Here is a 57,671-nt window from a genome sequence, read left to right as displayed (position 1 = left end):
GATAGGGCACAAAATGGTGAGTTGGGTAACCCTTCAGTCAATCCTTTAGGTCAGTTAATTGATACGACAGTGTGATCAATATCTTAGTTAGATTGTCAAAAGGCGCCTCATGGCGCCTTTTTTGTCAGTTTTTTTAACATTGTTATCTTGTTGAAAAATAAGTAATTTATTTTGTTTTGGTGGTTGATTGAGCAGTTGTTGTGATTTTTTCTTTAAAAAAAACTAAAGCTTCTTTTAGCGGTGCCGTTACTAAGTGTGAACAAACAACATAGTGTTACTTAGCGTCAAGCTAGAGTATGTGGAGAATTTGACATGGCACTTACAATTCAAACAAACGTATCATCGCTAAATGCGCAGCGTAATTTGAATCAATCCAACAGTGCGTTGGGTACAAACTTCGAACGCCTCTCATCTGGCTTGCGCATTAACAGTGCAGCTGATGATGCAGCGGGTTTGCAGATTTCAAACCGTCTGACCTCTCAGATTAATGGTTTGAACATCGCAACACGTAACGCAAACGATGCAAACTCACTCTCGCAAACTGCGGAAGGTGCACTGCAAGAAAGTACTAACATTCTGCAGCGTATGCGTGATCTGTCAATCCAGTCTGCAAACGGTACTTTCTCCGATTCAGACCGTAGCGCACTTCAAGAGGAAGTGAACCAGCTGCAAGACGAACTGGATCGTATCGCCGATACGACTACCTTTGGTGACCGTAAGTTGCTTGATGGTAGCTTCGGTACAGAAAGCTTCCAGGTCGGTGCGCAAGCATTTGAAACAGTATCTGTATCTATTAACTCTTTCCAGACAGAGTCAATGGGTGCGCAAACCTATGAGTTGCTGAAAACCGAAGTCGGTGGCAGCTTCACTGGCGTAGCTGTTTCAGAAGGTACGGCGTCAGTTGTGACCGGTTCTGCTTCGGCAATTGGTTTAGGTGGTATCGGCGTAAGCACTGCGGCCACTGCTGATGCAACATTCGGTGGCACAGCACTGACTAACAGTGCGAATACACTTAATATTTCTGGTGAGCTGGGTTCTGCTACCATCAATGTCGACGGCTCAGCATCTGCTGGCGATATCGCTAAGTCGATTAATGATCAAAGTCAGGCTACAGGCGTAAATGCTGATGCCCGCACTGTCGTTGCATTGGACTTCTATAGCGCAGGTGGTTCTTTCGCTGCGAACTCATCAGGCACTATCAATACCTTCGGTGGCGCGTTGACTGGTACTGCAACATTGACCTTCTCGCTGCGTGGTTCAAATGATGACTTGGCGACTGCGCCAACCATCAAAGTAGACATAACCAATACTGAAGATCTTTCATCCCTGGCGAATGCGATTAACGCTGTTGCTGATGAAACCGGCGTTGGTGCTAATGTAGGTGATGACGGTCGTCTGATATTGACCAGCGAAAGCGGTGATACCATTCAGATAGACAACCTTCAGCTCACTGGCGTGGGTAGTACTGTTGGCATTGATGCGGCAACGTATGAGTTCTCTGGTGATACAGATGACACTGCTAATATTGCTTCTTATGCTAACTTGGTTGCCACTACAGGCTCTACCATCGCTGACGCAGCGGCCGTAGGTGACAGTGCTGCAGACTTTGTTGGTACAATTCGCCTGACTGCGAATGGTGACTTCAATGTTCAAGCGAATACTCAAGCGGGCGCAAGTGCTTTGTCTACTACCATTCTGCAGAACGCTTCGCTGGGTGCCGGGGCAGAGCTAAGCCAGCTGGATTCTGTTGATAATATTGATATCAGCACAGCGATTGGCGCACAGGAAGCGGTATCGGTGATTGATGGTGCATTGTCTTACATCGATAGTCAGCGTGCATCACTCGGTGCGGTTCAGAACCGTCTTGATAGCACTATCTCAAACCTGAGCAACATTAGTGAGAATGCTTCAAACTCACGTTCAGGTATCCGTGATACTGACTTCGCAGAAGAGACGTCAGAGCTGTCGAAGAACCAGGTGTTGACTCAGGCTGCAACCTCAGTGTTAGCGCAGGCTAACCAGTTGCCACAGGCCGCATTGAGTCTTCTTGGCTAACGGAGCTAGACTTAGTGGGTAAATGACAACGGCAGGGAAGATCTAATCTTCCTTGCCGTTTACCCATTTCAGGTAAGTAAGTTTTGGAGGAGTTTTTATGAGCGTCGATGCAATACAAGCACAAGCAACATCAAATCCTCAGTTGCGCACTCAGCCTGAAGCGGTCACTCCGGTACAAACTGAAACCGCCACGGAAAGCCAGGTAAAGCCTGAACAGGTGCAGCCGAGTGAGCAAATACAGGAACAGGCTCAACAGCTGAAACAAGAGCAAGAAATTGATCGCCAACGATTAGAAGAGATGGCGCGAAACCTGCAAGAGTTTGTGCAGTCATTTAATAAATCACTGACGTTCAGTGTCGATGATGCGTCAGGCAGGGATGTTATCAGTGTTAAGGACAAGGTTAGCGGTGATTTGTTGCGGCAAATTCCTTCCGAGGAGATGCTGAAACTTGCCGTTAGATTATCTGAGTCCAACAGTTTGTTTTTAAAAACTGAAGTCTAGCTAAGTATAGAGAGTAAATTATGGCTGACCTTCCAACGATTAGCGTACCCGGTATCGGTTCCGGTCTCGATGTAAATGGCATCGTGCAGGGGCTTATTGATGTGCGCAAGGTACCTATCACGGAACGAAATGATGCCAAAATTGATTCTTTTAGCAATCAGATATCTGCAATTGGCTCACTGCGGAGTGCACTGAGTGATTGGCAGAAATCTTTATTTGAGTTGAAACTAGATAACAGTTTCAACCAACGCTTAGTTACCTATGGCAATGAAGCAGCGGAAGAAAAGTTTACCGTTACCGGTGACTCTACTGCTTCTGAAGGCAGTTACGATATTGAGGTAATGCAGACGGCACAGGCTCACAAGTTGACCTCAGATTTTGCGATCGGTGAATTTGAGGCCGTGGGTGAAGGCACCATGGATATCACCGTAGGCAGTGAGACCTACAGTATTGAAGTGAGTGCATCTGACACACTCAACGATGTTAAAAATAAAATTAACGATATCGCTGGTGCCAGTATGAGCGCGTCAATTGTAAAGACCGACACCGGCGTGCATTTGTCGTTAGCGAGTAAAGAGACTGGCGAAGCAAATGCGATAGAAATCGCAGTGACTGACGTTGATGGTGTTGCTGATGCCAACGGTCTATCCCGATTGCAGTACGATGCCAATTACAGTGCGGATATGCAGGAAGTTCAGCTCGCTCAGGATGCCAAGATCAAGGTGGATGGCTTTCTTGAAATTAGCTCTGCAACCAATAAGTTTGAAAACGCTATCGACGGCGTCACTATTTCAGTAAAAGAAGCTCACCCTCCAGGTGAGAGTGATAACTTTAATTTGTCGCTGGATAAAGAGAGCACAAAAGAAAAGATTCAAACATTCGTCGATACATATAATCAGGTTTTGTCTGTTGTTGATAATTTGACCTTTGTTAATCGTGATGGCTCGGGTAACAAAGTTGAAGACAGTAATAGCGAAGACAACAATACCGCGTTAACAGACGAACAGATTGCGGCGCAGAAAGCTGAACGCGAGAAGGGTACGTTAGCTACTGATTCAACGGTTAGAACCATGATGAATCAGATCCGAGCAACCATGGCCGATGCGGTTAAGACCTCGGATGGCAGCGCAACCTCGTTATCTGTTCTCGGGTTGGAAACTCAATCTGATGGCAGTTTGAAAATTGATGAGGGTAAGCTTGATAAAGCACTCAATGAAAATTTTGATCAAATCAGCGAAGTGTTTTCAGGTTATGACACGCTGGATGTCGATGGAAATGTCATCTCCTCAACGCCAGGTGTAGCCGACAAACTGAATGATCTTGTGCGAGAGTATGAGAAGTTTGGTGGCATATTGCAGACTAAATCCAGCTCCTTTTCTGACTCGGTAGATAAAATCAATACTGAGCAAGATAAGTTTGATGAAATGATAGGGCGCTATGAAGCGCAGCTTTACAACCAGTTCTTATATCTAGATAAGATATCTGCACAATTAGACTCCGTCAGCTCTTTCTTGGAACAGCAGTTAAGCAACCTTCCTGGCGTAGTGAAAGATAAGAAATAAGTTTTACTCCACACTTCTTTCAAAGGGCACCCAAGTGGTGCCTTTTTTGCATTAAGCTCTTAGTAGACAAGATTTTGACATTGCGCGCAGCCAGTTTGATGGGGCGTGGTACTCGGAGCCTACTGTATGGCAACTCAGATCGATAAAAATGGATTGAATATCTTACGTCAGGTATTGAATCTAACCTTCAATAAGAACCTACAGTTTTTGCAAGAGCGCTTTCCTCATATTGCTGCTCGTTTTAAAGAGCATAAACCGAAAAGCATGGGGCTGGAGATGGATCCCCTTGGCAGGCTGAATATCTGCGGAGCGGAAGGGTTTATCTATGACGGTGATCCGAAAGAGATCTGCGCTAAACAAGCGAAAGATTACTTTGACCGCCCAGTCACAGGAATATATCGACTCAGCCAAACAGGCTGGGAAGCTTCAATGAAGTTGTTCCGTCATGCCAATCTATTGAAAGAGCTGGTTGAACTCGGTGAAGAACACTCTAAAGAAGCCGTCGCATTGGGTGAGCGGGATCCCTACCATTGGTTTCCTTTCTTTACCGTGCTGGGGGTAGGTATTGGGTATCACTTGGAAACCATTCTTGCCCACGCAGAAAAGATAGGTCACCTGTTTATCTATGAGCCTAACGATGATCTGTTTTTTGCTTCGCTACATGTATTTGATTATCGGCAGTTGTTTGAAGCGTTCACTAAGCAGAATAAAGGCATCACCCTGTTGGTTGGCTGCGAACAGGAAGAGTTTATTCATACTGTACAAAAAGTGATGTTTAAAATTGGTATCTTTAAGTCATGCGTGTTACCGATTTATCGACATTATGACAGTAAAACCGCGGATGAAAGTTTAAAGCGCTTCTTTGATAACCTCAGTAATTTTTATGCTGGCTTTGGCTTCTTTGAAGATGAAGTTATCTCCACGCGTCATACCATGAAAAACATGGCGGGCGGTTGCAATCTCATGGCTGATAGCCCTTCAGGGCATGAATTCGATCGCCCCGTATTTATTTGTGCAAATGGCCCCTCTATCGATTATTCCCTCGATTATATTCGAGAGCATCGCGACGATATTATTTTGGTCTCTTGCGGTACCGCGTTAAAAACATTACATAATGCGGGAATTAAGCCTCACATCCATATTGAGATTGAACGGGTTGAATATTTAGCCGACTGGGTTCGGGAGGTCGATCCTTCAGGTGAGTTCGTTGGGGATATTCACTTGGTAGGAATGAATACCCTATCACCCGGTGTGGTTGAGCAGTTTAAAGAAGCGACCCTTTTCTGGAAACCGAATGATGTCGGCACAGAGCTGGCTCGCGTCACGTTGATGAAGGATTTTCATCAATATCTGCATCTCTTCAACTCCAATCCAACCGTATCGAATGCTGCGATGGCATTGGCTATCCACTTTAAGGCGCCTCAAGTCTATCTATTTGGTGTTGATGTGGGGTACGTGGATCCGAAATACCACCACTCTAAAGACAGCGCATATTATGGTGAGTTTAAAGGCGCATTTGAGAAAGGTTCTTCCGGGAGTCATAAGCCGGTGCCCGGTAACTTCCGCGAAAAGGTTTCGACCAGTGCGGTATTTGACTGGTGCCGTCATGTGCTTGAGTTGGTGATCCGTATTAAGGGTGAAGGAACCGAGGTGTTTAATACTGCAGACGGTGCACGTATAGAAGGTACCACCCCCTGTCGTATTGAAGATATTGAGTTGCCAGCACCTAAGAGCGAGCCTTTTGATCCTGATGCATGGATCGCAGCAGCGAGGGTTAAGAAGCCGGTGACGTTTGAGATCTTGTACGACAACTTCAAACAGCGTCAGCGTACTATCAGGAAGCTACTTAAGTTTCTGACTGACGAGCGGGTGCAGGAGATCGATTGGGCAACGAATGATGTCTTTGAGCTGTTCCAAAGAAACCATCTCGAACTTCGTAAGCATATTGGTGGTCAGGACAACCCTGCGGTGCGAATGATCGAGGGCAGTGTGACCTACCTGCAGATCACCATTTTGGGCTATCTCCACATGATGCCTAACGCTGAGGTTCGGGCGCGATTTGTAACCGCAGCGATGAAGATCTTTCATCAGTACTTCAAGGAGATGAAGGGGATTTTCAAGGGGTTGGAGCAAGAGCTGAAAGAACTGGAAGAGAGCCGAAAGTAATAACTGCTGTCATTGTAATTTAAGCAAAAGGCGACAATCCGTCGCCTTTTGTTTTTGTGGTGTTAGGTTAATAACTCCCAACTGACCGGGGTGCCCCTTGTGATATCTTTTGCCGCTTTTTTTCCAATAACGTCATCATAAAACTTTGGCGCAAGCCCCTGGCCTGGTCGTATCCTGCGCACATGCTGCGGCGTGATCGTTTCTCCTGCCAAGGCATCTTTAACAAAAAAGAGCGAGCGTCTAAAAGTCAGATTAGCTTCTTCTACAGGCTTCCTCTCGTAGCCAGCTTTGCCTATGGCTTGCCACGCAATTTTCGTCTCCTGGCATAAGGTTTTGAGCTCTCCTGGCTCTAGCGAAAAAGAGGAGTCTGGACCTTTATCTGCGCGGCTGAGAGTAAAGTGCTTTTCTATCAGGTTTGCTCCTAAGGCAATAGATGCCACGGCAACCGTCGTGCCCAGAGTATGATCTGATAACCCTGTCAGTACGTTGAAGCGAGCGGCCAGATCAGGGATTGTACTTAAATGACTTTGCTCGGCTGGCACCGGGTAGCCACTGATACAGTGCAGTAGAATAATGTCACTGCAGCCATTCTCTTTTGCCGTTGTGACGGCTTCTTCTATCTCCGATAAATTCGCCATTCCAGTGGAGATGATCATCGGTTTACCCGTTTCAGCTACGCGTTTGATTAGCGGCAGATCGACAGCTTCAAAGGATGCAATCTTGTAAGCAGGGGCATTGAGCGATTCCAGTAAGTCGACAGCGGTTTCATCAAATGGGCTACTGAAGCAGGTGATCCCCAGTTCATGGGCTTTGTCGAAGATAGCCTGATGCCATTCATAGGGCGTATGTGCTTCTTGGTAAAGTTGATATAGAGAATAGCCATCCCAGAGGCCGCCCTTAATTTTAAAATTGGGCTTATCACAATCAATGGTCATGGTATCGGCTGTATAAGTTTGGATTTTTATCGCATCGGCACCAGCAGCCTTCGCCGCTTCAATATGTTTGAGTGCACGTGACAGATCGCCATTATGGTTGGCTGACAGTTCCGCGATAATATAGGGCGGATGTTCAGGACCGATTGGTCTGCCATCGATGATGACTGCTTTGTTTGGCTTTTCCATGGCGCTATACCTTATCGAGGATCTTGTTGGGGCTGGGTGTATTTAAACTGATTTTCACTGAGTCGTTTAAAACCCGCCCGACTGAATAGTTGCTGTGATACTAGGTTATCGGGATGAACTTCGGCAAAAATAGGGGTAAATTGCGATTGCTTTGCCCAATCCAGCGCAGTTCTTGCCAAACCTTTGCCTTGATGCTCAGGGGCGATAAGGATGGAGATCTCCCAGCCTTCTTGCTGACGGTCAAACCGTAACATGCCCACAGCGTCGTCGCTTAGCTCCAGTATCAACAGAGAGCGTTCGTTATCAGCCAATACTTTTTCAAACCACTGACAATGGGTTTGGTAGCTTGGCGGCTCTGGAGTTCTGGAATAGTCTCGAACTCCCGGAGCGGTTTGCCAGCGATAGAGCAGATCTTTATCCATCGCGGTGGCAGCTCTTACCTGACACTCGGCCTGAAAAAGCGCTTGCAACACACGCTTCACACCATGTCCATCGCAGAGCTGTACGGCACAGCCTGCAAGCTGGTTCAGCGTGTCGGGTGCGGTGCTGATGGTTAACAGCTGCTCTTTGAACTGTTGCGGATTTAGTGTTTTGAAACAGCCTAAGCTTAACGCTGCTTTAGCTTTGGTTAATTCCATTGCATTGTGGCGCTGGTTTTCCGCGGTAGTGATCAGTAGCGAGGGAAGTGCCATCGCACACCTCTCAAGTGCAGAGCCACCGGGGGCGCCAATACAGAGGTCGGCATGTGCGAGCCGCTCTGCTATTGAGCTTGGTTCAACGACCAGTTCTGTTTTTATTGTCATCAATTCGGTTTGAGATTTTACTCGTGCTAGGTGGATAGCACTTTCGCTCAATAATACCTCGATGCTTGCAATATTTGGCGGTGGCTGCATTTGATTAATCTCTTTTAGCAGCCAGGCACTTACGTTGTCTTTGTCGACGCCGCCCATCGCAATGAGCAGTTTTATCGGGTTATTACTTTGATAAGCGGGGCGCTTAAAGCCTGAGAATTCGCCACGCAGCAGGGAGAAATTGGGGCCGCAGAGCAGTGTGCAATGTTCTGGCACTAACGCTTTGTAGTGCGCAGCTTGGCGCCCTGGAGAGGCATCAACCAGTATGTCAGCAAGATGCTCACGATCCGCTAGATCATCAATAACGAGTAACTTGTGATATCCCGTTTTGACGTGTGCTTGCCATTGCTTATCAAGCGCATAGTGATCGACGACAAGCCAATCACAGGGCTGATTTGATAGTCGTGTCAGTGTTTGTTGTGCGTCTTGTTGCCAGAGGCACCCCAGCCATGGGCTGTGTGCGGGCAAGCATTCTGTCGTGACCTGTGTTTGCTTGCTTTCATCACTTTTATCGGTTTTTAATAGTTCGAGCTGAAACCCCTGCTTTTTGATCAGCGCTGCGCGATGCCCTGGCAGCTCTCGGCAGATGAACAATATCTCACAACCTTTGCTCTGAAGCTGATGGGCGAGGGTAAGGCATCTAGCTAAGTGGCCATTGCCTATTTCAGTCGAAGCGTCTGTTCTGAAAACGATACGCATTATGAATTATCTGTGGATAGGCCGGAATTCAGCGCGCGATATTTTAACTCCGCTTCGAGCCAATCATCGGGGGTATCAATGTCCTGGACGAAACGCCTTGGAATGGGGTAACCCAGAGCGGCCTTTGAGATGATCGGGGTATGATTTAGAAATGACGATACTTTTCCCCAATAAAACTGTCCACAATCATGATAATAATCGGGAAGGTCCTGGCTTCTGGCGTTGATGTGTTGCTCAAAACTGGGGGTCAGTATGTTGTCTTCATTCATACTGACCGCCCGTAAAATAGGAAAATCAAATTCCGTTACTGGAAACGCATAGTCAGCCTGGCGGTCGACAAGCAGCTGTTGTACGGCCTTTAAATGGTTTACCTGAATTAACGGCGCTGTGGCATAGATACAGCAACAATGGGTAATCTCCTTTGTCTGCGTCATTTCCTGCTCTAATGCATGAGCTACGACAGGTAGGGTTGCAGCATAATCATCTGATAACGTGGCGGGCCGGATGAAAGGAACGTCTGCGCCATATTGCTTTGCCACAGAAGCTATCTCTTGGTCATCAGTAGAGACGACTATTTTAGCAAACAGCTTGGATGCAATGGCGGCTTCTATGGAGTAGGCAATCAATGGCTTTCCGCAGAAAGGCTTAATATTTTTTCTTGGTATTCTTTTACTGCCTCCTCGTGCAGGAATGACCGCAATACATTTCACTGCATCTCCCCCTCACAAAGCTGTGTGACCGTTTCTATCACCAGATCTTGCGCCTCAGTGGTTAATTCAGCATACAGGGGAAGAGAGATCGCTTTTGTTGCATAGCTCTCTGCTTGTGGAAAATCCCCGACTTGAAAGCCAAGCGCCTGATAATAGGGTTGAAGGTGAATAGGCATGTAGTGCAGGTTTACGCCAATATTTGCAGCCCTAAGCGCTTCAAAAATCGTTTGATGTTGTAACTTTAAGTTGTCCGGTAAACAGATAACGAACAGGTGATAGGCACTTAATCTGTCATCGCTAACCGGTAGATATTTGATGACGGTGTTGCTGAATGCTTGCTGGTATCGTTTTGCTAAAAGGTTGCGCTGTTCAACCCATCTATCTAAGTGGCGCATTTGGCTTAAGCCTAAGGCCGCTTGTAATTCTGTCATGCGATAGTTAAATCCCAGCTCCTGTTGCTCGTAATACCAGGGGGCAGGGGCTTCTTCTTGTAGTAATTCTGGATCGCGGGTGACACCGTGAGAGCGAAATAGGGACATTCGCTTTGCCAACTCAGGGTCATTGGTAAGCGCCATACCGCCTTCCGCGCTGGTAATGATTTTTACCGGATGGAAGCTGAATATCGTAATGTCGCTGTATTGACCACTGCCGGTTTTCACGCCTTGGTATTCACTTCCCACCGCGTGACTGGCGTCTTCGATGATGTTGATAGCAAACGGCTGACATAACGCATGGATCTCGCGCATATCACACGGTTGCCCGGCAAAATGCACGACCACGAGCACTTTGGGTAAGCGGCCATTGGCTTTCGCAATGGTGAGTTTCTTTTCCAGTGCAGCAACACTGAGGTTACCGCTGTTAGGGTCGATATCGACAAAGTCGATATCTGCACCGCAGTAACGTCCGCAATTGGCCGAAGCGACAAACGAGTTGGGCGATGTCCAAAGCAGGTCTCCAGCGCTGAGCTCTAATGCTAAACAAGCGATATGTAGCGCTGAAGTTGCACTGTTGACCGCGACGGCATGTTTTGCATTGCAGTATGCCGCTAAAGTTCGCTCAAACTTCGGTACTTGCGGCCCTTGCGTTAAAAAATCAGATTTGAGTACGTCAACGACCGCGTCTATGTCATGACTGTCAATCGATTGTCTACCGTAAGGGATCATGCGTTAGCCATCTCGTTAAAAGCTAATAACCCCTCGTGATCCAAAAAGTCTGGATTATTCTTCGAGTTATATTCAAACCCGTGCTCCACTGGCGTTCCTGATTCACCTATGGCGTTGGTGGTGAATTCGTTTGAACGTTCATTGCTGTAAAAGCGAATGGCTGGGGTGATAACGTAGTGGTCATGGAATTCGTATGTGTCGTAGCTTAATTCACTTGGACACATCACTTCGTGTAGCTTCTCGCCTGGGCGGATACCGATAATTTTAATCGGCAAATCTGGAGCCATCGCTTTGGCTAGATCAACGATACGCATGGAAGGAATTTTGGGAACAAATATTTCACCCCCTAACATACGTTCGAAGTTCTTAAGGACAAAGTCGACCCCTTGCTGCAGGGTGATCCAGAACCGGGTCATCTCTTCATGGGTGACAGGGAGGTGATCTGCGCCTTCGGCGATCAAGTTGTTAAAGAAGGGAACGACAGACCCGCGAGAGCCGACGACGTTACCGTAGCGAACAACAGAAAAGCGGGTCGCATGGCCACCCGAGATATTATTTGCCGCGACAAACAGCTTGTCTGAGCAGAGCTTAGTGGCTCCGTAAAGGTTGACCGGGCTGGCGGCTTTGTCGGTGGATAGCGCTATCACTTTTTCCACGTTGTTGGCCAACGCGGCATCAATGACGTTTTCGGCACCGTTGATGTTGGTCTTGATACATTCCATCGGGTTGTATTCGGCCGCTGGAACCTGTTTTAGCGCAGCAGCGTGAATGACGTAGTCAACGCCTTTCATCGCACGGATCATACGCTCTTTGTCTCGAACATCACCGATAAAATAGCGCATACACGGCTCGTTAAAGCGCTGCTGCATTTCAAACTGTTTCAGTTCGTCTCGTGAGTAAACAATGATTTTTCTGGGTTGATAATTTTTAAGTAGGGTCTGAACGTATTTTTTGCCGAAAGACCCTGTACCACCTGTAATGAGAATCGATTTGCCGTCAAACATCCTAATTCCTTACCCTCTTATTTAGCGTCTTTCTATTTATTTTGTTGTTGGTAGGCTAATTTGCCTTTGCTGGCGCGCTTGGATTTCAGTAGTTGTTCTTTGGTTCTTTTTCTTGCACTGGTGCTCGCTATCTTCACTTTGTCGATTATCACTTTTAGCTGTTCCAGTGAGCTTTGCGCTTCTGATGTTTCCGCAAATGAGCGCACGTCGGCCAGCCAAGCCTCTATCTCAAGTGCCTGGAGTGTCGCATCGGCTGATATCTCCGCTTCGAGTTGCTTGGTGAGTTGCCTGCCACGGGATAGCAAACTTGAAGCTGTATCGCTCTCCGTTTTAGCCACCTTCAGCAGCCTTCTTTTGGGCTAAATCATCTCTGACATCTTGTGGAATACCGTCCCAGCCCTCTTTGATATTGCGCATCACGCCGGTGACAGCATCTAAGGCTTCAAGATCTCCTGAGACTGAACCTTCGCCCAGCTTAAAAATACAGAAGTCATAAAGATCGAACAGATTGCGCGAGATCTCCCCGCCAACTTCCATATCTAAACTGGCTTGCAAAACCGTTAGCAGCTCAATGGCTTTACCAATTTTCAGGCCTTTAACTTCAAAATCTTTCCGTTCAATTGCCCCTCTGGCTGCTGCCACATTGCCCAGAATATGAGCCATGATTGCGGCAACCTGAGTATGGGGATCGGCGTCAGTCAACGAGTTAACCGTTCCTTTGCCATATTGTTGGATCGATGTTCTTGCCATTTTTAAGTACCTTACTCTGCTCTTAGTCGCGTTTGTGCAGTTGCTACTCATAGTAGCAGCGTCAAATATCTGCGCAGACGGATCTGCTTCTCATTTGTGTAAGCAAATTGAGTGCCAGCCATCTAAACTGAGAGCTGGCTCGCACTCCATTGTTGCTCTATCAGGCACTTTCAATACAATAGAAGCCAATAATAATATATGATTCGAAAAAAAGACGGTTTCTCCTGCGTCAAGGAAATGGCGGGAACTCCGCAGGCCCAGAGGGTGAAAGGTTTCATTTATGCAGGGATTATCTGACGTTCTCGTCATTGATGATAATAGTGATCGCCGAGCACAGTTAGAGCTTTTATTAGGATTTGTTGGTGAATCATGCCGCATCACTAGCTCTAGCAATATTTCTCTGATTAACAGTGAAGACTGCTGGCGTGCGGTATTTATTGGCGATATTGCCGATGAAGACCCATTAGAATTCATTCAGCGTTTAGCTTCTGTCCATCCACTACAGCCTTATGTGCTGCTTGGTGATGATAAAGGGGTCGTTTTACCCAATTTAGTGGGGTCTTTGATGGCGCCATTTAATTACCCCCAGATGACCGAAGTGATCCACCGCTGTCAGGACTATCATCGCAAACGCCCTGGTGGGCAACCGCAAACATCGACTCAGACTAAACTGTTCCGCAGCTTGGTGGGGCGCAGCGATGCTATCGCCCAAGTGCGGCAACTTATTGAACAGGTGTCAGTGACAGACGCTAATGTGCTTGTTCTCGGTGATTCTGGGACAGGTAAAGAGGTTGTCGCGCGGAATATCCATTATCTCTCTTCTCGCCGTGATGGCCCTTTCGTTCCGGTCAACTGCGGTGCTATTCCGGCTGAGTTATTGGAAAGCGAATTGTTCGGCCACGAGAAAGGTGCGTTTACTGGTGCGATAACCACCCGTAAAGGTCGCTTTGAACTTGCTCAGGGGGGCACACTGTTTCTTGATGAGATCGGTGATATGCCGACCAATATGCAGGTGAAACTGCTGCGCGTGCTACAAGAGCGGGTATTTGAGCGGGTAGGCAGTGCGAAGTTGGTTAAGGCCGATGTTCGTATTGTTGCGGCGACGCATCGAAATCTTGAAGGGATGATCGCGGAGGGTAAATTCCGTGAAGATCTCTACTATCGCCTGAATGTATTTCCTATTGAGATGCCTGCTCTGTGTGAGCGTCAGGATGATATACCGCTGTTATTGCAGGAGCTGGTTTCTCGCTTAGAAGCTGAGCACAATGCGTCGGTACGTTTTACTGATAAAGCGATCGACTCCTTAATGCTGCACCCATGGTCGGGGAATGTCCGTGAGCTTTCCAACTTGGTTGAGCGGCTTGTGATCCTCTATCCCAATGGTGTGGTTGATGTCAGTGACTTGCCGCCTAAGTATCGGCATATTGACGTTGATCCTTATGAGCCGGTCTATTCCGAAGAGGTGATGGAGCGTGAGTCATTAAACGCACTATTCCGTGAAGACGCTGAGCCACTGATTGCCGAGCCTCAAGTTCCCCATGAGTTGCCGGATGAAGGGATCAATCTCAAAGAGATGCTATCTGAATTGGAAACTGACTACATTCAGCAGGCACTGGTACGCCAAGACTGGGTCGTGGCTCGCGCTGCGGAACAGTTAGGTATGCGCCGTACCACGCTGGTCGAAAAGATGCGTAAGTATCAGATCGCCAGAGATGATGAATAGCTACCGGCTTAACTGCCACATCTGTTACTGAATAAAAAAAGCACCTCAAATTTGAGGTGCTTTTTTTATCTTCCAGCTCTCTTGGGGCAATGAACGTGTTTGATATTCCCCGCTGTTGAAAGCGTCAAAACCCTGTCTACATCTACTGTTCTAACTAGATTGTTTCAGTTTTTATTAATTAAAACATGAGATTGAAATAGTTGGCACGCTCTTGGCTTTATCTCGGTATCGCGTCAAAAGGAGCGACATAGAGATGACACAGTCGAGCAATGTTGCCGATCAAGCTAAGTCCAGCAATGGACAGTTTCCTCCCCAGCTTCTCGCTACCGAGAAGGTGCCACTCAGATCTGAATCTGTAGTGATGGGTGAGATGGCAAAGCGCCAGTTGAATGAACAGAGCCTTCACGCCGAGGTATCGTCGACCGGGGTGCAGAATAACGCCAGTCGTATGCAGCACCTGATGGAGATCCTGCCTGCTGGGATTGTGGTATTGGATGGTAACGGCATCGTGCGTGAAGCCAACCCTATTGCACTCGAGATGCTGGGTGAGCCGCTGATCGGTCAGCCATGGCGACACATTATCTCTCGGGCGTTTTCGCCGCAGGCTGATGATGGTCATGAGATCTCTCTGGCCAGTGGTCGGCGAGTGAAGTTGGCGTTGACTGCATTATCGCCTGAGCCTGGTCAGTTGATTTTGATGACGGATCTAACCGAAACCCGTGAACTACAAAATCGGATCAGTCATTTGCAACGTTTGTCGGCGCTTGGAAAAATGGTGGCGTCATTGGCTCATCAAGTGAGAACGCCACTTAGCGCTGCCATGCTGTACGCGGCAAATTTGGGTAATAACACCCTCACAACAGAAAATCGTGGAGCGTTTCACCTTAAGCTTTTGGCACGCTTACAAGACTTAGAGCAGCAGGTGAACGATATGCTGCTATTTGCTCGTAGCGACAGTCAGATCGCCGCTACACCACTCTCCATGAAACAGCTTTTGTCCGATCTGCAGTCGCGGGTCGAAGCCATGGTTAGTAAAAGTCGCAGTCAGTTGCAGATCGAGTTGCCTGAGCCAGATATCGAAATTCTAGGTAACGCCAGTAGTCTGGCCAGCGCCATCAGCAATCTGGTGCACAACAGTTTACAAGCATCAGCGACCAATATTCATGTCTCTGCGAAACGTCAGCAGCAGATGGTCGCAATCGAGATCCGGGATAACGGCAAGGGGATCCCTGAGGCGATGCAGAAGAAAGTATTAGAACCGTTTTTTACCAGCCGCAGCCAAGGAACAGGTTTAGGCCTGGCCGTGGTTCAAGCGGTGGCGTCGGCGCATAAAGGCTCGGTGAGCCTTGTCTCCGGCGAGGGTCAGGGTACATGTGTGCAGCTACTCATTCCCATACGTAATGAAGATGAGCTTAGCGCTGAAGTGCCACTAAAAGAGGCGTGGGGAGGTTAAGATGGCCGATACCAAAGTGCTCGTCGTTGAAGATGACGCCGGCTTGCGTGAAGCCTTAGTGGATACCCTGATGATTTCCGGGTATCAGGTAACTGAAGTCGATTGCGGCGAGGCTGCGCTGTTACAACTGTCCCGTGGCAAGTTTGATATTGTCGTCAGTGATGTGCAGATGCCGGGGATGAGTGGGCTACAGTTGTTGCGGTCTATTCGCAGTAAACTGCCGCAACTGCCCGTGCTTATGATGACAGCTTACGCCACCGTCGATGCGGCTGTGGCAGCTATGCGGGAAGGGGCCAATGATTATCTGGCTAAGCCGTTTGCTCCAGAAGTATTACTCAACCTGGTTAGTCGTTACGCGCCAACTGACGGCAATGAACGCTACTCACCGGTTGTGGGCGATCCGCAAAGTGAAGCTTTACTAAAGCTGGCGGCCAAAGTGGCTGCGTCGGAAGCGAATGTCATGGTACTTGGGCCCAGTGGCTCAGGTAAGGAAGTGCTGGCACGCTATATTCACGATAATTCGCCGCGCGCGGATGGTCCCTTCATTGCCATTAACTGTGCGGCGATCCCGGAAAATATGCTGGAAGCGACACTGTTTGGTTATGAAAAGGGCGCATTCACCGGCGCGTTGCAGGCATGCCCCGGAAAATTTGAGCAAGCACAGAACGGTACAATTTTACTTGATGAGATCACTGAGATGGATCTTGGTTTGCAGGCTAAACTTTTGCGCGTACTGCAAGAGCGGGAAGTTGAGCGCTTAGGCAGCCGCAAAACCGTCAAGTTGAATGTGCGGGTGTTAGCAACCAGTAACCGCGAGCTGAAGCAAACCGTGAGTGATGGTCAGTTTCGTGAAGATCTCTATTACCGATTAAACGTATTTCCGTTGACCTGGAAGCCACTGTCCCAGCGTCCTGGTGACATTATTCCATTAGCGGAGCATCTGCTGGCTCGTCATAGTCAGGTTTCTGGCTCAGAGATCCCTACATTGACTGCGGCGGCTAAACATCGCCTGCAACATCATGCGTGGCCGGGTAATGTGCGTGAATTGGATAACGTGATCCAACGTGCGTTGATTCTGCAATCTGCTGGTAAGGTCGATGCAGACGATCTGATCATTGAAGATGAGATTACGGTTCAACTGCATACACCCACGGCAGTTCATAGCGCAGAGCCAGAAGTGGCCATGGATGATGCTGAGGGGTTGGGCGGTGAGCTTAAGGTGCAAGAGAATCAGATTATTCTGCAGACATTGGAATCGTGCCAAGGGCGTCGAAAAGATGTCGCGGAAAAGCTAGGGATCAGCCCCCGTACCCTCAGATATAAGCTGGCAAGGATGCGCGATCTGGGTATCGAGTTGCCCGCTTAACTTTTTATCTACAAATATAAGGCAGGTTAAATACCTGCCTTTTCAATTTGTTAGGTATTAACAATCCTCGTAATACTCCTCCCTTTATGCATTTGTTTAACGTGTTGGCAGGCTCCTTGCAGTTACTCTGCTATATGTGAAATTTTTGACGCTCAGGCGTCAGGAGCATTCAAATGCAAGTGAAAGCCAACGATCTATACAGCGAAATGCAGGCGATGATGCGCCAGGCTCAGGCTCCAGAGATGCGACCTGATGCTGTCCCTGTAAATTCTGCCGGAGACAAGTTTGGTGGACTACTTCAGAATGCCATTGATGGTGTCAATGATGTGCAATCTCAGGCCGGTCAGTTGAGAACAGCATTCGAGATGGGCGATCGCAATGTCAGTTTAGGTGACGTGATGATCGCTTCACAAAAATCGAGCGTTGCATTTCAGGCGACTGTTCAGGTTAGAAACAAGCTGGTTGAGGCTTACAAAGAGATCATGAATATGCCGGTTTAATCGGCGTATTTTAGACGGAGAGTTGAGTCGTGGCTGAAGCAACGCAAAATACAGAATTGATGGTTCCCGCCGCAGGCGGCGAGATGAGTAAAGACGCGCAGGTCGACAGTGGAGAGAAAAAATCTTCAGTGTTGGCCCATATTGGCAATGTCGATGTTCTGCGCCAAATTACAATTATTCTCGCCTTGGCAATCTGTTTGGCTCTTGCCGTATTTGTGCTTATTTGGGCACAAGAGCCAGAGATGCGTCCTTTACCGCAAATGGAAAGTGACGAGCTGCTGCAAACACTCGACTTCTTCGATCAAAATAAGATCACTTATAAACTTGAGCGTGATGTGTTGTCTATTCCGGCAGAGGAGTATCAGGATATCAAACTCAAGTTGGCTCGTGCCGGGCTGGAAGCAACTCCTGAGAACGGTACCGATATCTTGATGCAGGATATGGGTTTTGGTGTGAGTCAGCGACTGGAGCGAGAGCGCCTGAAGCACAGCCGTGAACAGCAGATCGCACGCACCTTAGAGGATCTGCGTAACGTTAAAAAAGCACGTGTACTGCTCGCCATTCCCCAGCAATCGGTATTTGCCCGTCGTGAGAAGAGCCCCAGTGCCACAGTCGTGCTGACTATTGGCCGCGGTTCAGCGCTGAGTCGCGAAGAGATCGACTCGGTAGTTGATATTGTTTCTTCTGCGGTCAATGGCATGGAACCGACGCGGGTGACAGTGACAGACCAGAGTGGCCGCTTACTTAATTCAGGTAGTCAAGATGCCAGCTCAGCACGTTCGCGCAAAGAGTATGATCTTGAGCGTCAGCGTGAAGCTGAGTACATGAACAAAATTGATTCCATTCTTATTCCTGTCGTCGGCTTAGGTAATTATACCGCGCAGGTCGATGTCAGTATGGATTTCACCACGGTTGAACAAACCCAGCGCCGCTATAACCCTGACTTGCCAGCACTACGCAGTGAAATGACTGTTGAAGATAACTCTGTCGGTGGTGTTTTGGGCGGTATTCCTGGTGCATTGACTAATCAACCGCCTGTGGCCGCAGAGATCCCGGAAGAAGCGATCGGTGGTGGCCCTGCTGGTGGCGCGGCTCCTGGAAGAAGCCACCGTGAAGCCACTCGCAATTATGAGTTAGATACCACCTTGAGCCATACCCGCCAGCAGGTGGGTGTGGTAAGAAGAGTCAGTGTTTCAGTGGCCGTCAACTATAAGTCAGTAGCGAATGCCGATGGTAGTGGTATTGATTTGGTGCCGCGGGCGCAGCAGGAGTTAGCCAATTTACGTCGCTTATTGCAAGGTGGAGTGGGCTTTGATGTGCAGCGTGGTGACTCGTTAGAAGTAGTCACCATCCCATTCGTTCGCACCGATGATCTGGTCGAGCTTGAAGTTCCTTTTTATGAAATGCCGATGTTCTGGAGTGGAATGAGGCTGTTAAGTGGGATCCTTATTGTTTTGATCCTTGTTTTATTGGTGGTTCGTCCGATGATCCGTAAGCTGACCGCTTCTGATGACGGTGTGGCTGACGAAGACAGATCGCTGCTTGAAGGTGCGGTATCCCGAGGAATTGAAGGTGGGCTGCTGGCTGCTGAAAACGAGCTAGACAGTGAAGTGAATGAAGAGCTGATCGGCAGTATTGTTGGTGGCAAAGTACAGTTGCCTGATCTACATAAAGAGGAAGATGTCCTCAAAGCAGTGCGGGCACTGGTGGCTAATGAACCGGATCTATCTGTACAGGTAGTGAAAGGCTGGCTTGAACAAGAAGCAAATAAAAAGTAAGCGCGGTTGAGGAAAGGGTAATGGCAGAAGAAAACGCAAAAGACGAAGCCGCTGGCAGCCAGGAGTTCGATGTTGATTCGATTGCTGCGTTCGATAAGGTTGCGATATTGCTATTGAGCTTAACCGAGGAAGACGCCGCGCAGATCCTCCGCCACTTAGAGCCTAAGCAGGTACAGAAAGTGGGGATGGCGATGGCAGGCATGCAGGACTTTTCGCAAGACAAAATTAGCGCGGTCCACAACCTGTTTCTCGACGATATTCAGAAGTACTCGAGCATCGGCTTAGATAGTGAAGAGTTTGTGCGTAATGCCTTAACCCAAGCATTGGGTGAAGACAAAGCCGGAAACCTGATTGATCAGATCATTATGGGTGGCGGTGCCAAAGGCCTGGATTCATTGAAATGGATGGATGCCCGTCAGGTGGCGAATATCATTCTCAATGAACACCCGCAAATTCAAACTATTGTGTTGTCCTACCTAGAGCCTGAGCAATCGGCAGAAATTCTTAACCAGTTTCCGGAAAAGGTTCGTCTTGATCTCACCATGCGTATTGCCAACCTTGAAGAGGTGCAACCGGCCGCCTTGCAAGAGTTGAATGAGATCATGGAGAAACAGTTTGCTGGTCAGTCTGGCGCGCAAGCGGCGAAAATGGGTGGCCTGAAAGCGGCTGCCAACATCATGAACTACCTCGATACCAATATTGAGGGGCAGTTGATGGATTCAATTCGTGAAAATGACGAAGAGATGGCACAACAGATCCAGGATCTGATGTTTGTGTTTGAGAATCTGGTTGATGTCGATGATCGTGGTATTCAGGCGCTGTTGCGCGAGGTGCCACAAGAGCAGCTGCTGAAAGCGCTGAAAGGTGCCGATGATACGCTGAAAAATAAAGTTTATGACAACATGTCCAAGCGTGCTGCGGAAATGCTTAAAGATGACCTTGAAGCGATGGGACCAGTGCGGATCAGTGAGGTTGAAGCGGCGCAGAAAGAGATCCTCTCCATTGCCCGTCGTCTGGCTGACTCGGGTGAAATCATGTTGGGAGGCGCTGGTGGCGGTGAAGAGTTCCTCTAATTCGGCACAGCTTGGGAGCGTAAGCGGATGAGCCAACGCTATATTAAACCTCCTCGAGAGGGAGACGATACCGTCGATCCTTGGGCAATGCCTGATGTCACCGAAGAGGTTGATTATGAAGCGTTGCCCACCAATGCATTAGGCCTTAAACCGGGCGAAAATCACGAAGTTATCGTTGAGGAAGAGGAAGAGATCCCGGTTCTGACCGCAGAAGAGCTAGAGCTTATTCGTAAAGCGGCCTATGAAGAGGGGATGTTGCAAGGCCATGAAGAGGGGCATGCAAAAGGCTATGAAGCGGGTCACAAAGAGGGTTTAGAAAAAGGTCACAGCGAAGGGCTGGTAAATGGCCAGCGAGAAGGTGAAGCGGCCGGTGCAGCAATCATCGAAGAGCGCGCGCAAGTTTGGTCGGCGTTGGCTCGGCAGTTAGAAAAACCGCTTATGCACGTGGACAGTGAAGTCGAACAAAGCTTGGTTGGTTTAGTTGTGGAATTGGCGGAAGAGGTGATCCGCTGTGAAATTGACACGAATCCTGAAGTTATCCTAAAAGTGCTACGCGAGGCGACCCATGCCTTGCCATTGTCTGCACGAAAACTATCTATCAGTTTGAATCCCGACGACGTCGCGCTTGTAGAGCAATCGTTCACGGAAGAGATGCTCTCCGAGCGTGGTTGGCTTGTGTCGCCGGACCCAACGCTTAATCGTGGTGACTGCCAAATCACCTCTGAACAATCTTATGTTAGCGTGTCACTTAAGCAGCGGGTGAAAGAGTTAATGGAGAGATTCCTGCATCAAAGTGTGCCCGCGGTAACGCTGGATGATGCAAAAGTGCTGGCGCCGGAAAGCGTCGGTATGGCTGACTCTCCGCGTGAGCAGAGCGAAGCTGAAATTGAACAGAGTCATGACGACAGCTTAGCTGATACGCCTGCAATGCCTGAGTCGATAGAACCAAGCACTGACGATGCGGCAGAGAATGTTGCAAGCGCAGCGCAGGTCGATGAACCGTCTGCTGAACAACCGCCAGCAGATGAGGATGACAGTGATGCACAACCTCAGAAATAGCGCTGCGCTGGTTTCTCAGTTAAACCACTACCGCAAATCTATTCGAGTGCCTAAACCTGTCGTGTCTGGCATGTTGACCCGTGTGGTTGGGCTCACCTTTGAAGCGGTGGGCTGCCGAGCGCCAATTGGTAGTCGTTGTAAAGTTGAGACCCTGGAGGGGGAGATCGAAGCCGAAGTGGTTGGCTTTGCTGGTGAGATCCTTTATTTGATGCCCAGTGGCGAAGTTAAAGGGGTGGTGCCTGGTGCCAAAGTCACTCCGACTTCTAGCGAGTATGGTATTCCCGTCGGGATGGAGCTATTAGGACGTGTGGTTGATGGCAATGGTCATCCCATTGACGGTCGTGGCCCCCTGATCACCAATGAACGCGCCTCAGTAAAAGCTGAACCTATTAATCCGATGTTACGCCGCTCTATTGAGAAGCCTCTGGATGTTGGCGTGACGGCAATTAACAGCGCGCTGACGATAGGTGAAGGGCAGCGTATGGGGCTATTTGCCGGTTCCGGGGTGGGTAAAAGTGTCTTGTTAGGGATGATGACCCGCGGTACTACCGCAGATGTCATTGTCGTTGGTCTGATTGGTGAGCGTGGCCGAGAAGTTAAAGAGTTTATTGATGATATTTTGGGCGATGAAGGCCGGCGTCGCGCCGTCGTCGTTGCAGCTCCGGCTGATGCTTCGCCATTGATGCGTCTCAAAGGTTGTGAAACGGCGGTCTCTATTGCCGAGTATTTCCGCGATCAAGGGCTCAATGTTTTGTTGTTAATGGATTCATTGACCCGTTTTGCCCAAGCACAACGGGAGATCGCTCTGGCGGTTGGTGAGCCGCCTGCCACCAAAGGCTACCCGCCATCAGTGTTTGCCAAGTTACCCCAGCTGGTGGAGCGTGCCGGGAATGGTGGCGAAGGGCAAGGCTCTATTACTGCCTTTTACACCGTGTTGGTGGAAGGGGATGATTTGCAAGATCCTATCGCCGATGCCGCTCGAGCCATTCTTGACGGTCACATCGTGTTGTCCCGTGAGCTGGCTGATGAAGGACATTATCCCGCGATTGATATTGAGAAGTCGATCAGCCGGGTGATGCCAATGGTGACCAGTGAACAGCACCAGCTATTGGCGCGCCGCCTGAAGCAGATCTATGCCACTTATCAACGTAATCGCGATCTTATCTCTATTGGTGCTTATGCCCGTGGTAGTGATCCCGAAGTTGATCTGTCGATCAAAATGATGCCAGTGATAAATGACTTCTTACAGCAGGGCATGAAAGATACCAAACCTTATGATGGCTGCCTGCAAGCACTGCAGCAGGTGTTAATGCAGAGCGTGCAGCAGAGCCAACAAAATGCCGCGCAAGGCATGCCACCGCAACAAGGCATGATGTAACCACTAGGAGAGCGAGATGGCGAAGATAGAGCAGCTCTTGTTGGTGGCTAAACTAGCCGAGGAGGAGGAGCAACAAGCGGCTAGATTATTGAAGCAAGCGGCAGATCGTGTGATGGCAGAAGAGCAGCAGGAGACACTATTGCAACAGTATCGCTTTGATTATCTGCATCAGCTTAGGTCGCGTGGCAATGGCGGCATGGGCTCGGCAGTTTATATCCAATTCCAGCAGTTTTTAGAACGATTGGATGGTGTGATCGTGGGGCAGCAACAAAAGATCTCCGAAGCAAGACGAGCGCAAATAGAGCGGAAAGCGCAATGGGATCGCAGCCGACAAAAACGTAACGCTATCGATCTGTTGATCGAAAAAAGCAAAGCGGCCAAGGCATTGAAAGAGAGCCGCCTAGAGCAGAAACAAGCCGATGAGTTCTCTTCACAACAGCTTGTGCGGCGTCTGATGAGCGCCCGTAATAGCTAAGTGCTCCATTTTTTCGTTTTGGAATGAGATTTGCTTAGTACTTGTATCTGGATAAATAGAATGGCAAAAGCGGCAATAATTGCCGCACCTAAGAGGTGAGCATGGCTTCGGTGCAGATGACTAATGGGCTGAGTGAGCAAGAAGCGGGTCTGTTTGGTGGTCTTTTCTCTGCGCAAGTGGAGGGGGACGGCGATGGCGCGCAATTCTCTGATACCTTGCAGCAAACCCTTGCCGCCTTCAATCAAGCGATGGCTGAGGGCGAAGAGATCAGTGCCGATTGGCTGGAGTCATTGCAACAGCAACTGGGTGATGAAGGTGATTTGAATGCCTTGCTGGCAAAGCTGGGTTTGAGTTTACCTACCGATGAAAGTGGGCAGATCGAGCCTGATGTTAAACAGATGTTGGTCAAGCCCGACAACAGTATTGATTTAGCACCGGAGTCTGAACCTGTCACCGATGAAAATGGTAACGTGCTGGTAGAGTTCGCACCTGAGCTGCCTACTGCGCCTGACTCCCCTGATAACATGTTGGATCTTCTCGCTTGGTCAGAGAAAACATTACAGCCGCGAGTGACTGACGCGGATGTTGTTGCTGAGGTGGTTGATAATTCGTTGGTGGCCGACGAAGAGCCGCTGTTCAGTAGTACAACTAAGGTAATAGAGGCTCCTCCCGGAGAAGATAGCCTATTAGAGAACAGCGATGAGCTGATAAAGACCTCCGTCAATGTTGATTGGGCTATGGCAGAAGCTGCAGATCCCAGTTTGGATCAAGAGACTGCTGGTAGGGTCACTTCGGATCTAACGCTTGATGCGGCGCTGCAAAGTAAAGACGGCGAGGTTGAAGTTGATGAGCCGACAACTAACACTCTTAGCCATGGTGGTGGCTTCTTAGCCCCAGAGCAGCCTGATGAGCAGGTGAGTGTGACTCCGCTTGCTGCGGCTCAGACAGCTGCAACCGTTAATGCAACGAACGGTAATCCAGCGACAGCTTTTAGCGATACAGCGTTCAATCAACTGCATGCAAAAGCAAATAAGGGGACACCCGCAGGGTTGACCGCTTCAATTGCAACCGATGCCAGTAGCGAAAGCGGAGAAGAATCTAAGCAGGCACTGTTTGAAGCCCTAAGTAGTGGCAGTGATGACGCCGCTTTAGATGGTGAAGCTGAGCAGGCTTTGGCACCGATAGCCAAAGCGGTAGCGAATAGTGAGTTGGGTGCCAGAGCTGCGGAGCCGCTTGTTTCCGCGATTGCTTCAACCCCAACGGCGACGGGGGCTGAACGTATTGATTTTGGAATGACGCCTCAGCATCAGCAAACAAGCCAACAAACGCCGGTACAGCAAGCACGCGCCGACATTCAAACCTTGCTGCAACAGGCGGTAGATATTCGCCAGCAGGAGCAGGCGGCCGGACAGCTGCGTGAACGTATGATGTTGATGGTGGCTGGTGGCTTGAACCGCGCTGAAATTCGTCTTGATCCGCCAGAGTTAGGCTCGATGATGGTAAGAGTTCAGGTGCAAAATGAGCAGGCTCAGGTGCAGATTGTGACGCAAAACCAGCAAGCGAAAGAGATGCTAGAGCAAACCTTGCCTAGACTCAGGGAATTGTTGCAGCAGCAGGGGATTGCATTGGGTGATACTGAAGTATCGCAGCAACAAAATCAGCAACAGCAGATGGAAGATTCGGAGTCGGATCCTGCATTAGCTTGGGAACAAGCACAGGATGAGATGCTTGAAGCCGAAATTGATATCCCTGTGATCCAGCGCCAGATTGCGCAGGGTAGGGTTGATTACTTCGCTTGAGCCGATAGGAGCGCCTGCAAAAATATGTTAGCTTTTCGCAGGTTATATCCCTCATAAATTACGCTGAAAAAACGAACGATTATGGCTGAAGATCTGGAATTAGAGCTCGACGATAGTGAAGGTAAAAAGAAGCCGGTGATGCTGATCATCATCGCTGTGGTGGTTGTCCTCCTTGGCGCTGGTGCAGCGTTCTTCTTTTTGTCTGGTGGTGATGATGCGCAGCCAGTGGCGGATGAGAGTGCACCGGCGGCAGAAGGAGCCCAGCCTGCGGCCAGTGGTGAAGACGCAACGACAGGTAATGCGCTCTATGTTGCATTGCCTAGACCGTTTGTTTTTAACGTGCCGGGGCAAGGGCGAGACCGCCTGGTACAGATAAAAGTGCAACTTTTGGTACGTGGTGGCAATAACGAATCGTTAGCAAAAAAACATATTCCGATGATTGAAGGCACCTTGTTAAAAACCTTTTCAGGCGCCAACGCAGACGAATTGTCCACGCTGGAAGGAAAAGAGCGTCTCCGCGAGCAGGCATTGACTGACATTAAGTCTGCTCTGCAGGGATTGGAAGGTACGGAAGTGGTGGAACAAGTGTTATTCACCGGCTTCGTGATGCAGTGAGCATAGTCCTATGGCGGTAAGCGATCTTTTATCACAAGACGAAATTGATGCGCTGTTACATGGTGTTGATGACGTCGAAGAGGATGAGGCCAGTGATGGTGGCGGCGACGGTGCTGCTCAATATGACTTCTCTTCTCAAGACCGAATTGTTCGGGGTCGTATGCCGACCCTGGAGATCGTTAATGAACGCTTTGCCCGCCATATGCGGATCAGCTTATTCAATATGATGCGCCGCACCGCTGAGGTGTCGATCAACGGCGTACAGATGATTAAGTTTGGTGAATACGTACACACTCTATTTGTACCTACATCACTTAACATGGTGCGTTTTCGTCCATTGAAAGGTACCGGGCTTATCACCATGGAAGCCAGATTGGTCTTCATCTTGGTGGATAACTTTTTTGGTGGTGATGGTCGTTATCATGCCAAGATCGAAGGTCGTGAATTTACACCGACCGAGCGCCGTATTATTCAGATGCTGCTGAAGATTATCTTTGAGGATTATCGCGAAGCTTGGGCGCCGGTGATGGACAGTGAATTCGAATATCTCGATTCAGAAGTTAACCCCGCCATGGCGAATATTGTCAGTCCAACCGAAGTGATCGTGGTGAGCTCATTCCACATCGAACTGGATGGTGGTGGTGGTGATTTCCACATCGCTTTGCCCTATTCGATGCTTGAGCCTATTCGTGAACTGCTTGATGCCGGTGTACAGAGTGATAAAGAAGACACTGACATGCGTTGGTCTAAGGCGTTGCGTGATGAGATCATGGACGTGCCGGTGGGTCTTCATGCAATGTTATTGGATAAGGTTTTAAGTTTAAAAGAGATTATGGAGCTCAAGGTTGGCGATGTGATCCCGGTGGAGATGCCGGAGCATGCCACCGTGTATGTCGAAGAGCTACCGACTTATCGCGCCAAGTTAGGCCGATCCAGAGACAATTTAGCGCTTAAAATCGCCGAAAAGATTAAACGTCCTGAATCTGTGAAGTCAGATCTGGAGATGGTCACCCGACAAGGCGTTCGCATTGATAGCGAAGCCGAATTAGAAGAACTCGAACGAACCATAGGGGAGCCCTGATGAGTGATGATAATGAAGATATCCCTGATGATTGGGCTGCGGCTTTTGCTGAGCAAGAAGCAGCCGAAGCAGGTCTGGTAGAAGACGTTGCGGCGACGACTGAAGTCGCGGAATTTGAGGAGCTGGAGGAGGAAGAAACCTCTCTCACTGCTGAAGAGAAGCGCCGCCTGGATACCATTCTGGATATTCCTGTTACCATTTCGATGGAAGTGGGGCGTAGTCAGATAAGCATTCGTAACCTATTGCAGTTAAATCAGGGATCGGTGGTTGAGCTGGATCGTGTGGCCGGTGAGCCTCTGGATGTATTGGTCAATGGAACCCTCATCGCTCATGGTGAGGTGGTGGTGGTGAATGACAAATTTGGTATCCGTCTAACGGATGTGATTAGTCAAACTGAGCGGATCAAGAAACTCAAGTGAGTATCGCTAATTTGCTGTTATTTTCAGCGCCTGTCGTCGCACAACCCAGTGCTGGTGGCGGCGTTGCTACGTCACAACTGCTCTCCCTGTTGTTTTCTCTGATCACTGTTTTAGCCATTATTCTTATTTTGGCTTGGCTACTGCGCCGATTTAATATTGGTGCCGCTGGTGGCCGTGGTGCAATGAAAGTTGTTGCCACCTTAGCGCTGGGTCGCAACGAACGGGTTGTATTGGTCTCTTTAGGTGATAAGCAACTCCTGCTCGGTGTCACCGGACAACAGATAAACCTGTTGCATACCTTTGACGAGCCTATATCGCTGGACACCGCCGACTCTGCACAGGCGATGCCGTTGCTGTTTCAGGAAAAGCTTCGTGGATTTTTGAATAAGACGGAAAAATCATGATAAGGACGCTCATTCTCACCAGTTTAGTGTTGTTGGCGCCTAACGTTTTCGCCGCGGATCCTATTGGCACCGCGCTGCCCGCCGTGACTGTGACTACGGGGGCAGACGGCTCACAAAGTTATTCGGTGACGCTGCAGATCCTCGCGTTAATGACCATGCTGACTTTCTTGCCAGCGATTGTCATTATGATGACCTCTTTTACCCGCATTACCGTGGTGCTAGCTATTCTTAGACAAGCGATGGGGTTGCAGCAAACGCCTTCGAATCAGGTCATTGTTGGTATCTCACTGTTTTTATCATTTTTTATCATGTCACCTGTGCTCAATCAGGTGTATGACAATGCTGTTGAGCCCTACATGAATGAAAGGTTGGCAATGAATGACGCGTTCACTCAGGCCAAGATGCCATTTCGTGAATTTATGTTGGGACAAACTCGGGTTAAAGATCTGGAAACTTTTGTTGAGATCGCTGGCCTTCAAGATCAGGTGACTGCACCGGAAGATGTACCGATGACGGTGCTAATCCCAGCATTCATTACCAGTGAATTGAAAACGGCATTTCAGATCGGTTTTATGCTATTCATTCCGTTTTTGATTATCGATTTGGTGGTTGCCAGCGTATTGATGGCGATGGGTATGATGATGCTGTCGCCGATGATTGTTTCTCTACCGTTTAAACTGATGTTGTTTGTGTTAGTGGATGGATGGAACCTAGTGATGGGCACGTTAGCGACCAGTTTCGGTCTCTAGGAGGTACCTCATGAGCCCAGAAATGTTTGTCGACATCTTCCGTGATGCACTGTTTGTGGTGTTGACCATGGTCGCTGCGATTATTTTACCCTCTTTGGGTATTGGTTTAGTGGTGGCGGTATTTCAGGCCGCGACGTCGATTAATGAACAAACCCTTAGCTTTTTACCCCGCCTGATTGTCACTCTGTTGACGTTGATGTTTCTCGCCAATTGGCTGGTGCGCGTATTGATGGATTTCACCATTAATATGATTAAAGAGATCCCCATGGTTATTGGCTGATGGAATTTCCCATGTCGATCATCATGGAAACCATGGCCAGTTATCTTTGGCCATTGGTGCGTATATCCTCCATGTTGATGGTGATGGTTGCGCTTGGCACGCAAAATGTGTCGACACGCATCCGTTTAGGTTTGTCTGTCGCTGTGACACTGGCCGCCGTGCCCGCGTTGCCAGCTCCTCCACCGATTGACCCGTTTTCTATTCAAGGTGCTCTGGTTACCATGCATCAGGTGATCATTGGTACCTTAACAGGCTTCATCTCGGTGCTAGCGCTGCATACATTTGTGGTCGCCGGTCAGGTGGTGGGGATGCAAACTAGTTTGGGGTTTGCTTCGCTGGTTGATCCTAGTAACGGTCAATCAGTGCCGGTTATTGGTCAGTTTTACCTGATGCTGGCAACATTGCTGTTTTTTGCCATCGATGGCCACCTGTTGATGATCCGCATCATCATTGAAAGCTTCCACACCTTGCCGGTCGGCGCGAATGGTATTGAGGCGCCTCAGTTTGATGCGGTGGCTCGCTGGATGAGTTGGGTATTTGCCGGTGGCTTAGCTTTGGCGTTGAGTGCGCTGGTCGCGCTGTTATTGATTAATTTCTCATTTGGTGTCATGACTCGGGCAGCACCACAGCTGAATATTTTCACCATCGGCTTTCCCGTTACTATGTTGTCAGGGTTGCTTATTATCTGGCTTACCTTGGGTAACTTCGTTGGCCACTTTGAAGCGCAATGGTACCGGGGCGTCGCCCTGATGTGCCAAGTGCTTAATGATCCGTGTTAGAGGCGTCGTATGGCTGAAGATACCGATCAGGAACGTACAGAAGACCCCACACCCCGACGATTACAACAGGCACGAGAAAAAGGCCAGGTTGCTCGCTCTAAGGAGCTTAATACCGCTGCGGTATTGCTGGCATCGGCATTTGGCATGATGATCTTTGGCCAATCGCTGGCCGAAACGCTCGCTAAGGTTATGAAGCGTCTGTTTACGTTGAACCGTGATGAGAGCCATGACGTTAACCAGATGATGAGTGCCTGGCCCGATGCGCTGATGCAACTGCTCTTTCCCATGGGGGGCTTTATTGCCATGTTGTTCGTGGCAACGCTGGCTGGCTCCATTTTGATGGGGGGGATCACCTTTAGTAGTCAAGCGATGGCTCCCAAGTTGAGCAAGATGTCGCCGGCCAAAGGCTTTAAGCGGATGTTTGGGGTGCAAGCGCTGGTGGAGCTGCTGAAGGCGGTGGCGAAATTTGCATTTATTGCCCTGTTTGCATTCTTATTGCTGTCGTTTAAATTCGAAGAGATCCTGCATATCAGTGTCGAGTCTTTTCCTGGCAACATCGCCCATGCAGTAGAGCTGCTGCTGTTCATGTTTATCATTCTCTGCCTTTCGCTGCTGTTTATTGTCGCGATCGATGTGCCGTTTCAGATCTGGAATCACACCAAACAGCTGCGCATGACCAAGCAAGAGGTGCGCGATGAGATGAAAGATGTAGAAGGGCGTCCGGAAGTGAAGGGGCGCGTTCGTCAGATGCAGCGAGAAATTGCTCAACGCCGAATGATGGGTGATGTGCCGAAAGCGGACGTTGTGGTGACTAACCCGACGCACTATTCCGTGGCTTTGAAGTATGATGTGAATGGCGTCAGCGCACCGCGAGTTATCGCAAAAGGTAATGACGAGGTGGCGATGAAGATCCGTGAGATTGCCCGTGAAAAAGAGGTGCCAATAATGGTGGCACCGCCATTGGCTCGGGCAATTTACTACACCACGAAGCTGGGCAAGGAGATCCCGGACGGTCTGTTCGTTGCGGTTGCCCAAGTGCTCGCTTATGTATACCAGTTAAATGAGTACAAGAAGGGCACCGGGAAAAAGCCTACGCCTCTGCCAAAAGAGTTACCTATCCCGGATGAACTAAAGCATTAATGTCGGTCATTCTATTCATCGCTTAATACGCTTTTTCGCCTCCGTGCTGTTTTATTCCTCTTCTATTCTAGCGCTCATCTCTTAATTGACTTCGTGCTGGCCTGACTCTTGCAGAATCAGCCCTAGAGTCAATTTTGTGTCGCAGTGAGTTATGGATCTTAAAGCAACATTAGGCAGTCTGGATTTTCAACGGGTACGTCAGATCCAAGGGATCGGGGCGCCGATTATTGTATTGGCAGCGTTGGCCATGGTTGTGTTGCCGATGCCTGCACTGCTGCTGGATATGCTGTTCTCATTCAATATTGCGCTGGCGTTGGTGGTCTTATTAGTTACCATCTATACGCTGCGGCCGTTAGAGTTCGCCGCTTTCCCTACCGTACTTCTGGTAACTACTTTACTGCGTTTGGCGTTGAACGTTGCTTCAACACGAGTGGTGTTATTGCGTGGTCATGAAGGCCCTGACGCCGCGGGTAATGTGATTGAGGCGTTTGGCTCAGTGGTGATTGGTGGTAACTATGCCGTCGGTCTGGTGGTGTTCGCCATTCTGGTCATTATTAACTTCGTGGTAGTTACTAAAGGTGCAGGGCGTATTTCTGAAGTAAGCGCGCGCTTTACTTTGGATGCGATGCCCGGCAAACAGATGGCTATTGATGCCGACCTGAATGCCGGCTTAATCAGCCAGGATCAGGCAAGAACTCGACGGGATGACATTGCCCGTGAAGCAGACTTTTATGGCTCGATGGATGGTGCCAGTAAGTTCGTTAAAGGTGATGCTGTCGCCGGTATTCTTATTCTATTTATTAACGTGATCGGCGGTTTTATCATCGGTATGGTGCAGCATGATCTGGCGTTTTCTGAAGCGCTAGAGATCTACACCCTGCTGACTATCGGTGACGGTTTGGTGGCGCAGATCCCTGGGCTGCTCCTCTCTATCGGTGCCGCCATTATGGTGACACGTCAAAGCGCCTCGGCAGACATGGGGCAGCAAGTGTTGTCACAGATGTTTGATAACCCGAAAGCGCTGATTATCTCCGCTGGCTTACTGTTCCTGATGGGTATTGTACCTGGCATGCCTCACCTGGCTTTCTTAACACTGGCGTTTGCTGCTGGCGGTATGGCTTACCTGATGCACCGTCGCCGGGCTGCTGCAGCACTTGCGGAAGCCGAGGCGGCAGCCAAAGCTGCCAGCCCAGAACAGCAAGCGGCTGCCGCAGCGGCAGCGCCGAAAGAGTTGGGTTGGGATGATGTTCGCCCAGTGGATATTATTGGTCTGGAAGTGGGTTATCGTCTCATTCCGCTGGTGGATAAAGGCCAAGGTGGTGAGTTACTTAATCGTATTAAGGGCGTGCGTCGTAAGTTGAGTCAAGAACTTGGCTTCCTCGTGCCAGCTGTGCATATTCGGGATAATTTAGATCTGCCGCCAAATACTTATCGCGTGTCATTGATGGGCGTTTCTGTCGGGGAAGCGGAGATCCGTCATGATTGCGAGATGGCCATCAATCCAGGACAAGTGTTTGGTCGTGTCGATGGTATCGACACAAAAGATCCGGCCTTTGGCCTAGAAGCAACCTGGATCTCACCTGATCAGCGTGAGCATGCCCAAACACTCGGATATACCGTGGTTGACGCGGCAACGGTTGTCGCCACACATCTGTCACAAGTGCTGACCAACAATGCCGCAAGCTTACTGGGTCATGAAGAGGTGCAGAATCTATTGGATATTCTCGCGAAAAATTATCCGAAGCTGGTTGAAGGTTTGGTACCTGAAATGTTGCCGTTAGGCCATATCGCCAAGGTGCTGCAAAACCTGCTGAATGAAGGTGTGCCTGTGCGAGATATGCGTAGCATCATCCAGACGCTGAAAGAGTACGCGATGAAGAGTCAAGATCCTGACGTCCTGACTGCGGCTTGTCGAATCTCTCTTCGTCGGATGATCTGCCAAGAAATCAATGGGATAGACGAAGAAATGCCAGTTATCACATTGGCGCCAGAGTTGGAACAGATGTTGCACCAGTCTATGCAGGCCGCCGGAAATGAAGGTGCAGGTATTGAACCTGGGTTGGCCGAGCGGATGCAGGGGGCTTTGATTGAATCAGCCCAGCAGCAAGAATTGGCAGGGCAACCAGCCATCTTACTGACCTCAGGGATCCTTCGCTCAACGCTATCGCGTTTTGTGAAGAATACAATTCCTAGCCTGCGAGTGCTGTCGTATCAGGAGATACCTGACGACAAGCAGATAAAGATTATCTCGTCTATCGGACAGTAGAAGTTGCCTGGCAACGGAGAGTAGGACATGAAGATTAAGCGTTTTTTTGCCAAAGATATGCGCACAGCATTAAACGAAGTTAAAGCAACCTTGGGTGCAGATGCTGTCATCATGTCCAATAAGAAAGTGACCGGTGGTATTGAAATTGTTGCTGCCGTTGATTACGACGCCGCGAAAAAGAAAACTGAAAAAGCAGCGCCGGCGGCAAGCATGGAGGGTGAGCCATCATTCGCCAGCTTACGAAACAAATTGAATCAGGTCGCTCGTCAGCAACCGCCAAAGCCAATTGCTGAAGCGCGTATTCATAAGAAGATGCCAGAACAGGAGCCTGTAGCGGATTCCCTCCAGGCACTGTTATCTCGTCAGAACAAGTCAGCCATGTCGCCAGAGTCATTATCGTCAGCTGATGAGTCAATGCCGCCTATGGGGGCTTCGGCACAACGGCCATTGGCCTCGAGACAAGCGCCGCAGCCCATTGGTCAACGTAACGAATTTGAACGTTCTGCAGCGGCGGCTTCATTGCGACCTCAGTCGCCTTCTCGTGGCAGCAATAATAGTGACATGGAGCAGATGAAAGCTGAGATGGCGCAGCTGCGTAAACTTCTAGAACACCAACTGTCTGGGTTGATGTGGCAAGAAGTTGAGCGTAGAGAGCCAATGCGTGCCATGCTGGTTAAACAGCTTAAAAGCATGGGTTTTGCTGATGAACTGGCAGACCAACTGGCCTGCTATATTCCCGAAGATATGGCCGGGCATGAAGCATGGCCTAAAGTTCAACAGCTGGTCGCCGACCAATTATTGACTAATAATGATGAAATCATGCGTGACGGCGGTATTGTTGCCCTGTTGGGACCAACAGGGGTTGGTAAGACCACGACTATCGCCAAAATCGCTGCGCGTTATGCGATGCAATATGGTGTGGATCAGGTGGCATTAGTTACAACAGATACCTACCGTATTGGTGCTCATGAGCAGCTGTCGACTTACGGTCGTATTCTTGGTTGTCCGGTAAAAGTCGCGAAAGACGCTGATGAGTTAGCGAATGTATTACACCAATTGCGTCACCGCTCATTGGTATTAATAGATACCGCGGGAATGGGACAGCGTGATACTCGTTTGACTGAACAGTTGCAGACATTGATGAGTAATAGTGAGCATCAGATTAAGAACTATTTGGTGTTATCGGCAACGGCTCAGCGACAAGTATTACAAGAAGCCGTTTCTCACTTCCGTCGCATACCGCTGGCAGGTTGTATTTTCACCAAACTTGATGAGTGTTTGAGTTTAGGGGAAATTCTAAGTGTTACAATTCAAAACGCTTTGCCAATCGGGTATCTTACCGATGGACAAAGGGTTCCAGAAGATATTCAGGTCGCAGATCCTGCATATCTTGTGACGAAAGCAACAGAGCTGATGGAAAGTAATAGCCAGGGTGAGGGTTATCTCTGGACAACCGATGCATTCAGTGAGATGAATTCTGAATTATATGATTAATGAGTTTTCCGACCAGGCGAGTGGTTTAAGAAAAATGAAGCGCGCTCAGATGGTAAAAGTAATTGCCGTCACCGGTGGTAAAGGTGGCGTAGGCAAAACGAATGTGTCGATCAATACCGCAGTGGCCATGGCCGAACAGGGAAAGCGGGTATTGGTGCTGGATGCCGATTTAGGCTTGGGTAACGTAGATGTGATGCTAGGCCTGCGGGTGCAACACAATCTATCCCATGTGCTTTCTGGTGAAGTCGATTTGGATGACATCCTGTTGGATGGTCCCAAAGGTATCAAGATCGTTCCAGCCTCTTCTGGCACACAATCAATGGTTGAATTGTCGCCAACGCAACATGCTGGACTGATCCGCGCGTTTAGCGAATTGCGGACGGAGTTTGATGTCCTGCTTGTTGATACTGCGGCAGGTATCTCTGAGATGGTGTTGAGTTTTTCTCGCGCAGCTCAGGATGTCATGGTGGTGGTTTGTGATGAACCCACTTCAATTACCGACGCCTATGCGTTGATCAAGCTATTAAGCCGCGAACACGGCGTGTTCCGTTTTAAGATTGTCGCCAATATGGTGAGAAGCTTGCGGGAAGGTCAGGAGTTGTTTGCTAAACTTACGCGAGTCACGGATCGTTTTCTCGATGTCGCATTAGAGTTGGTTGCGACCATTCCTTTTGACGAAAACGTGCGTAAAGCGGTACGTAAGCAACAAGTGGTAGCTGATGCGTTTCCAAAATCTGCTGCATCTATCGCTTTTAGAACCTTGGCAGCCAAGGCTGTGAATTGGCCAATTCCATCACAACCGACAGGCCACTTAGAGTTTTTTATTGAACAATTGCTACAGAACCCTGAATTAATCGAAGAATAAACGCGTGAATAAAGCCGCGGCCTATATCGCAGAGCAGCGCCAAACGATTGTTGAGCAACACGCTGGTTTGGTAAAGCGTATCGCGCACCACCTCAAAGGGCGTTTGCCAGCTAATGTACAGCTGGATGATTTGATCCAATCGGGCATGATAGGTTTGCTGGAAGCCAGTAAAAACTATGATGGCACCAAAGGCGCTAGCTTTGAAACCTTTGCCGGGATCCGCATTCGTGGAGCCATGCTCGATGAGATCCGTAAGGGTGATTGGGCCCCTCGTTCCGTCCACCGTAACAGTCGGCGTGTTGCTGATGCCATCACTAGCTTGGAGCAAGAGCTCGGTCGTGATGCATTGGACACAGAAATCGCTCAAAAACTTGATATCACGGTGCAGGACTACCATCATATTCTTAACGAAGTAAGTACAGGGAAGATCATAGGCTTAGAAGATCTCGGTGTATCCGATGATGTGATAAGCGGAGATCAGGATACGACAAGAAGTCTGCCTTTTGATGGCATAGAATCAGAGCGTTTTCAAAGCGCTCTTGTGACCGCCATCAAAAGCCTACCAGAGCGGGAAGCGCTGGTGTTATCGCTCTACTATGATGAAGAGCTAAATCTGCGGGAAATTGGGGAGGTACTGGACGTGAGTGAATCACGTATCAGTCAAATTCACTCGCAGGCGATGCATCGGCTTAAAGCCAGAATGAAACATTGGACTAGCTGACCAACATTGTGTTGCGTCACAGTCACGTAAAGCTCACTGGAGGGCGTCTTGGATACAAGCATGAAAATTCTGATCGTTGATGATTTCTCAACGATGAGGCGCATCATCAAAAACCTGCTGCGGGATCTGGGTTTTAACAACACTCATGAAGCCGATGACGGCAACACTGCGCTGCCTATGTTACAGGGCGGTGATTTTGATTTTGTTGTCACCGACTGGAATATGCCAGGCATGCAGGGGATTGATTTATTACGTGCTATTAGAGCTGACGATAAGCTGAAAAGCTTACCGGTACTCATGGTGACAGCGGAAGCGAAGAAAGAACAGATCATCGCTGCTGCTCAAGCTGGAGTAAACGGTTACATCGTGAAGCCTTTTACAGCCGCTACGCTGAAAGAAAAGCTCGACAAGGTTTTTGAGCGTCTGGGTTAATGCGGTGCAAAGGGGAGCTTTATGGCTGATTCAAATCTGCCAAGCTTAACGCTTGAGCAGGCTAAACACTTGGTTTCACTCCTAGAAGAAGGGGAAGAAGCGAAGGCGCAGCAGTTACTTTCAACGTCGCATCCGGCGTTCTCCAGCGACCTGTTTTCCGAGGTCGGCAAACTCACACGCCAATTGCATGACGCTTTGCAGGATTTTCAACTTGATCCGCGCTTAGGTAAGTTGGCCACTGACGATATTCCAGATGCGACACAACGATTAAATTACGTTTTAGAGAAAACTGAAGATGCGGCTAACCGCACGATGGACGCCGTGGATGCCAGTCTGCCCATCGCTGATCGTATGCATTCAGAGCTTGCCAAGCTAATGCCATCATGGAAATCCTTGATGGAGAGGCAGATAGAGCGGGGTCAGTTCAAAGAGTTGTGCCATAGTCTTAATGATTTCCTTGAATCTGCCGAAAAGGACTCAGATGTACTTAGAGAACGTCTGACCGAGGTTCTGATGGCGCAGGATTTTCAGGATCTAACCGGACAGGTAATACGGAGAGTCATCGAATTAGTAACAGAAGTTGAGGACAACCTCATTCATCTGCTGAAAGTGTTCGGTGCTCCAGAGAAAGTGGAAGAAACCAGTGCATCTCAAATTGAGGCTGAAGGCCCGATAGTTGATGCAGCAGAGAGAGAAGACGTAGTCAACGATCAAGATGATGTTGATGATCTTCTGTCCAGTCTCGGATTTTAAGGGGAAAGCCGCCCATGGGGTTTGAAGTTGATGAGGAAATCCTCCAGGACTTCCTGGTAGAAGCCGGTGAAATTCTCGAACAACTGCAAGAACAGTTGGTCGATTTGGAAAACAATCCGGAAGATTCTGACCTGTTAAATGCAATTTTCCGTGGCTTTCACACGGTAAAAGGCGGTGCAGGATTTCTTTCGTTGGCTGAACTTGTGGATGCTTGCCACGGCGCAGAGAACGTTTTTGACGTATTGCGCCAAGGAAAAAGACAAGTTACCCCAGAGTTGATGGATGTGATCCTTCAAGCGTTGGATAGCGTCAATGAAATGTTTGGTCAGGTTCAAGGTGGTGAACCCCTCACAGCCGCTGACCCTGAGCTATTACACGAGCTGCATCGTCTCAGTTCGCCTGAAGGTGCAGAAGCCCCTGCTGAACCCGAATCTGAACCTGTCGTTGAAGATGTCGTGGAAGAGCTCGCCAATGACCCTGAGGTGGTTGAAGCGGAGCAGCATCGCGCGGAAGGTGGCATTGATGAGATTTCAGATGATGAATTTGAAGCCTTATTAGATGAGCTACATGGCCCAGGTGGTGGCCCTACCGTTGAGTCCGCCGCACCATCGGCAGATGATGGCGACATTACCGATGATGAATTTGAAGCGCTATTAGACCAGTTGCACGGTAAAGGTCAGCACAGTGGTCAACCTGATGTACCAGCAACACCAGCTTCGGACCCTGCGCCTGCAGCTGGTGATGATGAGATCTCGGATGACGAGTTTGAGGCGTTATTGGATCAGCTTCATGGTCAAGGAAAGGGGCCAACCCTAGAGGGGGCCGCTCCGGCAGCGCCCGCAGCGAAGGCACCAGTGCAAAAACCTGCACCGACACCGAAACCTGAACCGGCGAAGCCTAAAGCTGAGGAAGCCGCGGCAAAAGCACCCGCCAAGCCGGCGGCGAAAGCTCCAGCAGCGGCAGCAAAACCTAAAGCGCCAGCTAAACCTGTGACACCTCAGGCGGAAGCCACGGTTCGTGTTGATACGGCGAGACTCGACCAAATTATGAATATGGTCGGTGAGCTGGTTTTAGTACGTAACCGTTTGGTGAGCTTGGTTGGTGCCAGTCGTGATGACGAAGACCTGGCAAAAGCGGTAGCGAACCTTGACGTTGTGACTGCCGATTTGCAGGGCGGCGTGATGAAGACCCGGATGCAACCGATCAAGAAAGTATTTGGTCGTTTCCCCCGGGTTGTACGTGATCTTGCCAGAAGCTTGAAGAAAGAGATTAACCTGGTACTGGAAGGGGAAGAAACCGATCTAGATAAAAACCTAGTTGAGGCGCTTGCAGATCCTTTGGTGCATCTGGTGCGTAACTCCGTCGATCACGGCATTGAGATGCCTGATATACGTGAGGCCTCAGGAAAGCCACGTTGCGGTATAGTGAAGCTGACAGCTTCGCAAGAAGGTGACCATATCCTGTTAACCATCGAAGATGATGGCGCGGGTATGGATCCAGAAAAACTCAAGCAGATAGCTATTTCCCGTGGGGTACTGGATGAAGACAGTGCCGCCAGGATGTCCGATAACGAAGCTTATAATCTGATTTTTGCTCCGGGCTTCTCAACCAAAGTTGAGATCTCAGATATTTCAGGCCGTGGCGTGGGTATGGATGTGGTTAAAACCAAGATCACCCAGCTAAATGGCTCTGTTTATATCGATTCGGAACGGGGCAAAGGCACCACGTTAGAGATTAAGGTGCCGTTAACGCTGGCGATTTTGCCAACATTAATGGTGGTTATCGGCAAACAGACATTCGCGCTGCCGTTGGCTGCGGTGAATGAGATCTTCCACTTGGATCTGACGAAGACCAACATGGTCGATAGCCAGCTAACTATCATTGTTCGTAACAAAGCGATCCCGCTGTTCTACCTTGACGAGTGGCTGTTGGTTGGTTCAAAACCGCCAGCGAGAAGCGGCAACGGACACGTGGTGATTGTTCAGCAGGGGACACAGCAGATAGGTTTTGTTGTTGATTCTTTGATTGGGCAGGAAGAGGTAGTGATCAAGCCTCTCGGCGCAATGCTGCATGGCACACCGGGAATGGCCGGGGCAACAATTACAAGTGATGGCGGTATTGCACTGATCTTGGATGTGCCAAGTCTGCTTAAAAATTACGCAAAAAAATAACAGTGAATTGATAGGTCGCCGTTAGCATTCTAGGCGGCCGATAAGGCGAGTAGGTATTCATGGCCATTAAAGTACTGGTTGTCGATGACTCCAGTTTTTTCCGTCGCAGAGTCAGCGAGATCCTTGAAAAAGATCGAGGGTTAGAGGTTGTTGGAAGTGCGAATAATGGTAAGGAAGCAGTCGCACAAGTAAAGAAATTAAAGCCTGATGTGATCACCATGGATATTGAGATGCCAGTAATGGATGGTATCTCGGCCGTGAAAGTGATTATGGCGGAAAACCCCACGCCGATCCTGATGTTTTCTTCTCTCACACAAGAGGGAGCTAAAGCAACACTCGACGCTTTAGACGCTGGCGCAATGGATTTCCTGCCGAAAAAGTTTGAAGACATTGCCAAAGACAGAGACGAGGCTGCGAGCTTATTACAGTCTCGGGTGACTGCTTTGGGGCGTCGCCGGGCTATGCCTGCGCGCAGGGCCGCTCCAGCCCCAACACCTAGCGCTGGCGGTCGTACGCCCGTCACGCCACGGCCTTTGGCAGGAAGAACACCATCGGTAACCGCTTCAACTGCAAGCAGTGACGCTCGGCGCTCACTGCCAGCGAAACGCAGTGGTAAACGATATAAGTTGGTGGCCATTGGCACATCAACCGGTGGCCCCGTTGCACTTCAAACTATTTTGACCAAAATTCCTGCCAACTTTCCACAGCCGATTATTTTGATCCAGCATATGCCGGCGTCCTTTACCGGGGCGTTTGCTCAGCGTTTAAACTCGATTTGTAAGCTGAAGGTGTCAGAGGCTAAGGATGGCGACGTACTGCGTCCCGGACATGCCTATCTAGCGCCAGGTGGTAAACAGATGTTAGTGGAAGGGCGGGATAGTAATGCCCGGCTGCGCATTATAGACGGTGGTGACAAGGTCAATTACAAGCCCTGTGTTGATGTCACTTTTGCTGCTTGTGCCAAGGTTTTCGGTGGCGACGTGTTAGCTGTCGTGTTGACCGGGATGGGGGCTGACGGTCGTGATGGCGCACGTTTGTTAAAGCAGAAGGGCGCCAAAATATGGGCGCAAGATGAGAAAAGCTGTGTGGTTTATGGCATGCCGCAGGCGGTCGCTGCCGCAGGCTTGTCTGAAGCCTCTATCCCATTAGATCAATGCGCGGAGCGCATCATCGTGGAAGCGGGGAATGGATAAACTCACCCTTGTTGGGTTTGTTGTTGCGCTGGTTGCCATTATTGGCGGACAGGTATGGGAAGGTGGCAGTGCATTGTCATTGCTCCACGGGCCTGCTTTCTTAATCGTCTTTGGTGGCACCTTGGGTGCGGTGATGATCCAAACGCCATGGCGACAATTTGTACACTCCTTTGTTTTGCTAAAGTGGATGATCCTTCCACCGCCAGAGCAGCATCCACGTCTTGTTTCTCAGCTGCTTGCTTGGTCCGAAGTCGCACGGCAAAAGGGCTTCTTAGCACTGGAAGATGCTTTATCGAAAGAATCGGATCCTTTTACTCGTAAAGCATTGATTATGTTGATTGATGGAGAAGAGCCTGAAGTGATCCGTGACGCGATGGATACCGAGATTATTTTGTATCGAGAGCATATGTTACGTTCTGCCAAAGTGTTTGAATCTATGGGAGGTTATAGCCCCACTATCGGCATTATCGGTGCTGTTTTGGGTTTGATTCAGGCCATGACGTTTCTTTCTGATCCGAACGAACTTGGCAAAGGGATCGCAACAGCGTTTGTTGCCACAATATATGGCGTGGGTTTCGCTAACATCCTCTTTCTGCCGATCGCCAATAAGATACGTGCTTTGGTGCATTCGCAAGTGTTAGGCAAAGAGATGGTAGTGGAGGGGATCCTGGCGCTTGCTCAGGGAGAGAATCCACATCGGATAGAACATCGGTTACTCGCCTTTGTTCCGCGCTGATTATGTATCGTTATCGTCGTCGCCACCTTACCGAAGACCATGAAAACTTAGATCGTTGGTTGGTTTCCTACGCCGATTACATGACGCTAATGTTTGCCTTCTTTGTTGTGCTCTATGCGATGGCAATGATTAATAACGAAAAGTTTGAACAGCTATCCGATAAGCTGGGTGAAGTTTTCAGTCAGCAAAAAGATCCTGGCACAGGTGTACCTGGTGAAGGACTGCTAGATGAATCGAAGCATGCAGATACCCCTCTCTATGGTGAGAGCTTAGTTGATGCTAAAGGGTCAAAGTTGGTTGACGCCGACACTGAGCTGACAACGCTGGACAAACAGCGCACCGGTACGCCACTGAGTGAATTGGAAAACCAGTTAAACGAAGCGCTACTTCCCGTGGTTGAAAGTGGCTTAGCTGATGTTGAGATAGATGGCGACTGGTTGATCTTAGAGCTGCGCAGTGGCTTGTTATTTGCCAGTGGCTCTGCCGGTTTAGGCCCGAATGCTCAGCCTGTGCTCTCCTCCATCTCTGATACACTTTCTCAATCGGCCAACTATATTCGAGTGAGGGGATTCACTGATGATCAGCCAATTCGTAACGAACAGTTCTCTTCCAATTGGGAATTATCTGTTGCTCGGGCTACATCAGTGCTGCGCTTGTTGGAGCAGCAACTGGATCCTGAAAGGCTGGCGATAGAAGCTTATGGCCCTTATCAGCCAAAAGTATCGAATGATACGGCGCGGGGGAGAGCGGAAAATCGTCGCGTAGTGATTGCTGTCTCTAAGTATGCCTGGACTCCTGAGATCCAAATCGCTAATGAAATTCTCATAGCGGACGATGATATGGATACGCAAGGTGCAGATACGCCAGCGGCGGATACTCAGAGCGATGAAAAACGTAGCAAGATACGCTTTATTCGGCTACCGAACGGCGCATTGCGTATTACCACGCGTGATGATTGAACAGAATTAGGTAAGGTTGGGAGTAGTCAGATTGAAGATCTGGACAATCGCAAATCAAAAAGGCGGCGTTGGTAAAACAACGACTGCGATCACTCTCGCTGGGATCCTGGCTGAGCGGGGTCACAATGTGCTGCTTATCGATACTGATCCCCATGCTTCATTGACCTATTACCTAGGAATTGATGCCGAATCTCTGGATATAACCACCTATGATCTGTTTCTTGCTGGCCGTGCTGTTAAGCGTGAAATGGTTGAAGCTGCACGTTTAAAAACCCCGTTTGAAGGGATCGACTTACTGCCTGCGACCATGGCGCTGGCGACACTAGACCGAAAATTTGGTCAGCAAGACGGAATGGGGTTAGTGCTAAGGCGCGCTCTGTCTTTAGTGGAAGACCAATATGATTATGCACTGATTGATTGCCCGCCTGTACTGGGGGTGCTAATGGTAAATGCACTTGCTGCCTGTGATCGTATTTTGATCCCAGTGCAGACTGAGTTTCTTGCCTTAAAGGGCTTGGAGCGCATGGTTCGCACTATGGAGATCATGCAGCGCAGTTGTGACAATCAATTTAAGTCAACCATCGTACCAACCATGTACGACAAGCGTACCCGCGCCTCATTGCAGGCGCTGGAGCACTTAAAGCAGCGACATCCCAATGAAGTGTGGAATGGGGCTATTCCTATTGACACCAAGTTTCGTGATTCTAGCCTGCATCATCGACCACCCAGCATGCACACGCCACACTCTCGCGGCGTGATTGCCTATAAAACCCTGCTGAATTACCTGCAGCAGGTGGGTACCGCCTCCCAGGATATGCCATGAAGGATTTCCTCAGCGCTACAGAGCGCACCATGGCAGAGTACTTTGGCGCTATGCTGCATGAGGATGATGGCGCGGTAGAGGTGATGCCAAAAGAACCGGTGGAAGCAGCGCATGTTTTATCTCGCTCAACCACTTCGTCGTTGCAGCCTCAAGCTAAGATACAGCCAGAGCGACCTGATGTTGAGACATCAACCTTGGTGCGCCAGGCGCAGCCGGTAGAAGATTTACTGAAGCAGGTCGCCCAACATACGGCTTCTCCTTTGGCATCATTGACGACAGCTGATACGTCAGCTGAAAAGCCGGTTAAGGAGTTGCCAGAAGAGATCCAGGATTGGGTTATCGAAGAACCTGCGAAGCCTGCAGCGGTGATCGAAAGCGCGCCAGCTGAGCCACTAACGATAGCAACCGATCCTGAGCTGCAAGGGTTGAAAAACCTGTTGGCCGAATCTGGTTTAGACCAGCTAACGGAAACGATTATTCCGCCAACTAAGGTGGATAGTCCACTCAACGATAGTGAATTTCAGACTCTGTTCTTTGAAGTGGCAGGTTTAACCCTGGCTGTTCCTCTTAAACAGCTAGGGGGGATCATGCAGATAGGGCGGATCCACAAGTTGATTGGCAAGCCTTCGTGGTTCAAAGGTGTGATGAACGTCCGCGGAGAGAAGCACAATGTGGTAGATACTGCGATGTGGGTCATGCCAGAGAAATACAATAAGAAATTGGCAGAGCACCTAAACTATCAATATCTTATAATGCTTGATAGTTCGCCTTGGGGTTTGGCTGTGGAAAACATTGTCACCGCAGAGCCATTATCTCAAGAGGGTATCAAGTGGCGTACAGAGCGTGGTAAACGTCCTTGGTTAGCAGGGATGGCCATAGACCGTATGTGTGCATTATTGGATGTTGAACAATTAATTTCCCTGCTAGATAAGGGGCTAGAAAGCTGAGTTTAAGACTCGGTGGATAGTCTATTAAGCATTAGCTTAGAAGCGTAGGAGCGTAACTAATGGCTGAAGAGCGTAATACCCAGAGTGATGATGCAGTGTTGCAGTGGGTGACTTTCCGACTGGAAAATGAAACCTACGGCATTAATGTAATGCAGGTTCAGGAGGTTTTGCGTTATACCGAAATCGCCCCTGTACCCGGTGCTCCAGACTACGTATTGGGTATTATCAATTTGCGCGGTAATGTGGTTACCGTGATCGATACCAGGTCGCGATTTGGTTTGCCGCCAGCAGAGCTGACTGATAATAGCCGTATTGTGATTATTGAAGCGGAAAAGCTGGTCATCGGTATTTTGGTCGACAGTGTTGCTGAAGTGGTTTATCTCAGATCGTCTGAGATTGATACGGCACCAAATGTCGGTACTGAAGAGAGCGCCAAGTTTATTCAGGGTGTTTCAAATCGTGATGGCGAACTGCTTATCTTGGTTGATCTCAACAAGTTATTGACCGATGAAGAGTGGGAAGATCTGCACGGCTTCTAAGCTGGCTGCTTGTCGGATGATGATTGCATGACCCTTGCTGAATTAGCGCTGGTACTATCTGTTTTGATGCCTGTAGTTTTTGCTGTGGGCGTTTGGTGGTGGCTGCATGGCGTGAATGAGCGGATGCAGATACTGGAATCAGACCGAGACAATGCAGAACAGCAGCTCTATGAAGTGCGACAGGAGCTGCATGAGATCCGCGCTGGTGCGTTAGGCGTGGTTAAGCGAGTGAAGCTACTGGAACAAGAGGTGCTAGAAACGGCTGAAAAGCAAGAAGCCATGGCGCTCAATGACCCAGAGAATCGACTGTATAACCGAGCGATGAAAATGGTATCGCTCGGGGCCGATCTAGAAGAGGTAATGACTGAATGTGAGTTGCCTCGGGCTGAAGCGGAGCTGCTATTTACTCTTCACCGCAATAAAACCACCAGCTAAATAGTACTGCCAACAGCGCTCTGTTCTATTAGACTTTGGCGCCGATGCCGCCGCCAGCTGTTTTCCAAAACTCCGGCATTTTACCCTGCAGTAGATAACTAAACGCGATCAGTTCAGCGATCACGGTGAACAGTTCCTTTGGGATCTCCTCTCCTAATTCGATTTTTTGCAGAAAGGCCGCCAGCGCTGGGTCCTGATGAATATGAATGCCGTGGGCTTGCGCTTCGTTGATGATCTCTTCTGCCAGTAACCCATACCCTTTGGCAAGCACTTCTGGGGCCTGGTTGCCATCAAACCCGAGCGCGATCGCTTCGAGCTGCTTGGTTGCGGGCTGCTCAGTAGGTAACTCCTCGTAGCTTTCATCTTCACTCATGGATTAAATCTCCTGTCATACCTGCACCGCGATCAGCTGGTGCTCTTTTGGCAACAAGGTGGCAGGAACGGTGCCTTGTTTACTGGCGATCTCTGTATTAAACCCGATTTGTTGTAGACGGGTGTCGAGTGTTGAAAGGTGGCTGTCGACTAGTCGTTTTAGTCCGCCTTTACTAGCGACTAAACGCAGCTTTAGTTGTTGCTCATGCAGTCTGGCTTGCGCCATGAGCGCGCCATGTTCACCCACATCCAGTTTTAATGTCAGCTGCCAGTTCTTTAGTTTTTCATCCTGATTTGGATTGTCTTTATTATCTTCATCGCGGGGCGGATCTATGCGCCCTTCAACTTGCTTAAATAGACCCCCTTCGTTGATTGGCAGGGAAAAATAGCTGGGGGAGCCACTTGCTTGTTCGCTGCTCTGCGCCTGAAATAGCTGTGTTTGTTGGGCTATCTGACCAACGCTTTGTTGTAACCCCTGCAGTTGTCGGGCCGGAAGTGAATTGCCGGACAGCCGTTGTTCAAACGAACGACCTGTAGCACCAGCCTTAACCGCTGTTTTATTCAATAAGGTGGATAGCTTCCCTGAAAACAGCAGATTCATCAGTAGCCCTAACGAATCATTGGCAGGCGCGGCCATCGGACTACCGCCCTGCAGTGTCGCTAAGGTCATCGCCATTAGTTGTGGTGAGAAAGGTTGAAATAGTAATTGCGACCGGATCCATTGCTGCACTTGCTCCGGTTTCACCTCGCTGGTTTTAGGCGCCTGTTGAAGAAACTGCTCCGTCAGTGCTTTGATGCCGTTGGCCAGCTCCGTTGCCCCCGAACCCGCTATTTTCTGTGCGCCATCAGCGGGTAATGGCTGGCTAGGTGTTGTTAGTTCATTAACCATTTTTTGTAGGTTCGTCAGTGCGCTGTCTAAAGGCTTTACGCCTTGCGATAGCAGGGGCAGTAGCTGTTTCAAGCTAGCCACTTGGGCGCTGCTTAGCTCTGGCGTTGCTGAAGCCTGCTTAGGTGGTGGCGTTCCCGCCTGCTGAGACAAGGTGATCTGTCCCGGTTGGGCGTTGTTCAGTAGAGGCTTGTCGGTGCGCGGTATGGCAGACGTTAAGATCAGCAATTTTGCCAACTCTCTGCCTAATTGAGAGTTGTCATTGATCTGGTGGCTTTGTGAGTGTCCCGGTTGGCCTGCCGTGGGGGGCGTTGGCCAACTTACCTGATAACCATTGCTGGTTTTTACGATCGTCAGTTGCTTAGGTAAAACGGCGAGACCGGTAAGTTGTGCTTGGAGCTCTTTGGGCAGAGGTTGCGCCTGACCGTTAGGCAGTTGGATTGCGATCCCACCATCGCGGTTTGTTTGCAAGGGGAGGTTCAATTGCTGGGCTTTGGCCTCCGTTCCTAGCAGTGCGCCTGCCAGTTCTTTGGCTAACTGAAATTGTGCCACAGGTTGACTCGGCTGCTGCCAGCGTAATGACACTGCAATCTGCTTAAGCGCCTCGCCTACGGTTTTTGCTGGCATCACCGCTACGTTTGCTATCTCCACTTTCGGCAGTGATGTTGCAGACTCGGGGGCGAGAGGGAGTGTTGCTGGTAACTGCGCCTGGGCTGCCGGAGGCAGTACCGTGGTGATTTGATTCATCGTTACTTGCCAACGTTGGTCGGCTTGCGTGACGGTAAACATGCTGGCAAGGGTTTTTAGTTGTGCCGGAGAAAGTGAAGAGAGAATGCCTTGCTGTGGGTTCTGTCCTGAGGGTTGCCCCTGCATTGGCTGCTGAAGCGTCGGGTGGAGGCTGGGCCGTTGATAGCCGACACTTTGGGCACCTTGGTTGAGTTGATTGAGTAAGCTCTGTGCTTGTTTATCCGTCAGCGTTAATGGCAGCACAACTTGTCCTGCTTGTGCCGGAAGTTGCAGTGTTACAGTGACCTGCTGGCCAGTGACTTTGATTTCAATATTGACCGCCAGTGTGGCTTGAAGCTGCCCCGGTGTTGCTGTCAGTGCTGGATTGCCAGCATTTGAACTTACCAGTTGTTGCGTGGCTGATTGCAGCGCTTGTTTAATCGGTGCGGGCAGGTTTGTATTGCCGGGCAGGGGTAATGGTTTTTCGTTGTTGGTTGCGGTCGATTGGCCGTGGCCTGTGGCTGCTGCTGAGTTGGCTGATGTTGTTAGTTGCCATTGACCCTGCTGGTAACTTAACGCGCCGGTCGCTAGATAGGTGCCGTTGGCCAGTTTAGCGCTATTGGAGGCGATCCCAGCCTGATTATCGCCAAGGCCAAGAGCCGCAGCGGATGCTGACAGCTTGCTTGATTGGGGCGGCGATGGTGGGATCTCATTACTCATATCGCTAGCCTAGTGTGCTTGTGAAGTAAGAGCAATGATCGGTTATTTGCAGTTTGACTGTGACGACGTTTTCACTCCTTAATGTCCATACATTTTGTAGCCTTGTTACCGGTACGGGCTGTGTTAACATCGGGTGGGATTTTTAATTCTTAACTGGGATAACTCTGAGTAATGCTGGAAGCGACGGGGCTCTGCTGTATAAGAGACGATAGGTTACTGTTTCAGTCACTTGATCTTGCTGTGGGTAGTGGTGAGTTATTGCAGATCGAAGGCCCTAATGGTGCAGGAAAAACCAGTTTGTTGCGCATTCTCGCAGCGTTATCGCAACCGCAGCAAGGACGTATTCTGTTTAACGGCGAAGCGATTGACAGCGATCGTGAAGGTTACTTTTCCCAGTTATTGTATCTTGGCCATAAAGCAGGCATCAAACAAGAGATGACGCCGTTGGAGAATTTAGAGTTCTACCAACAGGTCGCCCCGGCAAAAGTGGATGCGTCATTGTGGCAGATGTTGGCTTTAGTTGGTTTGGCCGGCTATGAGGATATGCCTGCCGGTAAGCTAAGTGCTGGACAGCAGCGTCGTATTGCTTTGGCACGGTTGTGGCTTAGCAGTGCCAAGTTGTGGATCTTAGATGAGCCATTTACTTCATTGGACAAGCAAGGTGTTGCAGGCTTGCAACAACACTTTGCCGCCCACCTGCAGCAAGGCGGTGCAATCATTATGACCTCCCATCAAGAGTTGCACATGCCAACGGTGCCGGTTCGTCGTTTGATGCTGGGCAGCTCTGTGGAAGACGTTGCCGGGGCGGGAACAGGATCTGAACCGGCCCCTCAGCAAGTACTCGTTTCAGGTGGGGTGCAATAAGTTGTTAGCGACCTACCGTTATCTTATCGGCCGTGAGTTAAAAATCGCCCTGCGACGTAAAGCGGATATTATCAACCCGCTGTTGTTTTACTTGATTGTCGTCACGCTGTTTCCCCTTGGTATCGGGCCTGAGCCAAATCTGTTGCTACGTATGGCCCCTGGAATTGTTTGGGTAGCGGCTTTGTTGGCCTCTATGTTGGCCTTGGAGCGTCTGTTCCGGGATGATTTTCTCGATGGTACGCTGGAACAGATGCTGTTGTTGCCGATTCCCGCCAGCATTATGGTGTTGGCGAAAGTCACTGCCCATTGGCTGTTAACCGGTCTGCCTATCGTTTTGCTGTCACCCTTGCTGGCAGTGCTGCTGGGGTTAGATTTCAACACGTTTGAAGCTGTGGTGTTGACGTTATTGATCGGCACACCAGCATTGAGCCTGCTCGGCGCTATTGGTGTGGCATTAACGGTTGGGATTGGTCGCGGCGGCGTGTTGGTGAGTTTGCTGATTTTGCCGCTCTATATCCCAGTGTTAATTTTTGCTACGTCGGCGATAGATGCTGCGGGTTTGAATATGCCATACAATGGCCAATTAGCGATTTTGACTGCGTTTTTCGTCGGTGCTTTGGTTCTGGCACCCATAGCGACTGCCGCAGGATTAAAAGTAAGTAATAGCTAACGCTGATAGCGTTAAATCTAGCCACCCGTTATATCAGGATATGCTATGTGGAAATGGTTACACCCTTACGCAAAAGCTGAAAATGCGTACCGACTGGCCGGTCGTATGTTGCCATGGTTTATGGTGCCGGGGGCGCTGCTATTGCTGATTGGTACGGTATGGGGGTTAGGCTTTACGCCAACGGATTGCAAACAGGGTGATGGTTTCCGCATTATCTATATCCATGTACCTGCGGCGTTTATCTCCATGGGTGCTTATGTGACGATGGCGATCGCTGCGTTGGTGGGCATGGTTTGGCAGATCCGTCAGGCCGACTATGCGGTGGCGGCATTTGCGCCGGTAGGCGCAGCTTTTACCGTGATAGCCTTGGCAACGGGGGCTATCTGGGGCAAGCCGATGTGGGGCGCTTGGTGGATCTGGGATGCCCGACTCACTTCCGAACTTATCCTACTGTTTCTTTATCTCGGCGTGATTGCTTTATATAACGCATTTCCCGATCGCACCTTAGCCGGACGCGCTGCCGGCATTTTAGCTTTGGTTGGGGTGGTGAACTTACCTATTATCCATTACTCCGTCGAATGGTGGAACACGCTGCATCAAGGTGCCACCATCAGTAAATTTGAAAAACCATCCATGGATAGCAGTATGTTGTGGCCCTTGCTTATCAATATCCTGGCGATCTCGTTGGTGATGGTCGCGATGGGATTGGCCAATTTCCGTAATGAGATATTGCGGCGGGAAGCTAACCGTCCGTGGGTCGCTAAGGTATTAAAAATCAGTGACACCAGCGCAAACACAAATGAGAAGGGGGCTCCGTTATGACACCAGTGATCGGTGATTGCCTGCAAACCGGTATCCATGATGCTTATATCATCGCCTCTTTTGCATTATCGGCCGTTGTTTTATTGGCCATGGTGGGATGGATTGTTTGGTCAAAGAAAGCGTTAAAGAAAGAGATTATGTCGAGAATGGCTAGAGATGTTCGTCGTAACCAAGCACAGAAACTGGAGCGCGCCCTATGAATCCAAGACGTAAAAAGCGCCTATTAACGGCCATTGCTATCATCTCTGGTGCCGGAGCGGTGATTGCGCTCATGCTGTATGCGTTGAATCAGAATATCGATCTGTTCTATACCCCTAGTGAGCTGGTTAACGGTAAAGGCCCTAATCTGGAAAAGCCGGCCGTCGGCCAAAGGCTGCGGATTGGTGGCATGGTGGTGCCGGGCTCTGTGGTGCGAGATCCACAATCGCTGAAAGTCAGTTTTGACGTAATTGATTCCGGCCCTGTGGCCACCGTGGTGTTTGATGGAATTTTGCCGGATCTTTTTCGTGAAGGGCAGGGGATTGTCGCGCAGGGCGTACTGCTAGATGCTAATACCGTGCAGGCGACCGAAGTGCTGGCCAAGCATGATGAAGAGTATATGCCGCCTGAAGTAGCTGAAGCACTCAAAGGCATGGATCATATGAAGTCTGATTACGGCAACACGGAGAGCTAGTCATGATCCCAGAGATTGGCCATTTTGCCCTGATCATCGCGATGACGCTCTCGTTTTTGTTAGCCAGTTATCCGCTGTATGGTGCGTTAACCCAAAAACAGGGGCTGATGAAACTGGCAAGGCCGCTGGCATTGGGTCAGTTTGCGTTTACGTTTGTATCGTTTTTGTGTTTGGTATGGGCGTTTGTCTATAACGATTTCACCGTTGCCTATGTGGCGCACAATTCAAATACTGCGTTACCTGTTTATTACCGGGTGTCAGCTGTATGGGGGGCCCATGAAGGGTCGCTATTACTATGGGTGCTGATCCTGTCGGGTTGGACAGCCGCCGTTGCCCTGTTTAGTCGCGCCCTGCCGCTTGATGCGGTTGCACGTGTGCTGGCCGTGATGGGTATGGTGGGGATAGGTTTCTATCTGTTCGTCTTACTCACGTCTAATCCGTTTGACCGTTTACTGCCAATCTTCCCTATCGATGGACGGGATCTTAATCCGTTGTTGCAAGATGTGGGGCTGATTATCCATCCGCCCTTGCTGTATATGGGGTATGTGGGTTTCTCCGTGGCTTTTGCCTTTGCTATTTCCGCGCTGATGACAGGGCGTTTAGACAGCGCCTGGGCTCGCTGGTCGCGTCCTTGGACAATGGCGGCATGGATATTCCTTACTTTAGGCATCGCTTTGGGCAGCTGGTGGGCGTATTACGAACTAGGTTGGGGCGGCTGGTGGTTCTGGGACCCGGTAGAGAATGCTTCGTTTATGCCTTGGTTAATCGGCACCGCATTGATTCACTCATTGGCGGTGACAGAAAAACGTGGTGTGTTTAAGGCATGGACAGTACTGCTGGCAATCTCGGCGTTTTCGCTAAGCCTGTTAGGTACTTTCCTTGTGCGGTCTGGGGTGCTGGTGTCGGTGCACGCCTTTGCCAGTGATCCGGCGCGGGGTCTGTTTATTCTTGCTTTCTTGGGGATAGTGATTGGTGGTTCATTAGTGCTGTTTGCCTGGCGCGGCAGTGAAGTGAAAAGCCATGGCCGCTATGAACTGTTTTCCCGCGAAGTCATGCTGATCGGTAATAACGTGTTTCTCACGGCTGCCACCTTAGTGGTGCTGCTTGGTACCTTGCTTCCTCTGTTTTACAAAGAGTTGGGGCTGGGAAGTATCTCCGTTGGTGCGCCATTCTTTAATGATATGTTTACCGTCTTGGTGATCCCTTTTGCCATTTTGTTAGGTATCGGGCCTTTGACCCGTTGGCGCCGTCAAGCTTGGTCGCCTTTGGCTATGCCTTTGACCATTGCTGGCGGTATGGCACTGTTATTGGCCTTTGTGTTGCCGGTGATCTATGCCGATAGCATGCCTTGGCATGCGGTGTTGGGGCTAGCCCTGGCGCTATGGGTCACTTTGAGCACGGTGCAGGAGATCCGCCTACGTATTGGTGTAAAGAATGACGGTTTGCGCGGTTTAACCCGCTTGACCCGCTCCCACTGGGCAATGGTTTTGGGGCACTTGGGTTTTGCCGTGACCTTGATAGGTATTGCACTGACTAGCAGTTATACCATTGAAAAAGATCTCCGTATGGTGCCGGGCGACACGGTTGAAATGCGCGATTATCAGTTTCGTTTTGAGGGCGTTAAGGATGTTCAGGGACCAAACTATAGCGCCAGTGCGGGCATACTTACGGTATTCGAGGACGGTAAACAGTTGACCACCTTGGTGGCGGAGAAGCGTTTTTACCCAGTGCAACGCTCGGTTATGACAGAAGCAGCTATTGATGCTGGCTTTACCCGTGATCTGTATATGGCGCTGGGCGAAGAGTTAACCGATGGTGCCTGGGCAGTACGTATCTATTACAAGCCATTTGTCCGCTGGATCTGGGCGGGGGCATTGCTGATGTCTTTGGGTGGCTTACTGATGTTGATGGATCGTCGTTACCGTATGGCGAAAAAAACAGTGGTTACGCCTGCTTCATCCAAAAGTGATGAAACTAAAGTCACGGAGGCGCAGGCAGTATGAGCCGTCAGCAGCGTTTATTCGTTTTTCTTATCCCGTTTTTGCTGTTCCTAGGCTTGGCGGCATTTTTAATGCGCGGACTGTTCTCTGACCCAAGGGAGCTGGAGTCGGTGCTAGTGGGCAAGCCGGTGCCGGCGTTCAAACTGCCAGATCTTTATCAGCCAAGCGTCATTCGTGATCAAGCGGTATTGGCGGGACAGCCTACGCTGCTGAATGTTTGGGCTACTTGGTGCCCCACTTGCCGTGCTGAGCATGCTTTTTTAAATGAACTGGCCGCGACTGGCGTTCATATCATCGGTCTTAATTACAAAGATGACCCGGTAAAAGCCAAACAATGGCTAGCCCAACTAGGTAACCCTTACGCGGTAAATCTGCTGGATGTGCGAGGCACACTGGCGTTGGATCTCGGGGTTTATGGTGCACCGGAAACATACATTATCGATGTTGATGGTGTGGTGGTGTATCGCCATGTTGGTGACGTTAACGCGCGTAATTGGAAAGCGTTATTGGAGCCTCTGTACCGTGAAGCGAGCCAATCAAAGACGGTACCACAAGCGTCGTTAACTCGAGGATTGCGTGAGGTGGCTAAATAATGCAGCCCAGAATGAGATTGATGCAGCCGCTTAAACTGCTGGCTATCGCATTATCACTATTGGTATTCCCTGTCAGTGCCGCGATTGAAGCCTATCAGTTTCAGTCTGATGAGCAGGAAGCCCTGTTCCGCGAACTCGCCGCTGAGCTGCGTTGCCCGAAATGCCAAAATCAAAATATCGCAGATTCCGATGCGGCGTTGGCGCAGGATCTTCGAGCCAAGGTGTATGAGATGGTCAGCGAAGGTCAGGACAAGCAAGCGGTGGTGGACTATATGGTGGCTCGTTACGGCCATTTTGTGCATTACCAGCCGCCGTCTTCGGCGGCGTCCGTGATCATCGCCGGACCGATTTTGTTGATACTGATCGCTGGTTTCGTTGTGGTATGGCGTGTTCGTGCCGGGCGCAAACTATCACAGCGTAGCGATATTCAAGTCGATGATGAAAGAGTTCAGAAGCTGTTAGGTGAGGCGATACCCAGTGCGTCGAGTTCCACACCTGCTGCAGCAGATTCGCCAAACACTTCGGCCAATAAGGAAAAGTAATGACACTGTTTTGGATCGCTGCCGTAGTCTTGGTGGTTTTGTCGCTTGTGCTGCTGTTTCCTGCGCTTCGACGCTATAAAAGTTCAGCTGACGATGAGCAGCTGGTGGGTGACGGTCGACAACAGGCAGAACTGAATAAAGGCATTTATCGTGAGCGTCTGACTGAACTGGAAGCTGAGCTGGCCAACGGTGAATTAGAGCAAGCCAGTTTTGATGCCATGGTATTAGAGTTGAAATCCAGTCTGCTGGATGACGTTGATAGTGATCTAAGCGCCACCGTGAAGTCACCTAGTAGCGACAAGCATCTGCTGGCCTGGGGCATCGGTGTGGTTATGTTGGTTGCTGTGCCAGCGATTTGGTATTGGCAGTTTGGTGCGTATCAGCAGGTGACCCATTGGCAAAATGTTCACAGCCAACTGCAGCAGTATATCCAACGCGGTGTGATGCAGCAGGGGGAGGCGCTTTCTGAAACAGAGATGCGTGATTTCGCCTTAGCCCTGCGTACCGAACTGCACCACAAACCAACGGATGATCCCTCAGTCTGGTTGCTACTTGGTCGTGTTGGTATGGCGGTGAATGATGGTGAGCTGGCGATGGCATCGATGGAACGCGCCTATGAGTTAGCACCAACTAACCCATCGGTGGCGCTGGGTTACGCACAAGTGGCGATGTATGCGCAGGATCCGCAAGTGGTTCATCGTGGTGCCCGCATTCTCGATGCGTTGATCGCCCATGAACCTAATAATCTGGATGCATTATCATTAAAAGCGTTTCAAGCATTTGAGCAGGGCGATCATGGAACTGCAGCAACAGTTTGGCGGAAAATGGCCACGTTGCTGCCAGCGGACGACCCGCGTAAAGCAACCATCGAGCGCACCTTACGAATGGTGGAGATGCCGTTAGCCCAAGGCGGTGCGGCATCACCAGCAACTTCGCCCGCTGCTGCGGCTAGTAAATCGACTCCCGTGGCAGAAGCAGCTGCGCCCCAATCTAAAGAAGTGCAAGGCCAGCAACTCTCTGTGGTGGTCAAGCTTGCCCCAGAACTGCGTAGTCAGTTACCAACGAATGGTAATTTGGTGGTGTTTGCTCGGGCGAAAGATGGTCCGCCGATGCCATTGGCTGTTAAGCGAATGCCGTTGGGTAACTTTCCAGTTAAAGTCGTTTTATCGGATAGTGATGCGATGATGCCAGCGATGAAGCTGTCCAGTTTTCCGGAAGTGTATGTTACTGCGCGGATATCGGTGGATCAGGATGTCAAATTGTCCGCAGGTGAACTGGAAGGGATCGGTGATGCCTTGTCGCTCAATGGTGAGCCATATGCCACCAGTGTGACAATTAATACCAAGCACTAAATAGCGCGAATACGCGACGTTTTTTTAAAGTTAGGGAAATACGTTTTCAATGATGTTGATGAAACAAATCAAGCGGGTGATCACCCTTGCCCTCTTGTGTGTGGTTGGCGTTGTCAGCCAACCCGCTTTTGCGGCCAAGTTCAGTGTGCCCGATCTGCCGCAGACGGCGTATCAGGATCCTTGGTTGGATGCCCGCTATGACGATGATCGCGACCCTATCGAAGGGATTAACCGTCTGATCTGGCGCTTTAACTTTAACTTCCTTGATCAGTACCTGTTCCGTCCCACGGCCGTTGTTTATGTCCATGCCGTGCCGGATATGATGAAAGATGGCATCAATAATTTTATTGAGAACCTCAACGAGCCATCGAGCACAGTGAATAATACGCTGCAGGGTAAATTTTCTGATGCCGGAAATAGCGCTGGACGGTTTGTGATTAATACATCGGTGGGTCTATTAGGCACCATCGATGTTGCAGAACGTATGGGGATGGAGCGCAAGCAGGATGAGTTTGGTGAAGTGCTGGCATTTTATGGTGTCGGTAATGGCCCCTATTTGATGTTTCCGGTGCTAGGCCCAACCGCAGTGCGGGAAGAGGTGGGTGATTACGTTGATAACATGTATCCACCGTTATCGTGGCTTAGCTTTACGCAAAAGCTGATCAAAGGATTGATGAGCGGCCTGTATAAACGTGCTGAGTTGATGAGTCAGGAAAAGCTGTTGTATGACTCATTGGATCCCTATGCATTTGTGCGTGAAGCCTACTTCAAGCACATGGAGTGGAAAGTTCATGACGGTAATGTGCCGGAAGATTTTCAACAGGAAGAGGAATTTGACGATTTTATCGACGGCCTTGACCTTTGAGTTGGAAATCCCTGCAGGTTTGAACAGATAAGTTTATTTCGTCCTATTTAACCACAAAGCCGAGTGATTGCTGGGCTTTATGGTTTCAGAACTTAGCGCAACACTAATTTGATGCTCCCTGCTGTTGATGGGTTTTAATTGCCGCCGGTAGCAGCTCACTCACTGCCCAAAGCTGCACAGGGCGGGTCAGCAGGGGGTAAAGCGGGATCGCTAACAGGACGGGTAATGCTTGCCACCAGACATCAATATTGGCTAACCACAGAAATGGTGGGATCAAAAGAGCCAGCTTAAAGATGTTCACAGCCAATTTGGGCCAACCTTTCACATCCATATAGGCAAGGGAAAATATAGCGAGACGATCTGTGGGTCGAAAATCGCGTAATAGTGGATGCTTTGCCAAAGTAAAATGTATTGTCATAACTGCTCCTGTGAACCGCAACGCATTATGACAGAGCGCTGAGTTAGTATGAAGCTTAGCCGCTGTTCTCAGCAGCTAGCTCCTTTATAAGTAGCGCGCTTCACCACTGATCTCAGTAGCAGCTCCCTTGTCAGTAATAGCGCTTAGTCGTCAATCTCTGTTGTAAGCTCCCTCCCCGAGGGAGAAGAGGGTAAAGGCAACGACGGCGAGGTTTGCTCCCTATTTAAGAGGACTTTGCTCTCATACGTCATTTTTTCAGCAAGGCGATAAGCTTTGCTCCCTCGTCAGTAGTAGCGCATAGTCGTTAATCTCTGTTGTTAGCACCCTCTCCAAGGGGAGAGGGCTGGGGTGAGGGGTATTTGAAACGAGAGCCAGCATTATCGGTAACGCAAATAGATCGAGGTTGGCGCTTGCTGACGCTGCCGCATTAATAAGCAAAAGTCCCCTCATCTCAATCTTCTCCCCAAGGGAGAAGAGGCTAAAGGCAACGACGGCGAGGTTTGCTCCCTATTTAAGAGAACTTTTCTCTCTTACGTCATTCGTTAAGCAAGGCGATAAGCTTTGCTCCCTCTCCAAGGGGAGAGGGCTGGGGTGAGGGGTATTTGAAACGAGAGTCAGCAATATTGGTAACGCAAATAGATCCAGGTTGGTGCTTGCTGATGCTGCCGCATTAAAAAGATAAAGTCCCCTCATCTCAATCTTCTCCCCAAGGGAGAAGAGGCTAAAGGCAACGACTAGCGTGGTTTGCTCCCTATTTAAGAGGACTTTTCTCTCTTACGTCCTTCGTTAAGCAAGGCGATAAGCTTTGCTCCCTCTCCAAGGGGAGAGGGCTGGGGTGAGGGGTATTTGAAACGAGAGTCAGCAATATTGATAACGCAAATATGTTCAGGTTGGCGCTTGCTGACGCTGCCGCATTAAAAAGAAAAAGTCCCCTCATCTCAATCTTCTCCCCAAGGGAGAAGAGGCTAAAGGCAACGACGGCGGAGTTTGCTCCCTATTTAAGAGGACTTTTCTCTCTTACGTCATTCGTTAAGCAAGGCGATAAGCTTTGCTCCCTCTCCAAGGGGAGAGATACCATCTTGCTCGTCATGCCTCAAGCAGTGATTTTCACGCTGTTTGAGGCTGATACTCGCTCTGGTGCTTAAGCACGCCGAAGCAAATATGAGTCAGCTTGCGCATT

Annotated in this window: 57 protein-coding genes (1 of these 57 running past the window's edge); 47 read left to right on the top strand and 10 right to left on the bottom strand. The window is 49.6% G+C overall.

Features of this window, described 5'->3' with window-relative positions:
- From DU002_RS17655 to DU002_RS17635, 5 genes are all read left to right on the top strand, one after another.
- Positions 1-75: the final stretch of a hypothetical protein gene (locus DU002_RS17655; protein WP_114339775.1), read on the top strand. 315 nt of this gene lie to the left of the window's left edge; the window shows 75 of its 390 coding nt (coding positions 316-390); the start codon falls outside the window, past its left edge; it ends in the stop codon at positions 73-75.
- A gap of 237 nt (positions 76-312) precedes the next feature.
- Entirely contained in the window at positions 313-2,055 is a 1,743-nt protein-coding gene (locus DU002_RS17650) for a flagellin N-terminal helical domain-containing protein (protein ID WP_114339774.1), read from the top strand.
- A 97-nt stretch (positions 2,056-2,152) separates the two neighbouring features.
- Positions 2,153-2,557 (top strand): flagellar protein FlaG, encoded by a 405-nt coding sequence (locus DU002_RS17645; protein WP_114339773.1) that lies wholly within the window; start codon positions 2,153-2,155, stop codon positions 2,555-2,557.
- A gap of 20 nt (positions 2,558-2,577) precedes the next feature.
- On the top strand, positions 2,578-4,119 hold the full coding sequence (gene fliD, locus DU002_RS17640) for a flagellar filament capping protein FliD (protein ID WP_114339772.1): 1,542 nt from the start codon (positions 2,578-2,580) through the stop codon (positions 4,117-4,119).
- 126 nt (positions 4,120-4,245) lie between these two features.
- Positions 4,246-6,285 (top strand): motility associated factor glycosyltransferase family protein, encoded by a 2,040-nt coding sequence (locus DU002_RS17635; protein ID WP_114339771.1) that lies wholly within the window; start codon positions 4,246-4,248, stop codon positions 6,283-6,285.
- A gap of 62 nt (positions 6,286-6,347) precedes the next feature.
- Here DU002_RS17635 and pseI read toward each other — a convergent pair whose 3' ends face one another.
- The 7 genes from pseI to fliS are packed head-to-tail and all read right to left on the bottom strand — an operon-like array spanning position 6,348 to position 12,583.
- Entirely contained in the window at positions 6,348-7,406 is a 1,059-nt protein-coding gene (gene pseI, locus DU002_RS17630) for a pseudaminic acid synthase (protein WP_114339770.1), read from the bottom strand.
- An 11-nt stretch (positions 7,407-7,417) separates the two neighbouring features.
- Positions 7,418-8,956: a UDP-2,4-diacetamido-2,4,6-trideoxy-beta-L-altropyranose hydrolase gene (gene pseG, locus DU002_RS17625; RefSeq protein ID WP_114339769.1), complete on the bottom strand. Its 1,539-nt coding sequence runs from the start codon at positions 8,954-8,956 to the stop codon at positions 7,418-7,420.
- Positions 8,956-9,666 carry a pseudaminic acid cytidylyltransferase gene (gene pseF, locus DU002_RS17620; protein ID WP_233496543.1) on the bottom strand — a complete coding sequence of 237 codons (711 nt, stop codon included), beginning with the start codon at positions 9,664-9,666 and terminating at the stop codon, positions 8,956-8,958. The genes pseG and pseF overlap by 1 nt, the downstream gene beginning before the upstream one ends.
- On the bottom strand, positions 9,663-10,829 hold the full coding sequence (pseC, locus tag DU002_RS17615; RefSeq protein WP_114339768.1) for a UDP-4-amino-4,6-dideoxy-N-acetyl-beta-L-altrosamine transaminase: 1,167 nt from the start codon (positions 10,827-10,829) through the stop codon (positions 9,663-9,665). The genes pseF and pseC overlap by 4 nt, the downstream gene beginning before the upstream one ends.
- Positions 10,826-11,833, bottom strand: coding sequence for a UDP-N-acetylglucosamine 4,6-dehydratase (inverting) (pseB, locus tag DU002_RS17610; RefSeq protein WP_114339767.1), 1,008 nt, complete (start codon positions 11,831-11,833; stop codon positions 10,826-10,828). Before pseB ends, pseC begins: the two co-directional genes overlap by 4 nt.
- 32 nt (positions 11,834-11,865) lie before the next feature.
- Complete coding sequence (locus DU002_RS17605) at positions 11,866-12,171, bottom strand: hypothetical protein (protein WP_114339766.1); 306 nt, start codon at positions 12,169-12,171, stop codon at positions 11,866-11,868.
- The gene (fliS, locus tag DU002_RS17600; RefSeq protein ID WP_114339765.1) at positions 12,164-12,583 is read right to left on the bottom strand and encodes a flagellar export chaperone FliS; all 420 of its coding nucleotides are present in this window, start codon (positions 12,581-12,583) and stop codon (positions 12,164-12,166) included. Before fliS ends, DU002_RS17605 begins: the two co-directional genes overlap by 8 nt.
- Positions 12,584-12,863: 280 nt before the next feature.
- Between fliS and DU002_RS17595 the strand changes: the two genes are divergently transcribed.
- The 32 genes from DU002_RS17595 (at position 12,864) to DU002_RS17440 (ending at position 44,988) form a co-directional block, all read left to right on the top strand.
- Positions 12,864-14,306 carry a sigma-54 dependent transcriptional regulator gene (locus tag DU002_RS17595; RefSeq protein WP_114339764.1) on the top strand — a complete coding sequence of 481 codons (1,443 nt, stop codon included), beginning with the start codon at positions 12,864-12,866 and terminating at the stop codon, positions 14,304-14,306.
- Positions 14,307-14,559: 253 nt separating this feature from the next.
- On the top strand, positions 14,560-15,759 hold the full coding sequence (locus DU002_RS17590) for a sensor histidine kinase (RefSeq protein WP_233496542.1): 1,200 nt from the start codon (positions 14,560-14,562) through the stop codon (positions 15,757-15,759).
- A gap of 1 nt (position 15,760) precedes the next feature.
- Positions 15,761-17,125: a sigma-54-dependent transcriptional regulator gene (locus tag DU002_RS17585; RefSeq protein WP_114339763.1), complete on the top strand. Its 1,365-nt coding sequence runs from the start codon at positions 15,761-15,763 to the stop codon at positions 17,123-17,125.
- A 173-nt stretch (positions 17,126-17,298) separates the two neighbouring features.
- Entirely contained in the window at positions 17,299-17,625 is a 327-nt protein-coding gene (fliE, locus tag DU002_RS17580; protein ID WP_114339762.1) for a flagellar hook-basal body complex protein FliE, read from the top strand.
- A 29-nt stretch (positions 17,626-17,654) separates the two neighbouring features.
- Positions 17,655-19,403, top strand: coding sequence for a flagellar basal-body MS-ring/collar protein FliF (fliF, locus tag DU002_RS17575; RefSeq protein ID WP_114339761.1), 1,749 nt, complete (start codon positions 17,655-17,657; stop codon positions 19,401-19,403).
- Between the two features lie 20 nt (positions 19,404-19,423).
- Positions 19,424-20,476 carry a flagellar motor switch protein FliG gene (gene fliG, locus DU002_RS17570; protein WP_114339760.1) on the top strand — a complete coding sequence of 351 codons (1,053 nt, stop codon included), beginning with the start codon at positions 19,424-19,426 and terminating at the stop codon, positions 20,474-20,476.
- Between the two features lie 27 nt (positions 20,477-20,503).
- A complete protein-coding gene (gene fliH / locus DU002_RS17565) occupies positions 20,504-21,535 on the top strand; it encodes a flagellar assembly protein FliH (RefSeq protein ID WP_114339759.1) in 1,032 nt (343 codons plus the stop codon).
- On the top strand, positions 21,507-22,913 hold the full coding sequence (gene fliI / locus DU002_RS17560) for a flagellar protein export ATPase FliI (RefSeq protein WP_407642960.1): 1,407 nt from the start codon (positions 21,507-21,509) through the stop codon (positions 22,911-22,913). The genes fliH and fliI overlap by 29 nt, the downstream gene beginning before the upstream one ends.
- A gap of 16 nt (positions 22,914-22,929) precedes the next feature.
- Entirely contained in the window at positions 22,930-23,388 is a 459-nt protein-coding gene (gene fliJ / locus DU002_RS17555) for a flagellar export protein FliJ (protein WP_114339758.1), read from the top strand.
- 101 nt (positions 23,389-23,489) lie between these two features.
- Entirely contained in the window at positions 23,490-25,187 is a 1,698-nt protein-coding gene (locus DU002_RS17550) for a flagellar hook-length control protein FliK (RefSeq protein ID WP_114339757.1), read from the top strand.
- 81 nt (positions 25,188-25,268) lie between these two features.
- Positions 25,269-25,802, top strand: coding sequence for a flagellar basal body-associated protein FliL (gene fliL / locus DU002_RS17545; protein WP_114339756.1), 534 nt, complete (start codon positions 25,269-25,271; stop codon positions 25,800-25,802).
- A 10-nt stretch (positions 25,803-25,812) separates the two neighbouring features.
- Positions 25,813-26,883 carry a flagellar motor switch protein FliM gene (fliM, locus tag DU002_RS17540; RefSeq protein ID WP_114339755.1) on the top strand — a complete coding sequence of 357 codons (1,071 nt, stop codon included), beginning with the start codon at positions 25,813-25,815 and terminating at the stop codon, positions 26,881-26,883.
- Positions 26,883-27,302 carry a flagellar motor switch protein FliN gene (gene fliN, locus DU002_RS17535; RefSeq protein WP_114339754.1) on the top strand — a complete coding sequence of 140 codons (420 nt, stop codon included), beginning with the start codon at positions 26,883-26,885 and terminating at the stop codon, positions 27,300-27,302. The genes fliM and fliN overlap by 1 nt, the downstream gene beginning before the upstream one ends.
- A complete protein-coding gene (gene fliO, locus DU002_RS17530) occupies positions 27,299-27,706 on the top strand; it encodes a flagellar biosynthetic protein FliO (RefSeq protein ID WP_114339753.1) in 408 nt (135 codons plus the stop codon). Before fliN ends, fliO begins: the two co-directional genes overlap by 4 nt.
- On the top strand, positions 27,703-28,455 hold the full coding sequence (fliP, locus tag DU002_RS17525; RefSeq protein WP_114339752.1) for a flagellar type III secretion system pore protein FliP: 753 nt from the start codon (positions 27,703-27,705) through the stop codon (positions 28,453-28,455). The genes fliO and fliP overlap by 4 nt, the downstream gene beginning before the upstream one ends.
- A 10-nt stretch (positions 28,456-28,465) precedes the next feature.
- Entirely contained in the window at positions 28,466-28,735 is a 270-nt protein-coding gene (gene fliQ / locus DU002_RS17520) for a flagellar biosynthesis protein FliQ (RefSeq protein ID WP_114339751.1), read from the top strand.
- A gap of 11 nt (positions 28,736-28,746) precedes the next feature.
- Positions 28,747-29,514, top strand: coding sequence for a flagellar biosynthetic protein FliR (gene fliR, locus DU002_RS17515; RefSeq protein WP_233496541.1), 768 nt, complete (start codon positions 28,747-28,749; stop codon positions 29,512-29,514).
- A 9-nt stretch (positions 29,515-29,523) separates the two neighbouring features.
- Positions 29,524-30,654, top strand: coding sequence for a flagellar biosynthesis protein FlhB (gene flhB, locus DU002_RS17510; protein WP_114339749.1), 1,131 nt, complete (start codon positions 29,524-29,526; stop codon positions 30,652-30,654).
- 151 nt (positions 30,655-30,805) lie between these two features.
- Entirely contained in the window at positions 30,806-32,920 is a 2,115-nt protein-coding gene (gene flhA, locus DU002_RS17505) for a flagellar biosynthesis protein FlhA (RefSeq protein WP_114339748.1), read from the top strand.
- A gap of 27 nt (positions 32,921-32,947) precedes the next feature.
- Positions 32,948-34,414, top strand: a complete 1,467-nt coding sequence (flhF, locus tag DU002_RS17500; protein WP_114339747.1) for a flagellar biosynthesis protein FlhF — start codon at positions 32,948-32,950, stop codon at positions 34,412-34,414.
- Positions 34,407-35,279 carry a MinD/ParA family ATP-binding protein gene (locus DU002_RS17495; RefSeq protein WP_114339746.1) on the top strand — a complete coding sequence of 291 codons (873 nt, stop codon included), beginning with the start codon at positions 34,407-34,409 and terminating at the stop codon, positions 35,277-35,279. Before flhF ends, DU002_RS17495 begins: the two co-directional genes overlap by 8 nt.
- Before the next feature lie 4 nt (positions 35,280-35,283).
- Positions 35,284-36,000 carry an RNA polymerase sigma factor FliA gene (locus DU002_RS17490; RefSeq protein ID WP_114339745.1) on the top strand — a complete coding sequence of 239 codons (717 nt, stop codon included), beginning with the start codon at positions 35,284-35,286 and terminating at the stop codon, positions 35,998-36,000.
- 48 nt (positions 36,001-36,048) lie between these two features.
- A complete protein-coding gene (gene cheY, locus DU002_RS17485) occupies positions 36,049-36,432 on the top strand; it encodes a chemotaxis response regulator CheY (RefSeq protein ID WP_114339744.1) in 384 nt (127 codons plus the stop codon).
- A 21-nt stretch (positions 36,433-36,453) separates the two neighbouring features.
- Positions 36,454-37,185, top strand: coding sequence for a protein phosphatase CheZ (locus DU002_RS17480; RefSeq protein WP_114339743.1), 732 nt, complete (start codon positions 36,454-36,456; stop codon positions 37,183-37,185).
- A 14-nt stretch (positions 37,186-37,199) separates the two neighbouring features.
- Positions 37,200-39,356, top strand: coding sequence for a chemotaxis protein CheA (locus DU002_RS17475; RefSeq protein WP_114339742.1), 2,157 nt, complete (start codon positions 37,200-37,202; stop codon positions 39,354-39,356).
- A 59-nt stretch (positions 39,357-39,415) separates the two neighbouring features.
- The gene (locus DU002_RS17470; protein WP_114339741.1) at positions 39,416-40,549 is read left to right on the top strand and encodes a protein-glutamate methylesterase/protein-glutamine glutaminase; all 1,134 of its coding nucleotides are present in this window, start codon (positions 39,416-39,418) and stop codon (positions 40,547-40,549) included.
- Positions 40,542-41,285, top strand: a complete 744-nt coding sequence (locus tag DU002_RS17465; RefSeq protein WP_114339740.1) for a flagellar motor protein — start codon at positions 40,542-40,544, stop codon at positions 41,283-41,285. Before DU002_RS17470 ends, DU002_RS17465 begins: the two co-directional genes overlap by 8 nt.
- A 2-nt stretch (positions 41,286-41,287) precedes the next feature.
- Positions 41,288-42,244: a flagellar motor protein MotB gene (locus DU002_RS17460; protein ID WP_114339739.1), complete on the top strand. Its 957-nt coding sequence runs from the start codon at positions 41,288-41,290 to the stop codon at positions 42,242-42,244.
- 31 nt (positions 42,245-42,275) lie between these two features.
- On the top strand, positions 42,276-43,067 hold the full coding sequence (locus tag DU002_RS17455) for a ParA family protein (RefSeq protein ID WP_114339738.1): 792 nt from the start codon (positions 42,276-42,278) through the stop codon (positions 43,065-43,067).
- Entirely contained in the window at positions 43,064-44,014 is a 951-nt protein-coding gene (locus tag DU002_RS17450; protein WP_233496540.1) for a chemotaxis protein CheW, read from the top strand. The genes DU002_RS17455 and DU002_RS17450 overlap by 4 nt, the downstream gene beginning before the upstream one ends.
- A 59-nt stretch (positions 44,015-44,073) precedes the next feature.
- Positions 44,074-44,553, top strand: coding sequence for a chemotaxis protein CheW (locus tag DU002_RS17445; protein ID WP_114339737.1), 480 nt, complete (start codon positions 44,074-44,076; stop codon positions 44,551-44,553).
- Positions 44,554-44,580: 27 nt separating this feature from the next.
- On the top strand, positions 44,581-44,988 hold the full coding sequence (locus DU002_RS17440) for a DUF2802 domain-containing protein (RefSeq protein ID WP_114339736.1): 408 nt from the start codon (positions 44,581-44,583) through the stop codon (positions 44,986-44,988).
- A gap of 28 nt (positions 44,989-45,016) precedes the next feature.
- Here the strand turns inward: DU002_RS17440 and DU002_RS17435 are convergent, their stop codons facing one another.
- Both DU002_RS17435 and fliK read right to left on the bottom strand, forming a co-directional pair.
- The gene (locus DU002_RS17435; RefSeq protein WP_114339735.1) at positions 45,017-45,361 is read right to left on the bottom strand and encodes an EscU/YscU/HrcU family type III secretion system export apparatus switch protein; all 345 of its coding nucleotides are present in this window, start codon (positions 45,359-45,361) and stop codon (positions 45,017-45,019) included.
- A gap of 15 nt (positions 45,362-45,376) precedes the next feature.
- A complete protein-coding gene (fliK, locus tag DU002_RS17430) occupies positions 45,377-47,692 on the bottom strand; it encodes a flagellar hook-length control protein FliK (protein WP_114339734.1) in 2,316 nt (771 codons plus the stop codon).
- A gap of 171 nt (positions 47,693-47,863) precedes the next feature.
- Between fliK and ccmA the strand changes: the two genes are divergently transcribed.
- Genes ccmA through DU002_RS17380 form a run of 10 tightly spaced genes read left to right on the top strand, consistent with a single transcriptional unit; the run spans position 47,864 to position 56,073 of the window.
- Positions 47,864-48,556 (top strand): cytochrome c biogenesis heme-transporting ATPase CcmA, encoded by a 693-nt coding sequence (gene ccmA, locus DU002_RS17425; protein ID WP_114339733.1) that lies wholly within the window; start codon positions 47,864-47,866, stop codon positions 48,554-48,556.
- Position 48,557: 1 nt separating this feature from the next.
- Positions 48,558-49,226, top strand: coding sequence for a heme exporter protein CcmB (gene ccmB / locus DU002_RS17420; protein WP_114339732.1), 669 nt, complete (start codon positions 48,558-48,560; stop codon positions 49,224-49,226).
- Between the two features lie 45 nt (positions 49,227-49,271).
- A complete protein-coding gene (locus DU002_RS17415; RefSeq protein ID WP_114339731.1) occupies positions 49,272-50,048 on the top strand; it encodes a heme ABC transporter permease in 777 nt (258 codons plus the stop codon).
- Complete coding sequence (gene ccmD, locus DU002_RS17410; protein ID WP_114339730.1) at positions 50,045-50,248, top strand: heme exporter protein CcmD; 204 nt, start codon at positions 50,045-50,047, stop codon at positions 50,246-50,248. Before DU002_RS17415 ends, ccmD begins: the two co-directional genes overlap by 4 nt.
- The gene (gene ccmE, locus DU002_RS17405; RefSeq protein WP_114339729.1) at positions 50,245-50,721 is read left to right on the top strand and encodes a cytochrome c maturation protein CcmE; all 477 of its coding nucleotides are present in this window, start codon (positions 50,245-50,247) and stop codon (positions 50,719-50,721) included. The genes ccmD and ccmE overlap by 4 nt, the downstream gene beginning before the upstream one ends.
- 2 nt (positions 50,722-50,723) lie before the next feature.
- Positions 50,724-52,724 carry a heme lyase CcmF/NrfE family subunit gene (locus DU002_RS17400; protein WP_114339728.1) on the top strand — a complete coding sequence of 667 codons (2,001 nt, stop codon included), beginning with the start codon at positions 50,724-50,726 and terminating at the stop codon, positions 52,722-52,724.
- Positions 52,721-53,314, top strand: a complete 594-nt coding sequence (locus tag DU002_RS17395; RefSeq protein ID WP_114339727.1) for a DsbE family thiol:disulfide interchange protein — start codon at positions 52,721-52,723, stop codon at positions 53,312-53,314. The genes DU002_RS17400 and DU002_RS17395 overlap by 4 nt, the downstream gene beginning before the upstream one ends.
- Positions 53,314-53,856: a cytochrome c-type biogenesis protein gene (locus tag DU002_RS17390; protein ID WP_233496539.1), complete on the top strand. Its 543-nt coding sequence runs from the start codon at positions 53,314-53,316 to the stop codon at positions 53,854-53,856. Before DU002_RS17395 ends, DU002_RS17390 begins: the two co-directional genes overlap by 1 nt.
- Positions 53,856-55,208, top strand: coding sequence for a c-type cytochrome biogenesis protein CcmI (ccmI, locus tag DU002_RS17385; protein ID WP_114339725.1), 1,353 nt, complete (start codon positions 53,856-53,858; stop codon positions 55,206-55,208). The genes DU002_RS17390 and ccmI overlap by 1 nt, the downstream gene beginning before the upstream one ends.
- A gap of 49 nt (positions 55,209-55,257) precedes the next feature.
- A complete protein-coding gene (locus DU002_RS17380; RefSeq protein WP_233496538.1) occupies positions 55,258-56,073 on the top strand; it encodes an MlaA family lipoprotein in 816 nt (271 codons plus the stop codon).
- A gap of 103 nt (positions 56,074-56,176) precedes the next feature.
- Here DU002_RS17380 and DU002_RS17375 read toward each other — a convergent pair whose 3' ends face one another.
- Complete coding sequence (locus DU002_RS17375; protein WP_114339724.1) at positions 56,177-56,491, bottom strand: hypothetical protein; 315 nt, start codon at positions 56,489-56,491, stop codon at positions 56,177-56,179.
- Positions 56,492-57,671 lie beyond the last annotated feature (1,180 nt).

The organism is Corallincola holothuriorum (assembly GCF_003336225.1).
GTDB classification, from domain to species: domain Bacteria; phylum Pseudomonadota; class Gammaproteobacteria; order Enterobacterales; family Neiellaceae; genus Corallincola; species Corallincola holothuriorum.
The sequence above is the reverse complement of the archived record's forward strand: the minus strand, read 5'-3'. Positions and strand labels throughout refer to the sequence as shown.

What these genes read in the sequence shown, in the direction of transcription:
- DU002_RS17595 (WP_114339764.1), top strand. Translation starts at nt 12,864, where the DNA reads ATGCAGGGATTATCTGACGTTCTCGTCATTGATGATAATAGTGATCGC.
- DU002_RS17480 (WP_114339743.1), top strand. Translation starts at nt 36,454, where the DNA reads ATGGCTGATTCAAATCTGCCAAGCTTAACGCTTGAGCAGGCTAAACAC.
- DU002_RS17390 (WP_233496539.1), top strand. Translation starts at nt 53,314, where the DNA reads ATGCAGCCCAGAATGAGATTGATGCAGCCGCTTAAACTGCTGGCTATC.
- fliL (WP_114339756.1), top strand. Translation starts at nt 25,269, where the DNA reads ATGGCTGAAGATCTGGAATTAGAGCTCGACGATAGTGAAGGTAAAAAG.
- DU002_RS17415 (WP_114339731.1), top strand. Translation starts at nt 49,272, where the DNA reads ATGTGGAAATGGTTACACCCTTACGCAAAAGCTGAAAATGCGTACCGA.
- fliI (WP_407642960.1), top strand. Translation starts at nt 21,507, where the DNA reads ATGACAGTGATGCACAACCTCAGAAATAGCGCTGCGCTGGTTTCTCAG.
- pseC (WP_114339768.1), bottom strand. Translation starts at nt 10,829, where the DNA reads ATGATCCCTTACGGTAGACAATCGATTGACAGTCATGACATAGACGCG.
- flhB (WP_114339749.1), top strand. Translation starts at nt 29,524, where the DNA reads ATGGCTGAAGATACCGATCAGGAACGTACAGAAGACCCCACACCCCGA.
- fliM (WP_114339755.1), top strand. Translation starts at nt 25,813, where the DNA reads ATGGCGGTAAGCGATCTTTTATCACAAGACGAAATTGATGCGCTGTTA.
- DU002_RS17635 (WP_114339771.1), top strand. Translation starts at nt 4,246, where the DNA reads ATGGCAACTCAGATCGATAAAAATGGATTGAATATCTTACGTCAGGTA.
- DU002_RS17650 (WP_114339774.1), top strand. Translation starts at nt 313, where the DNA reads ATGGCACTTACAATTCAAACAAACGTATCATCGCTAAATGCGCAGCGT.
- DU002_RS17440 (WP_114339736.1), top strand. Translation starts at nt 44,581, where the DNA reads ATGACCCTTGCTGAATTAGCGCTGGTACTATCTGTTTTGATGCCTGTA.
- DU002_RS17470 (WP_114339741.1), top strand. Translation starts at nt 39,416, where the DNA reads ATGGCCATTAAAGTACTGGTTGTCGATGACTCCAGTTTTTTCCGTCGC.
- fliR (WP_233496541.1), top strand. Translation starts at nt 28,747, where the DNA reads ATGTCGATCATCATGGAAACCATGGCCAGTTATCTTTGGCCATTGGTG.
- DU002_RS17495 (WP_114339746.1), top strand. Translation starts at nt 34,407, where the DNA reads ATGATTAATGAGTTTTCCGACCAGGCGAGTGGTTTAAGAAAAATGAAG.
- fliN (WP_114339754.1), top strand. Translation starts at nt 26,883, where the DNA reads ATGAGTGATGATAATGAAGATATCCCTGATGATTGGGCTGCGGCTTTT.
- DU002_RS17375 (WP_114339724.1), bottom strand. Translation starts at nt 56,491, where the DNA reads ATGACAATACATTTTACTTTGGCAAAGCATCCACTATTACGCGATTTT.
- fliS (WP_114339765.1), bottom strand. Translation starts at nt 12,583, where the DNA reads ATGGCAAGAACATCGATCCAACAATATGGCAAAGGAACGGTTAACTCG.
- fliD (WP_114339772.1), top strand. Translation starts at nt 2,578, where the DNA reads ATGGCTGACCTTCCAACGATTAGCGTACCCGGTATCGGTTCCGGTCTC.
- ccmA (WP_114339733.1), top strand. Translation starts at nt 47,864, where the DNA reads ATGCTGGAAGCGACGGGGCTCTGCTGTATAAGAGACGATAGGTTACTG.
- DU002_RS17465 (WP_114339740.1), top strand. Translation starts at nt 40,542, where the DNA reads ATGGATAAACTCACCCTTGTTGGGTTTGTTGTTGCGCTGGTTGCCATT.
- DU002_RS17395 (WP_114339727.1), top strand. Translation starts at nt 52,721, where the DNA reads ATGAGCCGTCAGCAGCGTTTATTCGTTTTTCTTATCCCGTTTTTGCTG.
- DU002_RS17435 (WP_114339735.1), bottom strand. Translation starts at nt 45,361, where the DNA reads ATGAGTGAAGATGAAAGCTACGAGGAGTTACCTACTGAGCAGCCCGCA.
- fliJ (WP_114339758.1), top strand. Translation starts at nt 22,930, where the DNA reads ATGGCGAAGATAGAGCAGCTCTTGTTGGTGGCTAAACTAGCCGAGGAG.
- flhA (WP_114339748.1), top strand. Translation starts at nt 30,806, where the DNA reads ATGGATCTTAAAGCAACATTAGGCAGTCTGGATTTTCAACGGGTACGT.
- ccmE (WP_114339729.1), top strand. Translation starts at nt 50,245, where the DNA reads ATGAATCCAAGACGTAAAAAGCGCCTATTAACGGCCATTGCTATCATC.
- fliH (WP_114339759.1), top strand. Translation starts at nt 20,504, where the DNA reads ATGAGCCAACGCTATATTAAACCTCCTCGAGAGGGAGACGATACCGTC.
- DU002_RS17450 (WP_233496540.1), top strand. Translation starts at nt 43,064, where the DNA reads ATGAAGGATTTCCTCAGCGCTACAGAGCGCACCATGGCAGAGTACTTT.
- DU002_RS17460 (WP_114339739.1), top strand. Translation starts at nt 41,288, where the DNA reads ATGTATCGTTATCGTCGTCGCCACCTTACCGAAGACCATGAAAACTTA.
- ccmI (WP_114339725.1), top strand. Translation starts at nt 53,856, where the DNA reads ATGACACTGTTTTGGATCGCTGCCGTAGTCTTGGTGGTTTTGTCGCTT.
- fliE (WP_114339762.1), top strand. Translation starts at nt 17,299, where the DNA reads ATGCAAGTGAAAGCCAACGATCTATACAGCGAAATGCAGGCGATGATG.
- pseB (WP_114339767.1), bottom strand. Translation starts at nt 11,833, where the DNA reads ATGTTTGACGGCAAATCGATTCTCATTACAGGTGGTACAGGGTCTTTC.
- flhF (WP_114339747.1), top strand. Translation starts at nt 32,948, where the DNA reads ATGAAGATTAAGCGTTTTTTTGCCAAAGATATGCGCACAGCATTAAAC.
- DU002_RS17445 (WP_114339737.1), top strand. Translation starts at nt 44,074, where the DNA reads ATGGCTGAAGAGCGTAATACCCAGAGTGATGATGCAGTGTTGCAGTGG.
- fliP (WP_114339752.1), top strand. Translation starts at nt 27,703, where the DNA reads ATGATAAGGACGCTCATTCTCACCAGTTTAGTGTTGTTGGCGCCTAAC.
- DU002_RS17585 (WP_114339763.1), top strand. Translation starts at nt 15,761, where the DNA reads ATGGCCGATACCAAAGTGCTCGTCGTTGAAGATGACGCCGGCTTGCGT.
- DU002_RS17645 (WP_114339773.1), top strand. Translation starts at nt 2,153, where the DNA reads ATGAGCGTCGATGCAATACAAGCACAAGCAACATCAAATCCTCAGTTG.
- DU002_RS17475 (WP_114339742.1), top strand. Translation starts at nt 37,200, where the DNA reads ATGGGGTTTGAAGTTGATGAGGAAATCCTCCAGGACTTCCTGGTAGAA.
- fliQ (WP_114339751.1), top strand. Translation starts at nt 28,466, where the DNA reads ATGAGCCCAGAAATGTTTGTCGACATCTTCCGTGATGCACTGTTTGTG.
- pseG (WP_114339769.1), bottom strand. Translation starts at nt 8,956, where the DNA reads ATGCGTATCGTTTTCAGAACAGACGCTTCGACTGAAATAGGCAATGGC.
- DU002_RS17590 (WP_233496542.1), top strand. Translation starts at nt 14,560, where the DNA reads ATGACACAGTCGAGCAATGTTGCCGATCAAGCTAAGTCCAGCAATGGA.
- fliK (WP_114339734.1), bottom strand. Translation starts at nt 47,692, where the DNA reads ATGAGTAATGAGATCCCACCATCGCCGCCCCAATCAAGCAAGCTGTCA.
- ccmD (WP_114339730.1), top strand. Translation starts at nt 50,045, where the DNA reads ATGACACCAGTGATCGGTGATTGCCTGCAAACCGGTATCCATGATGCT.
- DU002_RS17550 (WP_114339757.1), top strand. Translation starts at nt 23,490, where the DNA reads ATGGCTTCGGTGCAGATGACTAATGGGCTGAGTGAGCAAGAAGCGGGT.
- DU002_RS17400 (WP_114339728.1), top strand. Translation starts at nt 50,724, where the DNA reads ATGATCCCAGAGATTGGCCATTTTGCCCTGATCATCGCGATGACGCTC.
- pseI (WP_114339770.1), bottom strand. Translation starts at nt 7,406, where the DNA reads ATGGAAAAGCCAAACAAAGCAGTCATCATCGATGGCAGACCAATCGGT.
- fliG (WP_114339760.1), top strand. Translation starts at nt 19,424, where the DNA reads ATGGCAGAAGAAAACGCAAAAGACGAAGCCGCTGGCAGCCAGGAGTTC.
- DU002_RS17380 (WP_233496538.1), top strand. Translation starts at nt 55,258, where the DNA reads ATGATGTTGATGAAACAAATCAAGCGGGTGATCACCCTTGCCCTCTTG.